Consider the following 57,120-nt stretch of genomic DNA (forward strand, 5'->3'; position numbering starts at 1 on the left):
TCGGCGATGCCGGAGGCGTAGGAGGCGCCGCCGCCGCCGTGGACGTGCAGGTCGACGAAGCCGGGCACGACGGTGTGTCCGGTCAGGTCGAGGTCACCGGGCTCGGGCTCGCCGCTCGCGATGGCCGCGATGCGGTCGCCCTCGACGGCCAGCCGGTCGCCCTCGACGACGCCGCCGGGCAGGACCAGGCGGGCGCCGGCCAGGGCAGTACGGTCACGGTCCACGGCGATCACAGCCCCCGGTGGTGCTTGGAATTGATCGAATGCTCGACATTGTAGTCATCTTTGAGCAGAATTCTCGATGCCTCTGAAGCCACCGAGGGGCGGTACCGGAGGCTCTACCGAGCGGTGGTCCCCCGGGGGTACCGGGGGACGCGGGCTGCCCGTTGGGTCGGCTGACGGGCCTGGCCTACACTCCGTCCATGCTCAAAGCCGATCGTGCCGCCCGGATCCTGTCGCACATCGCCGAGGCCGGAAGCGCCGACGTGCACGCGCTCGCCGAGCTGCTCGGGGTGTCGGGCGCGACCGTGCGCCGGGACCTACAGGAGCTGCACGATCAGGGCCTGCTGCACCGCACGCGGGGCGGGGCGGTGACGGGAGCGGTGAACCTGGAAGTCCCCCTGCGGCACCGCGGTGAGAAGCAGCAGGAGGAGAAGCGCCGGATCGCCCGGGCGGCAGCCGAACTGGTGCCGGACGGGGCCGTGGTGGGCCTGACCGGCGGCACGACCACCACCGAGCTGGCCAAGGCCTTGGCCGAGCGGGGCAACCTCACCGTGGTCACCAACGCCGTGAACATCGCGGCCGAGCTGATCGTGCGCCCGGAGATCCGGCTGGTCGTGATCGGCGGCATCGCCCGGTCGGCCAGCTACGAACTGGTCGGGCCGGCCGCGGACAGCATGCTCCAGCGCTACCACCTCGACCTCGCCTTCATCGGCGTGGACGGCCTCACTGCCCAAGAGGGCTGCACCACCCACGACGAGATGGAGGCTCAGACCGACCGGGCGTTCCTGCGCAGCAGCGCGCGTACGGTCGTGCTCGCCGACCGGACCAAGGTCGGCCGGGTCACCTTCGCCTCGATCTGCCCGCTCGCCGACGTCCACGACCTGGTGACGGACACCGGGCTCTCCGATGCCCAGGAGAAGGCCATCGCCGACTGCGGCGTACGGGTGCGGCGAGCCTGAGCGACCGCACCGGGTTCCGGCCGGGCGCGCCCGGAAACCGCGGAGGGCTGCTCACGGAACCGTGAGCAGCCCTCCGGGCAGCCGTCGCGGCGCACCGGGTGTCGGTGACGGGCGGGTGCGGTTCAGGAGCGGACGGCGGTGACGACGTGGTAGTCGAGGAGGCCGTCGCGCCAGGCGGGGAGGAAGTTGCGGGTCCAGTGGGCGGTGGGGACGGTGCCGGTGAGGTAGCGGTCGAGGCCGGGCCAGACGTCGGCGCCGATCGACTCGGTGGTGACCTCGGAGAAGCCGGCCGTCGCGAGGTCGTCGGTGAAGGCGTCGAGGGGGTGGGCGACGTCCAGTCCGTCGGCGAAGCTGGCGAGGAGGATGGCCAGGCGTTCGGCGGCGTCGGGGCCGGGGGCGGTGAAGAAGGTGGTGACGACGAGGCGGCCGCCTGGCCGCAGGACGCGGGCGGCTTCGTGGGCGAAGCCGGTGAGTTCGCGGAAGTGCTGGGCGGCCTCGACGGAGTACAGGCCGTCCAGGAAGGAATCGGGGAACGGGAGTTCGTCGGCCGAGCCGAGGGCGTAGGCGAGCCGGTCGGGATAGGTGGCCAGGGCCTTGGCGTTGACGGCGCGGGCGCGTTCGACCTGGTCGGGGTGGATGTCGACGCCGGTGACGGCAGCGAAGCGGAACTCGCGCAGTGCGAGGGCGGCGCCCAGCCCGCGCCCGCAGCCGACCTCGGCGAGGCGCTGCTGCTCGCGCGGCTCAGGGAAGGCCCCCAGGACGCGTCGGTAGAGCTGCTCCTGGCTGTGCACCCGGTCCTCGGGGGTGGGAGCGGTGAGGTCGATGCCGTGCCAGTCGCCGAAGTTGATGAATCCGCCTGCGAAACTGGCGGCTTTGGACAGATCGCCGGCGCCGTAAGTCTGGCGCACGGTCGGGGGGATGCGGTTGTGGTCCATGGGCCGCTGGATCTCCTGCTCGGTGGGCGCCCGGGCGTCGGGCGCGCCGAGGTACGTACCCAAACCGGTGGTGGTCCGAACACGGTACGTGATCGGCCGGTGTGCTTGGCGGGAAAGGGGCGCGGCGGTGTTCCGAGGGGGCTCGGAACACCGCCGCGCGACCGGGGGCGGCGACGGGTGAGGTCGGCCGGCTCGTCGAGCCGGGTCAGCCGCGTCGGTTGGGTCGGTTGGGTCGGCTGTGACCGGCGGGAGATAAATCCCTGCCGGTCGGGCGCCGGGTTCGCTACAGTCCGCGAGGATTCCCGCGATCTTGACGAGACATGAGGAGAACGACACCGTGAAGACCCCCGACGAACGCCCCGTACCGCCGCTGACCGGCGGAGAACGCGAGATGCTGCGCGGCTTCCTGGACTTCCACCGGGCGACCCTCGCCATGAAGTGCGAGGGCCTGAGCGACGAACAGCTGCGGCAGCGCTCCAGCCCGCCGTCCACGCTGTCCCTCCTCGGACTGGTGCGGCACATGGCGGATGTGGAGCGCACCTGGTTCCGCCGGGTGATCAACGGCGAGGACCTCCCGCTGGTCTGGTCGGACAGCGACTACCAGGCCTCGTACGACGCCGCCGACGCCACCCGGGCCGAGGCCTTCGCCGGCTGGCAGGCCGAGGTCGAGCACTCCCGCCGCATCGAGCTCGCCGCCGAGACCCTCGACGTCACGGGCTACCAGGCCCGATGGGACGCCGACGTGTCACTGCGGCTGGTGATGCTGCACCTGATCCACGAGTACGCCCGGCACAACGGGCACGCCGACTTCCTGCGGGAGGCGATCGACGGGGTGGTGGGGGCGTAGCGGAGTCACGCGGGGCACGGCGCCACCCGCCGGGACTGCCGTTACCAGCCGAGACTGCCGCCGGCACCCGGGGCGCGGCGCTACCAGCCGAGGAGGTGGGTGCGGCGGGTGAGGGCGGTGAGCACGGTCTCGGCGGCAGTCTCGTCGGTGAGGTCGCTGGTGTCGAGGGTGTGCGGGGCGTCGTCCGGGGCCGGGCCGGCATGGAGGACGACGTAGTGGAGCGCGGTGCCGGTGGCGCGGCTCTCGCGGCGGAAGGTGTCCAGTGCGGCCGGGACGGCCGGGCACTCCACCACGACCTGGTAGCCGCGGGTGGCGTAGGCGAAGGCGGCCTGGGCCGCGGCGGCCAGAGCGGTGGCGTTCTGGCGGCCGGCCTCCGGCAGGTGGGGCGGGAGCCGGCCGCTGCGGATGACCCGCAGGAAGTCGTCCGTCCGCAGGTGGACGCTCAGGCGCAGTTCCCGCGCGAGCAGCTCCGCGACCGGGCTGTTCCCGGCCACGGACGGGTCGACAAGGACGAGGACGCCCCCGGCGCCCCGGCCGCCCCCGAGCTCCGGCCCACCTTCGGTCGTACGGTTCACAGCTGCTGATCCCTTCGCGGGCCGGGGACGGTCGGGTAGCCGGGGCGAGGCGGTCGGAGTGCGAAGGAGCTGGTCGGTCCATATCCGGACAGCCGACCGCCTCGTCCCTACGACTGATGCGTTTCGGAGATCAACCTAGTCCAAACGGGTGCCCCGAGTCGTCCCCCACCCGGTCCGCGGACGGGCACCGCGGGCGCTCGGTGGCCGCCCGGTGACCGGGCGGTGGCCCGCCCGCGTCGTTCCGGTGCCCCCGCGGGTGCCCCTGCCGGTGCTTCGGCGGGTGCTCCGGTGGCTGCTCCGGTCGCTGCTCCGGTGGCTGCGACCGTCGGTGCGGTCAGTGCTCCTCGGCGCGCAGGACGATCGGGTTGGTGAGCGCCGCCATCGGGCCCCAGGGCAGGTCCGGGCCCATCGCGTTGCCCCTGCCCGGCGTGCCGTCCGGCTTCGGATGGCGCACCTCGGCCCGGACGTACGCGGCGAGCGAGGCCGTCGTGCGCCACACCACCGTGCCGGAGCCGGCCGCGGGCAGTGACTCCTGGTGCATCTGCCCCTCGTCGGTGACCAGCCGGACCGTCCCGCCGGGCACCCCGGAGACGGTGAGCCGGACGTCCAGCGGAGCGTCGGCCGGGACGGTCAGCTCCTCGCCGATGCCCGCCTGGCGGCCGTGCCCGGTGACGGTGAACTCCAGTTGGACGGCCCGGGATTCGGCGAGCCAGCTGCGCCCGTCGCGCAGCCCGTCGAGGATCGCGTCCCGGGTGAGGTCCTCGGCCAGCACCACGTTGTGCGGGGAGCCGATCACCTGCGGCTCGCTGTGTGCGTCGCTGTTGCCCAGGGCGGGCAGCCAGGAGCGGCCCTCGCGCAGGGCGACGGCGAGCCGGCCGTCCCAGGTGTCCACCGCGGACTCGTCGTCGTACGTCCAGGGGCCGTTCCACACCTCGACGGCGTCGGCCTGCTCGTAGCCGAACTTCCACTGGCAGGCGACGTACGGGCAGTACGGGTGCGCGGGCACGACCAGGCCGCCGGAGCGGTGGACCTGGCGGACGAAGCGCGGGAACTCCTCGTCGCGCGAGCGGTAGCGCCAGTCGACGAACTGCCCGCCTTCCAGGCCGAGGGCCAGCCAGTGGCCATTGCGGGTGGTGATCTCCTCGCCCGGGACGATCAGCAGGTCCGGGCCGGCCAGTGGGCCCCAGACGGCGTGCGAGGAACTGGTGTTGTGGTCGGTGGAGACGATGAAGTCCAGGCCGGCCGCGCGGGCCCCGGTCGCGACCTCCTCGGGCAGGCGCCGCCCGTCGGAGTGGACGGTGTGCAGGTGGCAGTCGCCCCGGTACCAGGCCCGGCCGCGGCCGCGGGCCCGCTCTGCCGGGTAGTGCGGGGTGAACTGCGGCCCGGGCGCGCCGAACCGGAGGGTGACCTGGACGCGGTAGTCCAGACCCTGCGGGGCGATCTGGTACGGGCCCAGGACGACGTGCCAGGTGCCGGGGTTGACCGGGCCGGGGAGGTAGCCCGGCGTGGCGGCGGAGCGGGAGAGGCTGAACTCGGTGCGGAAGCCGCCGGACCAACCGCGGAAGCCGGGGCCGCCGAGGTCGGTGCCGCGCTCGTCGAAGACGCCGATGTCGCAGGAGTTGCCTGGGGTGCCGGCCGGGACCGGAGGCTTGTCGTAGCTGTAGGAGACGGCCATCTCGCGGACGCCTTCGGGGACTTCGACCGGGAGGTAGACGAAGTCGGGGGCGCCGGTGGCGAGATGGCCGGTGAGGGTGAGGGTGCGGTCGGGGGCTGCGGTAGGGGCTGCGGCGGGTGCGGCGACGGCCTCGCCGGTGGTGGTGGCGAGGCCGAGTGCGGTGGCGGCACCGGTGGCGAGGCCGGTACGGAGCAGGTCGCGGCGGGCGGGGTGCGGGGTGCTGGGTTCGGTCGGCATCGAGGTCTCCGGATCGGGGCGGGGCGGGTCGCTCGCGTGCCTACCCGGGTGAGTGAACCGGGGGTGAGTCGGGGCCCACGGGGACGGGGCGGGTCGGTGAAGAGGGGCCGGGCGGGGGCCGGGGCGAGTTGCGGGGAGTGACGAATGGTCGGTTCATAGTCATGTAATCGGTTGATAGGAGTACAGATGGGTCGGGAGGCGGGCGTGGCGGTGAGTCGGCGGACGCTGCTCGTGGTAATGGCCGGAAGCGTACTGGCGGGGTGCGGGACGCGGTCGGCCTCGACCTCCCCCGCCGGGGAGGTCTCAGGTCCGGCCTCCGCTTCGGCGACGGCGGCTGCTACGGCGGGCGGCATACCCGTGGAGGCCGGCGCCGCGCCGACGGCCGCCGCGACCGCCCCGCCCACCGCTGCGCCCACACCCGCGCCGACTCCGGCTCTGACCCCGGCACCGACCCCGGCTCCGGCGAAGGAACCGACCCGGGCGGAGGTCGTCGACCGGTACGGGGCCGTGACCCCGACGGACTGGGGGCTGGAGGTCGCCGGGGTGATCACCGAGCTGCCCGAGGGCGAACGCGCGACGGCGCTCACCTTCGATGCCTGCGGCGGCCCCGGCGGCAACGGCTACGACGCCGAGCTGATCGGCTTCCTGCGCGCGAACGCCGTCCCGGCCACGCTCTTCCTGAACGCCCGCTGGATCGACGCCAACCCGGACGAGTTCGAGCAGCTCGCCGCCGACCCGCTGTTCGAGATCGGCAACCACGGCACCGTCCACCGGCCGCTGTCGGTCACCGGCCGCTCCGCCTACGGCATCGCCGGCACCCGCGACGTCGGCGCGGTGTACGACGAGGTGGCGGGCAACGCGCGGAAGCTCGCCGACCTGCTCGGGCACCCGCCCCGCTTCTTCCGCTCCGGCACCGCGCACTACGACGACGTCGCCACCCGGGTCGTCGCCGACCTGGGCGAGCGCGTCGCCGGCTTCACCGTGAACGGGGACGGCGGCGCGACGCTCAGCGCCTCCCAGGTGCGGCAGGAGGTCGGGTCGGCACCGCCGGGCGCGATCGTGATCGGCCACCTGAACCACCCCGGCGGCGGCACCGCCCCCGGCGTGGCGGCGGCGGTGCCGGGGATGCTGGCGGCGGGGCGGCGGTTCGTCCGGCTCTCGGACGTGCTGTAGGCCGGGCGCTCGGCACTCGGGCCTCGGGCCCGCGCTACGCGAGCCGCAGGCCGCCCGGGTGCTCCTCCTCGATGATCCGCACCAGCCAGTCGAAGACCGTCGGCCCCTTGCCCGCCCGGGCGGCGGCCAGCTCGGCGGCGACGTCCTCGCGGTTGGTGGGGTGGCAGCGGCCCAGCCGCAGCTCCAGTTGGCGGGCGGTCTCCGGGTGGCCGAGGTTGCGGCGGGAGACCTCGTGGTCGCGCCACTCGATGACCCAGTCCCCGTCGTCGGGCGTGCCGTAGCCGCCGCGCAGGCAGTCGGCGAAGGCGTCGAGGTTGCGGCCGAAGTAGCCGTCCACGCCGATCTCCTGCCCGACGGCGTCCCAGAAGTCCTCCAGGGTGCCGATCCTGCTGCCGTCGATCACGTAAGTCACCGTCACGGGTCGAGGATATGCCCGGGTGGTGAACGGACGGTCGACCAAGGGTTACGGCTCCACGGCGATGGCGGTGGCGATCAGCCCGTCCCGGACGGCCCAGCGGCCGTCGAAGCCGTCGAGCCGCCGCCCGCCGACCACCGGGCCGGGGACCAGCAGGCGGGCGGTGAAGGTGCCGTCGGGGGAGAGGTCCAGCTCGGCCTCGCTGAACTCCAGGAAGAGCCCGGTCAGCGGGAACCACGCCTTGTACACCGACTCCTTGGCGCTGAACAGCATCCGGTCCCACGGGGTGCCCGGGTGGGCGGCGGCCAGGTCGGCGAGTCGCCGCTGCTCGACGGGCAGCGCTATGGCGTCCAGGACGCCTTCCGGCAGCGGCAGCGCGGGCTCGGCGTCGATGCCGACGGAGGCGAGGGTGCCGGCCCGGGCCACGGCCGCCCCGCGGAATCCGTCGCAGTGGGTGAGGCTGCCGACCACGCCGTCCGGCCAGCTCGGCGCGCCGCGCAGGCCCGGGACGAGCGGGCGGTAGGGGACGCCGAGCCGGGCGAGGGCGGTCCGGGCGCAGTGCCGGACGGTGGTGAACTCGCGGCGCCGCTTGTCGACGGCCTTGGCGATGACCGCCTCCTCCGCCGGCTCCAGCCGGGCCTTCGGCGGGTCGTCGTACGCCACCTCGGTCGCCACGACGTCCGGCAGCAGGTCCCCGATCACCCGTTCCCCCCTCGGTCGGTCGCGCGGGGTCGTCGCCGCGCGGGACGAGCGTAACCCGATCGGGGGATCTTGGTGGGCGGAACCGGGACTGCTGCCGGGGATCCGTCCTGCCGCGTGCTATTCGAAGGCGGCCGCCGCCTCGCGCAGCGCCCGGGCGACCGTCTCCGGGTCGTACGGCGCCGGGTCGCCGGGCAGGTAGGTGACGGACTTCAGCGCGCCGGTGTAGCGGAAGGAGCGGTGGCGCTCGTACACCGGCCAGGAGACCGGGGACTTGCGGTCGATGCCGACGCTGATGCCCTGGAACGGTGCCATGCCGATCAGCTGGTGCACCGGGCCGAGGCGGCCGGCCCCGGTTCCGGCCTCGGTGCCGGTCTCGGTTCCGGCCTCGTCGCCGTCCACGAGCAGTCGGAACTCCCACGCGAGGCCGGCGACCGCGGTGGCTTCCAGGGTGACCAGCCGGGTGCCTTCCGGCAGGGGACCGCCGTCGGCCTCCAGCAGTTCGCCGTACTGGTTGTAGGCCAGGCGCAGCCGGCCGTCCTCGACATAGAGGCTGTAGCCGCCACCCTGGTCGCCGTGCGAGACCAGGACGCCCTGGTCGCCCGCCCGGTAGCCGTCGAGCGCGACCTCGACGGTGAAGGAGCGGAAGGAGATCAGCCGGGAGGAGCGGTAGCGCTCCAGCTCGGGAGTGCCGGGCAGCAGGGTGACCGGGCGGCGCAGCCGGTCCGCCTCGGGGCCGCGCAGGGCGAGGGCGCCGCTGCCGTCGGCGAGCGGGAAGACGCCGTCGCGCCAGGCGGCGTCCTCCCAGGCGGTGGACAACTCCTTGACCAGGTCGGGGTGTTCGTCGGCGACGTCGTGGATCTCGGTCGGGTCGGTGCGCAGGTCGTACAGCGCCCACTCGCCGTCGTCGTACGGGGTGCCGGGGCGGTGCAGGGTGACCAGCTTCCAGCCGTCGCGGTAGTAGCTGCGGTTGCCGGTCATCTCGCAGTACTGCTCGTGGTGGGTGCTGGGGGTCGTGCCGTCGCGCAGGACGGCGGCGAAGCTGATGCCGTCGAGTTCCTGGACGGGAAGCTCCCGCCGCTCCGACGGCCGTTCCAGGCCCGCGAGTTCGAGCAGGGTGGGGAGGATGTCGGTGACGTACTGGTACTGGGCGCGGACGCCGCTGTCGCCCTCGGCGCGCGGCAGGCCGGCCGGCCAGGAGAGCACGAAGGGTACGCGGACGCCGCCCGCGTAGGTCTGGCCCTTGTAGAGGCGGAACGGGGTGTTGGAGGCCATGCCCCAGCCGCGCGGGTAGTGGACCAGGCTCTGCGGCCCGCCGATGAGGTCGATCTCGCGCCCGACGTCCGGGTTCCAGTCGTCGGGGAGGTTCGGGTGGTGGACGAAGCGGCTGAAGTAGCTGCGGGTGCCCTCGGCGCCGCCCTCGCCGGTGCCGCCGTTGTCGCTGGTGAACACGATGACGGTGTTGTCGAGTTCGCCGAGGGCGGCGAGGGTGTCGGTGAGGCGGCCGAGGTTCTGGTCGACGTTGTCGACCATCGCCGCGTACACCTCCATGTAGCGGGCGTACAACTTCTTCTGCACGTCGGTGAGTTCGTCCCAGGGGTCGACCTCGTAGCCGGCCTCGGAGTTGCGCTCGGGCAGTTCGGTGCCGGCCGGGAAGTGGCCGGCGGCGAGCTGGCGGGCGAAACGGGCGCGGCGCAGCTCGTCCCAGCCGTCGTCGTAGCGGCCCTGGTGACGGGCCAGGTCCGCGGGCTTGGCCTGCAGCGGGCCGTGTACGGCGTTGTGGGCGAGGTAGAGGAAGAAGGGCTTGTCGGCGTCGTGGGCGCGCAGCGACTTGACCATCCTGATGGCCTGGTCGGTGATGTCGTCGGTGTAGTAGTAGTCGTCGGGGAACTCGTCGATGTCCAACGGGCTGTTGTCACGGACGAGTTGGTGCGGGTGGAAGAGGCTGGTGAGGCCTTCCAGGACGCCGTAGTACTGGTCGAAGCCCTTCTGTAGCGGCCAGTTGGCGCGGTCGTCGGCGGCGTTGGAGGCGGAGTCGCGGGTGAGGTGCCACTTGCCGACGGCGTAGGTGGCGTAGCCGGCGTCGTGGAGCAGTTCGGCGAGGGTGGGGATGTCCCCGGCGACTTCCATGCCGTAGCCGGGGAAGCCCGGGTCGGCGTTGGCGACGAAGGAGTAGCCGACCCGGTGCGGGTTGAGGCCGGTGAGCAGGGCCGCCCGGGCGGGGGAGCAGAGCGGCATGGTGTGGTAGTTGGCGAGCTTGACGCCGGTGGCGGCGAGCCGGTCCAGGGTCGGGGTGGGGATCTCGGAGCCGAACGGGCCGATGTCGCTGTAGCCCATGTCGTCGATCAGGACGACGACGATGTTGGGCGCGCCCTCGCGCGGGCGGACCCGCTGCGGCCAGGCGGGGGTGGACTCGCGGAAGGTGCGGCCGACGGTGCCGGGGAAGCCGGCGTACGGGTCGCGGCGGTGCGGGTTCGCTTCGGGTGCGGTGGTCATATGCTGCTCCGGGTGGTGGCGCGGGTGGCGGCCGGTAGGGGCTCCAGGCGCGGGACGGCGGCCAGGAGCTCGGCGGTGTACGGGTGTTCGGGCGCGGTGACGACGCGGTCGGCCGGGCCGGTCTCGACGATCCGGCCGCGGTGCATCACCGCGATCCGGTGGCTGACCCGGCGGACGACGGCCAGGTCGTGGGCGATGAAGAGGATGGCCAGGCCGAGTTCGCGCTGCAGCCGGGCGAGCAGGTCGATCACCTGGGCCTGGACCGAGACGTCGAGGGCGGAGACCGGCTCGTCGCAGATCAGTACGCTCGGCTCGGGCGCCAACGCCCGGGCGATGCCGATGCGTTGGCGCTGGCCGCCGGAGAAGGCGCGTGGGTGACGGTCGGCGGTGGCCGGATCCAGCCCGACCTGGGTCAGCAACTCGGCGACCCGGGCGGCGCGTTGGGCGCGATCGCCGAGGCCGTGGGCGATCAGCGGCTCGGCGATGATCTGCCCGGCCGTCATCCGGGGGTTGAGCGAGGAGTACGGGTCCTGGAAGACCAGTTGGACCTCGCGGTGCGGCCGTCGGCCCGGTTCCTCGCCACGGAAGCGGATGCTGCCCGCCGAGGGTGCGTGCACCTGGACCAGCGCCCGGGCGAGGGTGGACTTCCCGGAGCCGGACTCGCCGACCAGGCCCAGCGTCTCGCCGGGGTGCAGGTCGAGGTCGACGCCGTGCAGGGCGGTCCGACTGCTCTTCCGGGATCCGTAGGTCTTGGTCAAGCCCCGGACGGTGAGCAGGGGTCGGGCGCCAGGGGTGCTGTTGGCGGCGGCCCGGGAGGGTTCGTCCAGGCGCGGGACGGCGGCCAGCAGCTCGCGGGTGTACGGGTGCCGGGGCGCGGTGAGGAGGTCGGCGGTGAGGCCGCGCTCGACCACCCGGCCGTGGCGCATGACCAGCAGTCGACGGCAGGTCCGGGCGATCACGCCGAGGTCGTGGCTGATCACCACCAGCGCGGTGCCGCTCTCCCGGTTGATCCGGGTGAGCAGGCCGAGGATCTGCCGCTGGACGGTCGGGTCGAGGGCGGTGGTCGGCTCGTCGGCGACCAGCACCTCGGCGTCGTGGGCCAGTGCGAGGGCGATCATGATGCGCTGGCGTTGGCCGCCGGAGAACTGGTGTGGGTGGTCGCGCAGCCGTCGGGCGGCGTCCGGGATGCCGACCAGGTCGAGCAACTCGGCGGCGCGCGCCAGCCGTTCGGCCTTCCGTGACCGGCTGCCGTGGGCACGCAGCGCCTCGTCCAGCTGCCGGCCGATGGTGAGGACCGGGTTGAGTGAGGACATCGGGTCCTGGAAGACCATGGCGATCCGCCGGCCGCGCAGGGCGCGCAGCGCCTCCTCTGGGAGGGCGGCGAGGTCCTGCCCGGCGAGTCGGACCGATCCTGCGGTGATTGCGCCGCCGGGCGGCAGCATCCGCAGCAGGGCGAGGGCCGTGGTGGACTTGCCGGAGCCGGACTCGCCGACGATGCCCAGGGTGTCGCCCGCCGCGAGCTCGAAGTCGACGGCGTCGACGGCGGTGGTGGCGCTGTCGGCTGTGGCAGCGGCGGCGCCGAACCGGACGGTGAGGCCGGAGACTTGGAGCACAGCGCGGTCCGGGGTGGGCTCCGGGGTGAAGTCCGGAATGCGGTCCGGTTCGCGGAGCGTGGCGGTCATCGGCGGATCCCCCGGTTCAGGGCCTCGGCGATCAGCGTGAAGCCGAGCACCAGCGCGGTGGTGGCGGCCAGCGGGGCGGCCGCGAAGGTCGGGTCGGTGGCCAGGTAGGCGACGGACTGGCTGAGGATGCTGCCCAGGGTGGGCTCCGGCGGACGGACCCCGAGGCCCAGGAAGCTCATCGCACCCTCGATGAACACGCCCAGCGAGAGCGCCACGGCGGTCTGCACGATCAGCGGGTCGACGGCGTTGGGCACCACGTGCCGCAGCAGCACCCGGGCCCGGGAGGCGCCGCCGACGCGGGCCGCCAGGGCGTACTCGCGCTCCCGCTGGACCAGGATCCCGGCCCGCAACTGGCGTCCGAAGCCCGGGATTTCGGCCAGGGCGACGACGATCACCACCGGCCAGCGGCCCGGGCCGAGGACGGCGGTCACGGCGAGGGCGAGGATCAGCCCGGGGAAGGCGAGCAGCAGGTCGAAGGACCGCTGGACGGCGAGGTCGGCCCACCGGGAGGTGGCCGCGAGCAGCGCCGCCGAGCAGCCGAGCAGCGCGCCGACCGGGACGGCGGTGACGATCAGTGCCAGGTCGGTGCCGATGCCGTGCAGCACCCGGCTGAACAGGTCGCGGCCGAGGTCGTCGGTGCCGAAGGGGTGATCGGCGCTCGGGCCGGCCAGGGCGAGCGCGCTCTGGGCGTTCGGGTCGGTGCCGGTGAGCAGTGGTGCGAGCAGCCCGCCGAGCGCGACCACGCCGACCAGGGCGAGGCCGGTCAGACCGCGCCAGGTGCGCAGGGCGGAGAGGTGACGGCGCTGCGTCGCGGGGGACGTGAGGGGAAGGGTGGCGGTGGTCATCGGGTCACTCCCAACGGATCCGGGGGTCGAGCCAGGCGTACGCGAGGTCGGTGAGCAGTTGGACGGCGACGTAGACCGCCACCACGAGCAGCAGCAGGTCCTGTACCACCGGGTAGTCGCGGCGGGCGACGCCCTGCTCGATCAGCCGGCCGAGGCCCGGCCAGGCGAAGATCCGCTCCACCAGGACGGCCCCGGCGATGAGATGGCCGATCTGCAGGCCGAGGACGGTGACGGCGGAGGGCAGGGCGTTGGGCAGTGCGTGCCGCCAGACGATCCGCCGCCGGGAGACGCCGAGCGCGGTCGCGGTGCGGACGTAGTCCTCGGCGAGGGCGCGTTCGATGCCGTCCTTGAGGTAGCGGGCGAGCACGGCGGCGCTGGGCAGGGCGAGGCAGAGCGCGGGCATCGCCAGGTACTGGACGGCCAGGTCCGGTGCGTCCAGCAGGGATTCGTGGCCGCCGGCCGGGAGCAGCCTGAGCGAGACGGCGAACACCAGGACCAGCACGACGCCGGTGACGAAGGGCGGGACGGCGAGCACGGCCGTGGTGACCGCCTGGATGGCGGCGGCGACCGGACGGCTCCGGGCGGTCGCGCCGGCCACCGCCAGCGGCAGCGCGATCAGCACCACCAACAGCAGCGCGGCGAGGGAGAGTTGGGTGGTGGCGCCGAGTCCGTCGCCGATCAGGTCGGCGACCTGGCCGCCGATCGCGTAGCTCGGCCCGAGGTCGCCGCTCAGCAGGTGGCCGAGCCAGCTGACGTACTGGCCGAACAGCGGTCGGTCCAGGCCGAGTTGGGAGCGGATCGCCTCGACGGAGGCGGCGGAGGCGTCGGGACCGGCGAGCGAGGTGGCCGGGTCGCCGGGGATGAGGCGGAGGATGAGGAAGACGAGGAAGGAGGCGAGGGCCAGGACCAGCAGTCCGCTGGGGAGGCGTTTGAGGAGGAAGGTGCGCATGGGTCGGGTACCGGGCCGTCCTGCTCAGGCCGTCAGGTGGGCGTCGTCGAGGTTGAGGTAGCCGAACTTGTTGAGCGTGGCGCCGCGGACCTTGCGGCCCGCGACCTCGACCAGTCCGGCGATGGCGAGGTCGATCACGAACTCCTCGTCCAGCAGCACGTCGGTGATCTGCTGGTAGAGGGCCTTGGCCTCGGGACTGTCGCTGTCGCCGCGGTTCCAGGCCCGCTGCACCACGTCGGTGTAGGCGGGGGAGGCGAAACGCGAGCTGTTCTTGGCCTCGTTGAACGGGTAGGCGCTCACCGCGAGGGTGGCCGGGTGGAGCTGGGCGAAGCCGTGGCTGAGCGTCCACAGGGCGGGCATGGACTGGGAGATGAGCTGCTTCTGCATGGTCGGTGAGTCGGTGGGCTGGAGCACCGTGTCGATGCCGACCTGCTGGAGGTCGTACTGCAGGATCTGGGCGACGGCCGTCGCACCGGGCTCGCTGGAGTGGGCGAAGGGCAGGGTGATCCGCTCCAGGCCGACCTCCTTGAGCAGGGCGCGCGCCTTCTGTGGATCGTGGCGGTAGTGGGTGGCGCCGGCCTCGGTGTAGGCGGGGGAGGACGGGGGCCAGGGCACGGAGGAGACGCTGCCGTAGCCGCCGAGGGCCTGCTGGACGAAGCGCTCGCGGTCGACGGCCCAGGCGATGGCCTGGCGCACGCGCTTGTCGCCGACGTGCTCGGCGCTGACGTTGACGCCGATGTAGGAGGCGCCGGAACCGGTGTCGTACTGCTTGATCCGGAACCGCGGGTCGCCGCGGAGGCCGGCGACGTCCTGGCCGCGGACGTTGTACGACAGGTGGGTCTGGCCGGTCTTGAGTGAGGACAGCAGGGACTCGGCCTGCGGGACGATCCGGATCTCCACGCCGTCGAGGTACGGCCGGCCGGGGTTCCAGTACGCGTCGTTGCGGGCGAAGGTGAGCGAGGAGCCGGGCTTGCGGTCGGTGAGGGTGAACGGGCCGGTGCCGATCAGCCTGGTGCCGGAGACGGCGTCCTCGACGGTGCCGGAGTCCGGGATGATCATGAATTCGAAGAGGTCGAAGAGATTGCTGACCGGGTGGGCGAGCACCAGGGTCAGCTCGAAGTCGCCGTTCTTGCGGAAATCGGTGACGGTGGCGGCGGTCGAGCGCAACTGGGCCGAGCGGGCTGGGTTCTGGAGGTTCCTGACCGCGAAGACCACGTCGTCGGCGGTGAACCGGCGGCCGCTGTGGAAGGTGACGTCCTCGCGGAGCTTGAGCGTGACGCTGGTGCCGTCCGGCGCGACCTCCCAGGCGGTGGCGAGTTCGGGCTGCGGCCGGAGCCGGTCGTCGTATCTGGTGAGGGTGTTGAAGACGAGGCGCTGGACGAGGGTGTTGGCGCTCTGGGCGAAGAGCAGGCTCGGCGTGAAGTCGATGCCGGTGGCGACGGAGAGGACGCCGCCCTTGCGGGGGGTGTCCACGGCGTCGGCCGCGTCGCCGGCACTGGCGGCGTTCGCGGCCTCGTCGACGGCGGACCGGCAGGCCGCGAGCGTCAGCAGGCCGGCACCGGCGAGGCCCGCGCGCAACAGGGCGCGGCGGCTCGGGGCGGGGGGACGGGTGAGCGCGGTCATGGCGGTCCCTGGGAGTGGTGAGGCGGTCAGAGGTGGCGGGCCGGCGCGTGGACCGGCCGCGCATACGGCTCGCCGAGCACCGGGGTGCCGACGGCCACCAGCGTGTGGGCGATCGGCCTGCGGTCGAGCACCGTGCGCAGGACGGTGGCGGCGTCGGCATCCCGGCAGTCGTCGCCGGTGGGCAGCGCGGTGGCTACGCCGCTGCCCTTGTGCCGCAGATCAGTTGGATGCAAGCGACTCGGCGGGCACCAGACCCGGCACCCGCGGCGGGTCGGCCGGCTCCAGCAGACGGCTCGGGACGCCGTCCACGCCGACCGGCAGGTCGCCGTCCAGCGTGATCCGGCGCACCAGCCGCGGCTCGTCGCCGTAGTCCGCGACCGCGTAGTGCTGGGTGGCGCGGTTGTCCCAGATCGCCACGTCGCCGACCTGCCAGTCCCAGCGGACGGTGTTCTCCAGCCGCTCGACGTAGCGCTGGAAGAGGTCGATCAGCGCCTTGCTGTCGTCGCCCGAGAGAAGTTGAATGCGCTGCGCGAACGCGCCCAGCAAGAGGGTCTTCTCGCCGGTCACCGGGTGGACCCGGACCACCGGGTGCTCGGTCTTGAAGGCCGTGGAGACGAAGACGTCCCGGAACAGCTTCGCGACCTCGGCGTTGTCCGCCAGCTCCGGGCGCAGGGCGAGCCGGGCGGCGTAGTCGTAGTCGTTCGTGTGGACGGCGCGCAGGCTCTCGGCGAGCGCCTTCAACGGCGCCGGCAGGTCCCGGTAGGCAGCCGCGGTGTTGGCCCAGACGGTGCTGCCGCCGGCCGCCGGGACCTCCAGGGCGCGCAGGATGGAGGCCTTCGGGTACGACGGGACGAAGGTGACATCGGTGTGCCAGTTGTTGGCGCGCACGCCCTTGGTGGCGTCCAGCTCGAAGATGTAACGCCCGTCCGCGCTGGGCACGGTGGGGTGGCCGACCGGGTGGCCGAGGAGCCGGGCGAAGGCCTCCTGCCCGGCGTCGTCCAGGTGTTGCTGGCCGCGGAAGAAGAGCACCTTGTGCTCGTACAGGGCGGCCTCGAGGGCGGCGACGGTCTCGGCGGGGAGGTCGCCGCCGAGGCGTATGCCGTGCACGATCGCGCCGATGCGGCCGGCGACGGGGGTGAGGCTGAGGGCGGTGTGGGCGGTGGTGGGGGTGGTGTGGGCGGTGGTGTGGGCGGTGGTGGTCATGGCGGAGCCCTTTCGGGGAGTGTGGTGACTGAGAGTGGTGTGTGGGTGGTGCCTGGCGCGGCAGGCACGGTCGCACGGCGCAGCGCGGGGCGAGGAGTGCGGGAGGGGCCGGTCCGGACTGGCGGACGGTCAGAACGCGAGCGCGCCGCGACAACAACGGCGCGGGCAGCGGCGGGGAACGGGGCGGACGACGGTGTGCATCGGCCCCTCCTTTCCGGCTCGCTGCGAGTGGGCTCGGTGCTCATCGTGCTGAAGCGCGCAGGCCGCTGTCAATCACCATCTTGGCTGGTGGGAACGGGTGTTGCCGCTTCATTGCGGCTGCTTGCGGTTCCTTGCGGCCTGTTGCGGCCCATTGCCGCCCGTTGCGGAGGATGACGGATGGCGGGCGCGCCGTGGGCGGGAGGTCGGCCCTGTGGTGCCGGTGCGGGAGGTGCCCAGGTGCGGAGCGGAAGTGATCCGGGCCGGCGCGGGCGGTTCCCGCGCCGGGGCTGACGCCTGCCCGGAGCCGTACGGAAGTTACCTTCGGTGACTGCCGGCGGTCACTGTCCGAGGAGTCGGGCGAAGTCCAGCCCGAGGCCGCCGAGGACAGGCAGCGCACCGAGGTCGGTCACGCCGCCGACCGGGATGCTGTAGCCCTGGTTCACCTCGCGGGGCGCGCCGGCGGCAATGGCGGCCGGGGCCAGGACGGCCGGGGCCAGGGCGACGCCGAGGAGCAGGGCGGCGAGAGCGGTGCGCATGTGACGGGACCTCCGGGGCGGGTGCGTACGGGACAGTCAGGTGGGTGACGGCCTGTCAACACCCTGCGTGGCGGAGTGGTCACGCATCTTCGCCCCTTCGGCCGCATTCGTAAAGATCCTTGCCTTGTGTTCATGCCAACATTGTGGAGGTCTGGACCACGCCGAGGAGGAGCGCATACGTTCCCTTCGCAAGGGTGGGCATCGGGTCGCCGAACTGCCGCGCAGACATGGCGACTTCGACCTGTCATGCCCATGAAGATAACGCCAGGAAAACAAGCAGCCAGGCTTTCCCAGCACTGCAACCGGAGGGAACGAACCATGCGCGCCATCGGCAAGAACCTCAGGATCCTCGCGGGCGCCCCGCTCGCCGCAGCCGCTCTCATCGCCCTCACGGCCGGCTCCGCCAGCGCCGCGATCCCGATCAACAAGCCCATGACCGGCAAGGCCACCTACTACACCGACTCGGGCTACGGTGCGTGCGGCACCCAGATCAACGCCTCGTCGCAGATGCTGGTGGCCGTCCCGCGTTCCTGGTGGACCACCGCCAACCCGAACAACGACCCCGTCTGCAAGGGCATTTCGGTCAAGGTGACCTACCAGGGCAAGACCATCACCGTCCCGGTGAAGGACCAGTGTCCCTCCTGCGACTCCACCCACATCGACCTCAGCAAGCCGGCGTTCGCCAAGCTGGCCCCGCTGGACAAGGGCGTCATCAGCGGCCTCACCTGGCAGTTCGTCAAGACCGGCCTGAAGGGCGAGACCGTCGAACTCTCCGCCCCCGTCACCGGCTCCAGCATCGGCTGAGACCGACCGGTCCGACAGGCCCGTGCCCGCCCCCGCAGCATGACGGGGGCGGGCACGGCCGGTTCGCGTGGCAGGCCGGATCATCGGTGCGGCCTTGCCCGGGCATCGCAGCCCGGGCGTTGTAGCTCAGGCGTTCGCAGCCCGGGCGTTGCAGTCCGGTGACACGGAATGCGTCATTCCGTCGACTGTTCGGACTAGTTTCGATCGTGCACGCCGCTCCGTCGCCCGCCGACCGATCTCCGCAGGGCACGGAACGGGCAACGTGCCCGTCCCCAGCCGTACTTCGTTCAGGAGAACCAGCATGTCCCTCTCGACGACCCGCCGCGCGACCACTGCCCGCACGCTGGCCGGCACCGTCCTGACCGTCGCGCTGCTGGTACCCGCCGCAACAGCCTGCAGCAGCAGCTCCGGCGCAGCGAGCGCGGCCTCCCCCGTCGCCACGGCCGCGGCAACCGGCGCGCCCAGCGCCCCGGCGTCCCCGGCCGCCACGGCCACGACGCCCGGAGCGCCCAGCGCGCCGACCGCCCCTCCGGCCGCCAAGCCCGGCACCGGCACCACGGCCGCCAAGCCCGACGCGCGGCCCACCGGCACGGCGACCGCCCCGGGCAAGCCGGCGCCCGGCGCCCACACCCAGACCCTGCCGGACGGCAGCACGGCCGAGATCCGGGAAGTCGCCCCCCAGCACTTCGTCGCCAAGATCGTCCACGGTGGTGACGTCCTCGCCACGCTGGACGCGAAGGACACCGACGCCGGACTCGACGCCAACGACATGTTCATCGTGCTCTCGCTGGACGGCACGGTCCACGCCTGGATGGGCGGCGGGCACCAGGGCCCGGGCACGTTCAAGCTCGCGGGCGACTGGACGGTCAAGGTCACCAAGACCGGCGAGCTCAAGTACCGCGCGGACATCCTCGGCATCGACAACGCGGTGTACGGCACGCTGGAGACCAACGGGCACGACGTCGGAGTCGACGCCAACGGCGTCTACATCGTGCTCTCGGCCGGCGGCCAGATCAGCGCCCACGCGTGAACGCCCGGTCGAACGAGCCCCCCGCTTCGCCCGCACGCCCGCCGGGCCCCGCCCTGGTGCGGGCGGGGCCCGGCGGGCGTGTGCCGGATCAGAACCAGTGCAGGCAGTGCGGCGGTCGCTCGGCGCGGAAGAGGGCGTCGGCGAGCGCGACCGCACCCGGGCGGTTGGCCCGGATGTGGCCGGCGCGCACCAGCGTGCTCGGGGCGGTGCCGCCGAGATAGACCGAGCCCAAGTCGCGGACATCCAGGGACAGATCGGGCTCGCGGTCCGTCGCAACGCACTCGGCCTTGCCGTCCCGGACGGTCAGCAGGTAGCGGCCCCGCTCGCCGAGGAACGGGTCGTCGACGTCGAGGACCAACTCCCCGTCACCGAACCAGCCGCGCGAGGTCAGCGCGCGCGGCACATCCAGGATCCGCACCCAGAGCCAGTCGGTGCTGTTGCCCAGCTGGCCGGCGTTGAAGTCCGCCAGCTGCCAGCGCAGCGGGTTCTCGGGCGCGAAGTGTTTGAACACCACCTGGGTGACCAGATCGTGGTCGAGGACGAACCGGGCCAGGGCCGTGCGGACGGTGTCGTCGGTGGCGATGGTCTCGTCGACCGTCAGGGCGTCATCGCCGAGCGAGTAGCTGGCGTACCCGTCCGCAACGCCGTCGACATCACGGTGGACGGCGACATAGCGCGGCGCCCGGGCGACCGGGGGCTGCCCCGCACCCGAAGCCCACCAGCGGTGCGGCCGCGACAACGCGCCCGGCTGCGCGCGGCGGTACCGGTCGTAGACCTCCTCCAGGATCTCGCCGCACTCCGAACGCCGCAGCACCTCGACCGAGCCGGACGCAGGCACCTCGGCTGCCCCACGCGCCCGAGGGAGAGTGAAGTCGCCCTGCCGGCGCGACACCGTCAACCGCTCCGTGTAGGTCGCCGGGCCGTAACCGAACCTGCCGTAGATCGGCGCCTCCGACGCCAGCAGGACGGACAGGAACTCCCCCCGCTCCCGCAGCTCCCCGAGCTGGTGACGCATTATCGCGGTGAGCACGCCCTGACGCCGGTGCGACGGCAGGACACCGACACAGCTGATGCCCGCGGCCGGGACGACGGCCTCACCGGGCAGCGTGAGCTCGAAGGAGTACGCACAGGCGGTACCCACCGGCTTCCCGTCCGGCGCGACGGCGAGCAGGCCGCGGTCGATCTCGAGCGCCGACCACCAGACCCCGCTACCGTCCTCGGCCGCAGTCTCGGGGAACCGCCCGAACGCGGCATGCAGTGTGTCGACGAAGACACCGAGGTCCTGGTCGGTCGTGGAACGAATGCGCATTGCTGCCGCTGCCTCCCCTGGAACCGGCACCACGGCTTGCAGTGCCCCTGCCACAGTGCAGCGTTGCAGCGTTCCGAGGTCAAACGAATTACCTACGGGCGGCGCGGCGAAGGGGTTCAGACAGCGCGCTCGATGGTCTCGAAGATGTCGGCATCGGTTTCCTGCTGCCACTTCGGCAGGTCGTCCCAGTCGGCGACGTAGGCGGGCTTGGGGTCGTCGATGTGTTTGTGGATCTGGGCGATCCAGCAGGTGGCGACGAAGCGGCCCTTCTGCTCGCGGGTGAGCTTGGCGGTGGTGCCCGCGCTGACGGCGACGAAGTCGCGGACCTGCCCGAACACCGCTGCTGCGGAGGCGCGTTCCCAGTTGGGCGTTTGGTCCCAGGGGGTGGTGTAGCCGGGCTTCGGATCGCCGGGGAAGTGCTTGCGCACCCCGGCGATCCACGCCTCACGGAAGATCCGGCCGCCATCATCGGTCATGGTTGTCACCCTTCGGTCGGGAGGTACACCTTCTGCCACTCCGACGACGTCATCGTCAGCGCGGCATCGGCCGGTTCAGATCTGCCATGGCTCTGCTCCGTTGTGCAGGTAGCGGGTCCGGTTGTCGGCGAGTGCCCGCAGGGCGGCGCGTAGGCGCCGGCGCTGGCGCGGGCGGAGGCGAGCGGCGGCGTCGGGGGCCGGGAGGAAGAGGGCTTCGGAGAGCTCATCGTCGTGTGGGCGGACGGCGGCTGTGAGGGCGGGGGATAGGGTGCCCGCGTCGAAGATGAAGGCGAGTTGGTCGTCCCAAGGCCCGTGCGGAGCAACCCAGTCCACGACGAGCAGGCCGTGGATCACGATGGCGAGGCCCAGTTCCTCGCGCAGTTCGCGTACGGCGGCCTGGTCGGGCGGCTCGTTGGACTCCGCCATGCCGCCGGGCAGGTCCCAGCCGTCCTTGTAGGTCGGGTTGACGGTGAGGACGCGGCCGCGCTCGTCGCGCAGGATGACATCGGCCGAGACGCGCTTGCGGGCCTGCTTCGCATTGCCCTCGGCGAGGTAGGCGTTCCAGGCTTCTGTATCGGTGGGTACGGGCCTCACGATGAACCTCCCCGTGGCTCCGGGATGATGTCGGCGAGCAGGAGCAGCCGGGGCCGGCTCGCTTCATCGAATCGTGCCAGGTACTCCTGTACGGGACTGTAGTCGCGGTGCCTGCCGAGGAGCCCGGCCAGATCGTCGAGTTGGTTGACGACTCGTACGGACCCGAGTGTGGGGCTGGTGGCGAGTAGGTCGGCGCCGACCGAGACCGCAGCGTCCAGATTGCCGCACTGGATGTGGGCACGGGCAAGCGCGATCCGACTGAAGGCCATCGAACGCGTGCGGCCCTCCTCGCGGAGCGCTACGGCCTGTTCAGCACATCGGAGGGCGTCGGAGTGCCGTCCCAGGTCGGCGAAGATCAGCGCGGAATCGCTGGCGAGAGTGGCGTGGTCGAACGGGCTCAACCACGGATGCGACTCGTCGGCCGGGGCTGCGAGAGCTGCTTGGGCGAGTTCGAGCGAGCGGATGGCGGGGCCGAACTGGCCGGCGGCGGCGAGGGCGCGGGCGCGCATGACATGCAGCCGGGCCACCAAGCTCGGCAGGTGAGGTCCCTGGCGGGCCAGATCGATGCCGATCGTGGCCCAGTACGAGGCCAGGGACGGATCGCCGTCATGCAGGGCCAGGTGGCTTGTACTGGCGGCGATGTGAGCGGCGAGCGGCAGGTCGCTCGCCGCTCGGGCCAGAGTGAACGCACGGGTGAAGTGGTGCGCGGCGAGGCGGTCGCGCCCCGAGTCGTGTGCCATCCACCCTGCCATCTCGGTGAGCGCGGAGGCGGTGGCGAACACCTGAGGGCTGCTGCCGATGTCGACCAGCCGCGGAGCCACGTTCGCGGACAGGTGCCGGACGACGGCGGAATAGAGCCGACCACCTCCGGTTTGCCGGTCGGCGACGCGGAAGGCTTCCACGGCGGAGAGGTCGTCGTCGGCCGCCGCGCATGGGGACACGGGAGCCGGCGGCCTGGCAGCGGAGGCTTGTGGCTCCCACGGCCGTCGGGCGAGACCCAACAGATGACCGGGGATGTGGAGCGCATCGGAGATCTGTTCGAACAATGCGAGTTTCTCCACGCGGGTCTTGCCGTTCATGTAGTCGTAGAGCCGGCCTTGGGTGATGTCGACGGTTGCGGCCAGCCGACGGGTACTGATGCCACGGGAGTTCAGGAGACGGAAGAGGGCTCCCATGTCGCGTGCCGCGCACGCCGCCAGGAAGCGTTGGTCGTCGAGGAGCCCCGCGATGACCTGGTGCGGGTTCGGTTGACGGTCCACTACTCGCTCCCTTGAACACGTGATCCGATCGTACGGCCACAGAGAGTGTGCTGACCTCAACTTGGAGTCACTGGGTCGGAGTCCTTGGGGTGGTTCTGAAGGGGATTGGGTGAGCGCGAGCCGCTCGGCCCCCCGACCCGACTGAGGAGTGACCCGCGATGAGCCAGCCCGCCGAGGCGAAGCGTGCGACGACCGTCCAACATCTGCAGCTGTCGTTGGTTGGTCGGCCCGACCGGAGTCCCCTTCCGGCCACGGCCCGCCTTCCCTACCTGCCGGAATCGGCTTCTGTGGCGCGTCGGTTGGTGCGGGAGAAGTTGGTGGAGTGGGAATTGGCGGAGCTGATCGACATGGGGGAGTCGATCGTCAGTGAGCTGGTCACGAACGCCACCAAGACCGGCTGCCTGACGAGGATGACCGTCACGATCCGCCGTGTCACCGACCGGACCGTCCGGGTGGCGGTGCGGGACGGGTCGCGGGTGATGCCGACGTTGATGGTGGCGGGGGAGGACGAGGAAGGGCATCGGGGGTTGGCTCTGGTCCACGAGCTGACGAAGGGGCGTTGGGGTGCAGTGGCGGAGCCGTTTGGGAAGGTGGTGCATGCCGATCTTGTGGTGAGTCGGCGGTGACGGGAGAGGGGAGCGCTGGGAATGACGACGAAGCCGATGCTGTATGTCGTGGTGTGTGCGGCGGGGGTGGCTGGTGGGGTGGGGGAGCTGATCTCGGCCGCGCAGGCGCAGGGGTGGGATGTGGGGGTGGTCGCGACTCCCCACGCCATCGGGTTCATCGACGTTGACGCGATCGCCGCGCAGACGGGGTATCCGATTCGCTCGGCCTGGCGGAAGCCGGGGGATCCTCGGCCGCTGCCGGATCCGGACGCCATCGTCGTGTCGCCTGCGACGTTCAACACGATCAACAAGTGGGTCGCGGGCATCTCGGACACGCTTGCGCTCGGGATTCTCTGCGAGTCCTACGGCTGGGGCATCCCGGTGGCCGTGCAGCCGTGCCTGAGTGCCGCGCAGGCTGCTCACCCCGCCTACGGCGAGAGCCTGGCGAAGCTGCGGCGGATGGGGGTGCGGGTCGCGGACTTCGTGCCGGGCTCGTACAGCTGGACGCGGGCTCTGGAGCTGCTGCGGGACTGACAGGGTGGCTGGTCGGGGAGGGCGTTCCTGGCAGTGTGAGGGGTGGTTCGCGTCGGCCGGGCCGGGGTAGCGTCCGGGCAGGTCAGCGAGGGTGTGGGAGGTTTCCGGTGGCGGCGGTCAACGGCGAGGTGTCGTTCTGGTACGCGGCGGGCGGGGTGCCGCAGGCGGGGCCCGGGCTGCCGGGGGACAGGGACGTTGACGTGTGTGTCGTCGGGGGCGGGTACACCGGCCTGTGGACGGCGTACTACCTGAAGAAGGCCGACCCCTCGCTGCGGATCGCCCTACTGGAACGGCGGTTCTGTGGCTACGGCGCCTCCGGGCGCAACGGTGGCTGGCTGTACAACGGCTTCGCGGGCCGTTCCGCCTTCGCCAAGCGGTACGGGCAGCAGCGCGCGGCGGCGATGCAGCGGGCGATGGACGATGCCGTCGGGGAGGTCGTCGATGTGGCGACGGCCGAGGGGATCGACGCGGATGTCGTGCGCGGCGGCGTCCTCGAAGTCGCTCGGAGCAAGCCGCAGTTGGAGCGCCTGCGGGCCTTCGTCGAGGCCGAGCGCGCGTACGGTGAGGGCCGCTTCGAGCTGCTGAGTGCCAGGGAGGCCACAGACCGCGTCACTGTCGCCGGCACCCTCGGCGGCTCGTGGACCCCGTACGGCGCCCGCATCCAGCCCGCGAAGCTCGTGCGCGGTCTGGCCCGGGTCGTCCGGGACCTCGGGGTGGAGGTGTACGAGGGCACGGCGGTCACCGCGATCCTGCCCGGCACCGCCTACCGGAAGCCGCGTGCCGTCACCCCGTTCGGCACCGTCACCGCCGATCGTGTGCTGCGCGCCACCGAGGGGTTCACCGCCGGGCTGCGCGGGGAGCGGCGCACATGGCTGCCGATGAACTCGGCGATGGTCGCCACCGAGCCGCTGCCTGCCGAGTTCTGGGCGGACGTGGGCTGGCAGGGCCGGGAGGTGCTGGGGGACTTCGCCCACGCGTACATGTACGCGCAGCGCACCGCCGACGACCGGATCGCGCTCGGCGGGCGCGGCGTGCCGTACCGGTTCGGCTCGCGGACGGATTCGGACGGCAGCACCCAGGTGGAGACGGTGGTCCAACTGCGCGCGATCCTGGACCGGTTCTTCCCGGCTGCCGCGCAGGCCCGGATCGATCATGCCTGGGCGGGTGTGCTCGGCGTCCCCCGGGATTGGTGCGCCACCGTGGAGCTGGACCGGGTGAGCGGGCTCGGCTGGGCGGGCGGGTACGTCGGCAGCGGGGTGACCACGACCAATCTGGCCGGGCGGACCCTGTGCGACCTGGTGCTGCGGCGTGACACCGAGCTGACCCGGCTGCCCTGGGTGGGCCACACGGTGCGGCGTTGGGAGCCGGAGCCGCTGCGCTGGCTGGGGGTGCACGCGATGTATGCCGCGTACCACGCCGCCGACCGGCAGGAGGCGTCCGGCCGGGCGACCACCTCGCCGATCGCCCGGGTCGCGGACCTGGTCTCCGGGCGGTAGCGGCGCGGGGGTCCGGACGCTACCGGCGCTGGGCCCCGGACGGTAGCGGCGCTGGGGTCCGGGCGCTGACGGCGCTGGGCCCAGGACGGTCCACGGTCGTTCGGACGCGCCGTCCAGCGGAATCGGCCCGTCCGCCGACGGTTTCATGCCCGTCCACCCGGCGGATCGGGCGGCAGAGCGGGATGTGAGGAGCGTCGTCGCCCATCCGAGGCGAGGGGGTGGGGAGGCTATTAGCAGATCCGTGACGCCAGGTAGTTGATCTTGGGCGTCGCGTCGGCGATACCACTCGAATTGCGGACAGCGTTCGGCTGACAGGGCATATTGTGTACCCCGGCAAACTACTCCGATGGAAGTCAGTTTCCCGTCGCGGTCCGAAAACCATCTGCCGACCCCCGTCGACTGGGATAGCGTCGAAGGCGTCGGGGGGTCGACACCGATCCGGTGTATTCGAACGCTAGCTACCGGGCCGTAGAGGCCGATTGAGTCCTGGAGAAAAACGTGCGAAATTTCCCTTCGGAAAACCAGCCGGAGACACTCGACGATCTGCAGCTCGCGGTGGACTCGCTGGCCGCGTTTCCGTCCCGGAATGTGGCGGGCGGGTCGGTCGTGACCGAGCGGCTCGCGGCGGTAGCCGAGTTGTGCCGCTCGGTCGACGCGGTGCTCGACAGCCTGGTCGTCCAGGCTGCCGCGGAGGCCGCCGAGGAGGGGTGGACCGCGGCCCGGATGGCGGTCGAACACTCCGGGTACTATGCCAGGTTGCAGCGCGCGCTGCTCCCCGCCGGGGCCGGTGCCGGGCCGGCGCAGCAGTGAGCGCGGTGCACCTGGGCGCGCACGTGCTGGCCTGCCCCACCCGGTGGAGCGACGTCGACGAGAACGGGCACATCAACAACGCCCGGCTGGTCGGCTACATCCAGGAGGGGATTTACGACCTGTTCTGCCACCACGCGACCGCCGTCCGGGAATCGCTGTTCCCGTCCGGCTTCATTATCGCGCGGCACGAGATCGATTATCTGGAGCAGTTGCACCACCGCCCCGAGCCATTGTCGGTGCGGCTCACCGTGGAACGGCTCGGACGGAGTTCCGCGCATGTCGAGGTGAATGTCTGCCGGGACCCGCTCACCTTTATGCGGGCGCGGACCGTGGTGGTCGCGCGGGACCGCGAAACCGGCCGCTCGCGCACCCTGAACCCGGACGAGCGACGCTTTCTCTCGGCGTTTATGCCGGACACGGCGCGTGCCGAGGCCGCCCTGGCCACCCCGACGGCGACGGCGCCGGCGCAGCGGGTGTCGCCCGGGGCCGCCGCGGGTGCGGTCTCCTCCTCGCGTCGGCCGCGCAGGCGCTGCCGCGCCTCGGCGGGCTGAGAGCGGCCCCGGACGCGGCGCGATCCCCGGGGCCGACGCCCCGGGCCGGCGGCGTGATCGACAACGGCGTCGATCCGCCAGACCGGATTTCCGGCGCCCGGCCGGTTGCCTGGTCGAGCCTGCGGGCAGTGGGCCGGTTCCCGAGGGCAAGGGGCCGGTTCCCGAGGGCAGCGGGCCGAGTTACGCTGAGCAGCACGGGCACCGGTACGTCCCACGGCGGTCACCAGCTGCGACCTCCCTCCCCGGCCCGGGGCGCAGAGCGCCGTCGGTCCTGCCGGATCCCGCCGACCGGAAGGAGGACGCGATGACCATCTCCTGGGAGGACTTCCTCGCCCGCGTCGTGGAGCGCGGCGAGTACCGGGGTGAGGCCGAGGCGGACCACGCCGCCCGGGTGGTGCTCGCCCTGCTCGGCGAGCACCTGGTGGGGTCCGAGCGGCTCGAACTCGCCGACGCGCTGCCCGTGACGTACGCCTCCCTGCTGCGCGACGCCAAGCCCGCGGCCGAGCCGCTGACCGCCGAGCGCTTCGTCCAGGGCGTGGTCGGGTGGATCGACGGGGCGACCACCACGACGGCGCAGTGGGACATCGGGGCGGTGCTGAGCACGCTGGCCGACCTGGTTCCGGGGGAGCTGATCGACCAGGTGATCGAGCAGCTCCCGGAGGGCTACGACCTGCTGTTCGGGCATCCCGCACCGGCGTGAGCGGTCCGGCCGACCCGCAACCTACCGCTGTCGGCCGCTACCGGCCGCAACCTGCCGCAGCCGGCCGCTACCGGCCGCTATCCCGTGGTAGCCCGGAACAGCTCCGCGCCCGGGCCGGTCAGCCCGACCGGTCCGGCGCCCGGGCGCAGGTAGGCGGACGCCCCAGCAGGAAGGGCGAGTTCGGCTCCGTCGGGAGCGTGCAGCCGGGCATGCCCCGAGACGCAGAGCAGGACCTGCGGGGTGGGCAGTTCGATGCGGGTCGCGGTGGTGCCGGGGCGCAGCCGGGAGAGCATGAACTCCTCGGCGGGCGAAGGGAATTCCTCCTCGATGCCGCCATCGGCGGGGCGCGGTGCGAGGATGTCGGGCACCCTGGTGCGGAAGGACGTGACCGCCAGCAGTCCGTCGACGTCCACGTGCTTGGGGGTGAGCCCGCAGCGCAGCACGTTGTCCGAGTTGGCCATCAACTCGACTCCCAGGCCCCGGAGATAGGCGTGCGGCACCCCGGCGTCCAGGTAGAGCGCCTGCCCGCGGGCGAGCCGGACGTGGTTGAGCAGCAGCGCGGCGATCAGGCCGGGGTCGCCGGGGTACTGCCCGGCGACCCGGGCGTAGCCGGCGCAGGCCTCCGCGTACGGTCCCCCGGAGGCCGCGACCCGCTCCAAGGCCCTCGCGGTGAGCGAGAGTTGGGCGGCCGAGGGGCGGGCGGACGCCAGCGCGCTCCGCAGCAGCTCCGGCAGCACCTCGGAGGAAGGCCGTGCGCGTAGCGCCGCAGCCCACGGTGCCAGCAGCGGCACGTCGAGCGCGTCCAGCAGTCCGGCCGTGTCGGCAGCCGGACGGAAGCCGCAGAGCGCCTCGAACTCTCCGAGCGCGCAGAGCAGTTCGGGCTTGTGTCCACGGTCCTTGAACACCCGCTCCGGCGCGTCCGGCGGGACACCCCGGGCCTCCTCGGCCGCGTACCCGGCCTCGGCCTGCGCACGGTTCGGGTGGACCTGCAGGGAGAGCGCCCGGTCGGCGGCCAGCACCTTGAACAGGAACGGCAGCTCCGGGCCGAACCGCCGTACGGTGTCCGGCCCGAGCATGCCGTCCGGGTGCGCGCGGATCAGTTCGTCCAGCGGCTGCGGGCCGTCCGGTCCCAGGACGGACGACGGTGCCGACGGGTGCGCGCCCAGCCACAGTTCGGCCTGCGGGGTGCCGTCGGGCTCGGTGCCGGTGAGCGCGGGGATGGCGGTGGGCGAGCCCCAGGCGTACCGGCGGACCGGGTTGTGAAGCAGGGCGAAGGGAGGCCGCGTGAACGGAGGCAGTGTGGAGGGCGGCATGCGGGGGGCTCCGGGACGGTTCAGCGGCAGAGCGCGGCCGCGCCGATCAGCCCGGCGTCGGTGCCGAGTTCGGCGCGGCGCACGTCGAGGCCGCGGATGTAGGAGAGGGCCGCGTAGCGGTCCAGGTGGCGGGCGAGCGGGGCGAACAGCACGTCCCCGGCGGTGGCCACGCCGCCGCCGACGACGACGCGGTCGAGGTCGACCAGGGCGGCCGTGGCGGCGATGCCGGCGGCCAGGGCCTGGGCGGAGCGGTCGAAGGAGGCGAGCGCGACCGGGTCGCCCGCGGTGGCGGAGGCGGCGACGGCGCGGGCCGTCCGGTCGTCGCCCGGCGGCCGCCAGCCTTCGGCGAGCGCTCGGCGGGCGATCGCGGTGCCGCTGGCGAGGCCCTCCAGGCAGCCGCGCGAGCCGCACGGGCAGGGCTCGCCGTCCAGGTCGACGGTGATGTGGCCGAGGTGCCCGGCGTTGCCGCTGGGGCCGGGCCGCACCACGCCGTCGAGCACCAGCCCGGCGCCGACGCCGGTCGACACCACCAGGCAGAGCGCGTTGGCGGCGCCCCGGGCCGCGCCCTGCCAGTGCTCGGCGGCGGCCATCGCGACGCCGTCACCGGCGAGGCGCACGGGCAGTGCGCGCGCTGCCACCGCCGGGTGCGCGGCGACCTCGGCGACCAGCGGGAAACCGCGCCAGCCGGGGATGTTGACCGGGCTGACGGTGCCGGCGGCGAGGTCGACCGGACCGGCGCTGCCGATCCCGACGGCGGTCACGGCGGCCCAGTCGGCCGTCCCGGCGAGCTGGTCCAGCACCTTGTGCACGATGGCGAGCACGGCCGCGCCCGGTTCCGTCGCCGGGGTGGGCAGCTGGAGCCGGTGCCGCAGCCGTCCGTCGCCGTCGACCAGTGCTCCGGCGATCTTGGTGCCGCCGATGTCGACGGCGGCGAACAGCGGGGTGAGCGGCACGGTGGACTCCAGGAGGGTCGGGAGGGGCGGCGCCCCGGCCGGTGGGAGCCGGGGCGCCGCACAGCGTAGAGCAGCCGCACAGCCCGGAGCAGCCGGACGGCGCAGAGCAGCCGCACTGCGCAGCGCAGGGGCTAGCCGGCCGCCCGGAGCCGCAGGGTGACCAGCTCGAACGGGCGCAGCGCGAGCCGCACCGCGCCGTCCTCGACCGCCACCTCGCCGCGGGTGCCGTCCCAGGGCCGCTCCAGCAGGTCGCAGGGGACGGCGTCGGCCAGCGGGAGGGAGGTGGTCAGCCGGCCCCGGGCGCGGCCGCCGCCCGCCTCGTAGACCCGGACGATCAGGTCCCCGCTGCGGTCGTCGGCGAGCTTGACCGCGCTCACCACGAGCGCGTCGTTGTCCAGCTCCACCAGCGGTGCGACCCGCTCGGCGCTGCCGGTGACCCGCCGCTCGGGCAGGCCGATCCGGTACCCCTCGCGGACGGCGTCGCCGATCGCCGCGCCCGGGACCAGGGCGTGCCGGAAGCGGTGCAGGCCCTGGTCGGTCTTCGGGTCGGGGAAGCGCGGGGCGCGCAGCAGCGAGAAGCGGACCGTGGTGGTGGTGCCGCCGTCGCCGGAGCGCACCGTGCGGGTGACGTCGTGGCCGTAGGTCGAGGCGGTGACCAGGGCGACGCCCCAGCCGGGCTCGTCGAGGTGGACGAAGCGGTGGTTGCAGGCCTCGAACTTGGCGGCGTCCCAACTGGTGTTGGTGTGGGTGGGCCGGTAGAGGTGGCCGAACTGGGTCTCGGCGGCGTAGCGCTCGGTGTGGATGTCCAGCGGGAACGCGGCCTTGAGGAACTTCTCGGTCTCGTGCCAGTCGACCAGGGTCTCGATGTCGAGGCGCTGCTCGCCCGCGCGCAGGGTCAGATCCTGGACGGCGGTGGACGAGCCGAAGGAACGCACGACCCGGACGGAGACCCGCTCGGCCGTCTCCGAGAGGACGGTGAGCGAGTCCACGCCGGTCAGGTCGGTGACGGTGTTGCGGTAGAACTGGTCGACGTCCCAGGCGTCCCACATGTTGGGGAAGTCGGGGTGCAACTGGAGCAGGTTGGCGCGGGTGCCGGGGGCGACGGACTCCCGACCGCTCGCCACCTCGACCACCGAGGCCACCAGGCCGTCCGCGTCCACCACGACGTCCAGCAGGCCGTTGCGCAGGAGGTAGCCGCCCTCGGGCCGCTCGACCACCGTGCAGCCGTCCACCGGCGGAGCCACCACGCCGGCCCCGCCCGCCGCGACGGTGGAGCGCGCGTGCGGCGCCGCGTTGAACACCAGCTCGCGTCCACCCGAGGGATCCCCGGCGAGGGCCCGCTGGGCCCGTCCGATCAGCTCCCCCAGCTCCCCGGCCAGCGCCGCGTACGTGGCCTCGGCCTCGCGGTGCACCCAGGCGATGGACGAGCCGGGCAGGATGTCGTGGAACTGGTGCAGCAGCACGGTCTTCCAGATCCGGTCCAGCTGCTCGTACGGGTACGCCGCTCCGGTGCGCAACGTGGCGGTGGTGCACCAGAGTTCGGCCTCGCGCAGCAGGTTCTCGCTGCGCCGGTTGCCCTGCTTGGTCTTGGCCTGGCTGGTCAGGGTGGCCCGGTGCAGCTCCAGGTAGAGCTCGCCGACCCAGACCGGCGGGTTCGGGTACTCGGCCTCGGCCTTGGCGAAGAACTCGGCGGGCTTCTCCCAGCGGACGGTGGCCGAGCCCTCCAGGTCCTTCATCCGGGCCGCCTTGGCGACCATCTCGCGGGTCGTGCCGCCGCCGCCGTCGCCCCAGCCGGTCGGTGCGAGCGAGTGCCTGGCCACCCCCTTGTCCTTGAAGTTCCTTGCCGCGTGGGCGATTTCGCTTCCCTTCATGGAGCAGTTGTAGGTGTCCACGGGCGGGAAGTGGGTGAAGATCCGGGTCCCGTCGATGCCCTCCCACAGAAAGGTGTGGTGCGGGAACTTGTTGACCTGGCTCCACGAGATCTTCTGCGTCAGCAGCCACTTGGAGCCGGCGTTGCGGATGATCTGCGGCAGGCCGCCGGTGAAGCCGAAGGTGTCCGGCAGCCAGGCCTCGTGGTTCTCCACCCCGAACTCGTCCAGGAAGAACCGCTTGCCGTGCACGAACTGCCGGGCCATCGCCTCCGAACCGGGCATGTTGGTGTCCGACTCCACCCACATGCCGCCGGCCGGGACGAACCGGCCCTCGGCCACCGCCTTCCGGACCCGCGCGTACACCTCGGGTCGGTGCTCCTTGATCCAGGCGAACTGCTGCGCCTGCGACATGGTGTAGAGGAAGTCCGGCTCGTCCTCCAGCAGCGCGGTCATGTTGGCGGTGGTGCGGGCCACCTTGCGGACGGTCTCGCGCAGCGGCCACAGCCAGGCCGAGTCGATGTGCGCGTGGCCGATCGCGCTGATCCGGTGCGCGGACGGCGCGGCGGGCGCGGCCAGCACCCCTTCGAGCTGTGAACGGGCAGCCGCCGCCGTGCCGTTGACGTCCTGCAGGTCGACGGCGTCCAGGGCCCGGTCGATGGCGCGCAGCAGGTCCCAGCGGCGGGCGCTCTCCACCGGCAGCTCAGCCATCAGTTCGCCGAGCACCTCCAGGTCCAGCACCAGCTGCCAGACCGTCTCGTCGAAGACGGCGAGGTCCATCCGGGCCAGCTTGTACTGCGGCCGGTCGCCCGCCGTCTCCTGGTCGCCCAACTCGGTGGGCAGAAAGGGGTGGTAGTCCAGGATGACCGGGTTGGAAGCGGCCTCGACGTGCAGCAGCACCGGCTCGCCGCCGGCCGCCGGGGCGGCGATCCGCACCCACTGGTTCTGCGGGTTGAGGCCCTTCACCGGGGTGCCGTCGGGGCGGTAGACCAGGCCCTCGCACTGGAAGCCGGGCATGTTGGCGTCGAAGCCGAGGTCGATCAGCGCCTCGACGGTCCGGCCCGCCCAGGCCTCGGGCACCGTACCGGTCACGGTGATCCAGCTGGTGCCCCAGGGCGCGCCCCAGGCGTCGCCGACCGCGATCGGCGTGCGCGGCGCGGCCAGGCCCTCGGCGACCGGGACGGGCTCACCTGGCGCCGTCCAGATGCCGACCTCCAGCGGGACGGACTCGGGGTACACGGCCGGGCGGATGCGCTCGTCCAGGACGCGCTTGAGGCGGGACTCGACCAGGGTGCGGTCATCGTGCATGTCAGCGGGCTCCGTTGCGTGGCTGAGGGGTGCGTGGCAGTGATGCGTGGCTGCGTGATGCGTGACTGAGGGCTGCGTGACTGCGTGGCGCGTGGCTGAGGGTCGGACGGGAACGGGCTAGAGGGAAGATACGTCGTCGGGGTGGACCACCTCGGTGATACCGCGCGCGGCCAGGTGCTCGCGGTCCCCGGCGCGTTCGGCGAGGACGGCGGTCGGGCGGGCGCCCGCCTCGGCGAGGCGCATGAACGCCTCGTACACCGGGCCGCCGGGGCCGCAGGCCGAGCGTTTCGGGGAGGTGACCTCGTCGCCGGTGGTGACCACCACGGCGGTGCTGCGCGGCTTCGGGGGCTGCCAGGAGCGGCGGGCCTCGACGGCGGCCTCGGCGAGCCGGGCGCCGGCCGGTTTGACCGTCCGGTCGGTGGTCAACAGGCCTAGGCTGTACTCGAGTTCGGGGAAGTCGGCGAGCGAGCGGTTCACGTCGTGCGAGCACCACCAGGTGACGCCCCACAGGTCCGGGCAGTCCAGGACGGCCTCGACGGTGGCGCCGGTGAAGCGCGCCGCGTCCTCGGGGCCGATGTGCGGGGCGGGCGCGCCGACCTCCTGCAGCCAGACCGGGCGGGCCGGGTCGTCCGCCCAGGCCTTGGACAGTTCGACCAGGTACGCGGCGTGCTGGGCGGTGGCGGTGGAGTGGGCGCCGTAGCGCTGGGCGGTGCCGTTGAACACCCAGGAGTGCACGGCGGTGGCGGCGCCGATCCGGGCCGAGTGCCAGGGCGTGAACGGGTGGTCGTCCAGGTACCAGGCGGCGTCGTACGAGGCGTGCAGGTGCAGCCGGCCGGGGGCGCCGGTCTCGCAGGCGTCGAGCATCCGGCGCAGCCAGGCCTCGGCCTCGGCGGGGGTGGCCCGGTCCGGGTCGGGGTGCGGGTCGCCGGAGAACTGGTTGATCTCGTTGCCGAGCGTCATCCCGAGGAAGTTGGGCCGTTCGCGCAGCGCCTCGGCGAGGGTGCGCAGGTAGGCGGCCTGGCCGTCGCCGACCTCGGGGTCGGTGAAGAGGTTGCGCCGGTGCCAGGTCCGGGTCCAGGCCGGCAGGAAGTCGAAGCTGGACAGGTGGCCCTGCAGGCCGTCCACCGCGACGTCCAGCCCGCGTTCGCCGGCCGCGTCCACCAGGGCGGTCAGCTGGTCGACGGCGCGCGGGCGGATCAGGGTGCGGTTGGGCTGGAACAGCGGCCACAGCGGGAAGACCCGGACGTGGTCCAGGCCGAGGGCGGCGATGGAGTCGAAGTCGGCGCGCACGGCGTCGAGGTCGAAGTCGAGCCAGTGGTGGAACCAGCCGACACTGGGGGTGTAGTTGACGCCGAAGCGGGGGGCGGTGGTCATCGGAGAGCTTCCTCGACTGGGTTCGGGGCGTACGGACGGTGGCGCTAGCCCTTGACGGCTCCCTCCTCGACGCCCTTGAAGAAGAAGCGCTGGCAGACGCCGAACACCACGACGATCGGCAGGAAGGCGATCATGGTGCCGGCCGCGATCAGCCGGGGGTTGGCGGAGAAGGTGCCGTTGAGGTACTGCAGCCCGACGGTGAGGGTGTACTTCTGCGGGTCGTTGAGCACGATCAGCGGCCAGAGGAAGTCGTCCCAGGCACCGATGAAGGTGAAGATCACGATCACGCTGATCATGCCGCGCACGTTCGGCAGGCCGATGTGCCACAGCCGCTGCCAGACGTTGGCGCCGTCCACCAGCGCGGCCTGGTCCAGCTCGAGCGGGACGGCCGCGAAGGCGGTGCGCATCAGCAGCACGTTGAGCATCGCGATCGAGCCCGGCAGCGCGACGCCCGCCAGGGTGTCGGCCAGGCCGAGGCCGCGCACCAGCACGTACTGGGAGACGATGGTGACCTCGCCCGGCAGGACGAGCGTGGCGAGGAAGAGGCCGAGGACGAGCTTGGCGCCACGGAAGCGCAGCCGGGCGAACGCGTAGCCGGCCAGGGTGCAGCCGACCACGTTGCCGGTGATGCAGACCGCGGCGACGATCACCGAGTTGAGCGCGTAGGTCCACACCGGGATGGTGTCGGCGACCTTGCCGTAGTTGCCGAGGGTGGGCTGCTCGGGCAGGAAGGTCGGGGTGCGGGTGAAGACGTCCTCGGCGGGGCCCTTGAGGGAGGTGGACAGCTGCCACAGGAACGGGCCGATGACCAGGAGCAGGACGAGCACCAGGAGCAGGTAGCGGGCGACGGTCCGGGCGGGGGAGGGGGTGTCGAAGCCCCGGGAGCCCTTGGCGGCCTTCATCGGGCGGGTGGTCACGGGTTCAGGCCGCCTTCCGGTTCAGGCGCATCAGGAACAGCATCGGGGCGAGGGTGACGACGAACAGCAGCAGGCTGAGCGCCGAGGCGTAGCCGAGGTGGCCGTTGAAGCCGCGGCTGTACATCTGGATCAGCATCACCACCGACATGTCCCGTCCGCCGGGGCCGCCCTGGCCGTTGGAGAGCACGTACAGCTCGGAGAAGACGCGCAGCGAGCTCACCGAGATCAGCGCGGAGATCAGGACCATGGTCGGCCGCACCCCGGGCAGGGTGACGTGCCAGAACCGGCTGACCGGCCCGGCGCCGTCCACGGCCGCCGCCTCGTGCAGCTCGCGCGGGACGTTGGCGAGGGCGGACAGGTAGATGACCATGTAGTAGCCGAGGCCCTTCCAGACGGTCAGGGCGATCGCGCTGAACAGCAGCAGCCAGCGGTCGGTCAGGAAGTCGACCGGGGAGTCGGCCAGTCCGGTCTGCTGGAGCACGCCGTTGACCAGCCCGCGATCGTTCAGCACCCAGCCCCAGATCAGCGCCACCACGACGGCGGAGGCGATCACCGGGGTGTAGAAGGCGGTCCGGAAGAAGGTGATGCCGGGGATCCTGCGCTGGACGAGCAGCGCGAGCAGCAGCGGCAGGATGGTCAGCAGGGGCAGGCAGACCAGCATGAAGACGATGCTGTTGAGCAGGGCGTCGGCGAGCTGCTCGTCGTCCAGCAGGCGGCCGTAGTTCTCCAGGCCGGTGAACTGCCCGCCGCCCAGTGGCTTGGCGTTGGTGAAGGACAGGATCACCGTGTTGACGGCCGGCCAGAGGTTGAAGACGGCCAGCCAGACTATCGCGGGCCCGGCGAGCAGCCAGGGGGTGAACCAACGCCGGTGGGTCATGCGGTCTGCCTTCCTGGAGCCTGGGCCTGCGGGCGGTGCGGGTCATTCCCGGGAGCGGCGGGTTGGGGGGCGGGAGGGTACCCGGAACCCGCCGCTCGGCCGGTACGGTCGGGGCTGTTGGTCGGGGCTGTTGGTGGGTGACGCTGGTCGGGGCTGTGGTCGGTGACGTTGCGCGGGGCTGCTGGTCGGGGTCAGCCCTTGAGCAGCTTGTTGCACTGCTCGACGGCGGTGTCCAGCGCCTGCTTGGAGCTCGCGTCGCCGCTGATCGCGAGCGCGATCTGCTGGTTGACGATGGTGCTCATCGCGTCGTCGACCTGGACGGGCTGGATCAGCTTGGCCTTGGCGAGCGAGTTGAACGCGATCACCTTGGCGTCGCCCGCGTTGGTGCCGTCGCTCTTGCTGAAGAAGGGGTCGTCCGACGAGGCCTTGGTGGACGGGAAGATGCTGGTCAGGTGGGCGAAGGCGGCCTGGTTCTCGGCGCTGGTGACCCAGCGGGCGAGGGCGACCGCGGCGGCCGGGTTCTTGGTGCTCTTCGGGATGGACACGCCCTGGACGTACAGCGGCGGGGTGGCCAGTGCGGCGGACGGGACGACCTTCGGGGCGAGCGTCGGGTTGTCGGTGGCGAGGCTGGTGATGTAGTTGGCGCCGGCGGTGGTCCAGGCGGCGGTGCCGGCGTTGAACAGCTTGGTGTTGCCGGCGTAGGTGTTGGTCAGCACGTCCTTGGGGAGCAGGCCCTCCTTGAAGGCGTCGCGGTACCTGTCGAGCAGCGCGGCGGCCTCGGGGGTGTTGAAGGTGAAAGTCCTGCCGTCGTCGGACATGAGTTTCACGCCGGCGTTGTAGAGGTCGCCGAGGCCCGGCTTGCGGCTCATCAGGTAGGTCTGGCCGCCGGACTTCTCCTTCATCACCCGGGCCTGGGCGATCAGTTCGTCCAGACTGGTCGGGGGCTTCTTCGGGTCCAGGCCGTTCTTCGTGAGGAGTTCCGAACTCCAGTAGTTCACATCGGTGTTGAGGTACCAGGGGTAGCCGAAGGTGCCCGGGTGGCCGGCGAAGCGGTAGGCATCGACGCCGCCGGCGACGTACTCGTCGGCGAGCTTCGGGTCGGCCTTGGCGACGTCCAGCAGGAGGTCCTTCCGCGCGAGCGGGAGGGCGAAGTCGGGCGGCAGGTTCACCACGTCGGGCAGGGTGCCGGCGGCGGCCTGGCTGAGCACCTTGTCGGAGTAACCCTCGCCGGGCTGGTCGAGCCAGTCGACCTCGACGCCGGGGTACTTCTTCTTGAAACCGTCGATCACGCCCTGCATGTAGTCGGTGAACTTCGGCTTGAGCGCCCAGGTCTGCAGCGAGACCTTGCCCTTGACCTCGCCGGTGGCGGCCGCACTCGCCACGCTGTCGCTGTCCTTGGTGTCACCGGAGCCGAGTCCGCAGCCGGTGAGTGCGGCCGCGGTGAGGGCCGTAGTCGTCAGTGCCGCCCAGATTCTTCGCATGAGGGTCTCCCGGTCCTGGGGGTGGGTGGGGGATCGTGCTGAGCTCGGGGTGCTTCCCGGGGATGTTCCGGGGGTTCTCCGTCAACGGGGGTTTCTGTCAACGGGAGTTCCGTCGACAGGGGGTTGTGGCGAATCCCGGAACCTGACTCACTAACCAACTAAACCGGTCTAGCTATGCCAGGGACTATGCTCCCGCCTAAACTTGGCTGTCAAGAGAGGAGTCGGGTCCTGTGGGCAGACCGACGATCGCCGACATCGCCCGCCAGGCCGGTGTCTCCAAGGGCGCGGTGTCCTTCGCGCTCAACGGCCGCCCGGGCGTGAGCGAGGCGACCCGGGCCCGGATCCTGCGGGTCGCGGAGGAGATGAACTGGCGCCCGCACAGCGCCGCACGCGCCCTCGGCGGTGCCCGGGCCGACGCCGTCGGCCTGGTGATCGCCCGCCCCGCCCGCACCATCGGCGTCGAGCCGTTCTTCAGCCAGCTGCTCTCCGGCCTCCAGGCCGTGCTCTCGGCCAGCTCCGTCGCGCTGCACCTGATGGTCGTCGAGGACACCGCCGCCGAGATCGAGGTCTACCGCCGCTGGGCCTCCGAGCACCGCGTCGACGGCTTCATCGTGGTCGACCTGCAGGTCAAGGACCCGCGACTGCCGGTACTGGACGAGCTCGGGCTGCCCGCCGTCGTCCTCGGCGGGCCCGGCAAGGGCGGCAACCAGCTGCGGATCTGGGCCGACGACCGGGAGGCGATGCTCTCGATCGTCGACTACCTGGCCGCCATCGGGCACCGCCGGATCGCCCACCTCGCCGGGCTGCCGCACTTCCAGCACACCCAGCGGCGGATCCGTGCGCTGCGCGACGCCTCGCGCCGGCTCGGCCTGGAGGAAGCCGTGTCGGTGCCCACCGACTTCAGCGACGCCGAGGGCGCCGCCGCCACCCGCACGCTGCTCTCCCGGGCCAGGCGTCCCACCGCGATCGTCTACGACAGCGACGTGATGGCCGTCGCCGGGCTCGGCGTGGCGGGCGAGATGGGTGTCGCGGTGCCCGGCGAGCTGTCCATCGTCTCCTTCGACGACTCGGTGCTCGCCCGGATCGTCCACCCGCCGCTGACCGCGCTCAGCCGGGACACCTTCGCGCTCGGCGAGCAGGTCGCCCGCAGCCTGCTGGCCGCCCTCGACGAGGCCGGGCCCGGGCGGGACCTGCAGATGCCGACGCCACGGCTGACCGTACGGGAGTCCACCTCGCCGCCCGGTCGTGCCGGCGAGTCCGCGGCGGGTTCCCTCGTCGAGTCCGCGGCCGGTTCGTCCGGCGAGTCCGAGGCCGCTTCCCTCGTCGAGTCCGAGGCCGGTTCCGTCGGCGATTCGCTCCCCGGAGTGGTTGCTGCGCGAGTCGTTGACAGCGGTTCTGAACCGGTTTAGCCTCGCAGCGCCGAGCGGCTCCCGCCCGGCGCGCTCCGCCGCACGCTGCCGCACTTCGTCCGGCTCCCGCTGCGCCCGTACGTCGAGCAACCGCCGCAGCGGCGACGACCCCCACCCGTTCCGGCGCCACGCGTTCCGCCGCCACCAGCTCCGGCGCCACCTGCTCCGGCTCTACCCGTTCCGGCGCCACCCGTTCCAGCACTGGCACGCCCGCATGCACCCGGCCCCCCGTACGCGACGGCGGGCCCGCCCCCACCTCCTCCGCTCGATCGGAGCCACCGCATGTCACGACGCCTCCCCCTGCTGCTCAGCGCCGCCCTCGCGACGGCCGCGCTGACCGCCACCCCCTCGGCCTGGGCCGAGCCGAGACCGGTCGCGGCACCCGCCGGAACGCCAGGCTCGGCACCCGCCGCCACCGCCGGCCCGGGCAGCCAGCCCTTCGCCTCGTACTGGTACCCCAGCACCATCCTGAACTGGGACCCGGCCACCGACCCGGACGCCCGCTTCAACCGCTCCCGCGTCCCGCTGCAACCGCGCACCAGTGACCCGGCGCTCAAGGCGAACCCCAACGCCCGTACCGGCGAAGGGAAGATCGCCTCCCTGGTCTCCTTCGGCCCCACCTCCAACAACCCCTCCCAGGGCTCCGCCGACCCCAACTACTACGCCTTCGGCTACTGGCAGTACGTCGACAAGCTGGTGTTCTGGGGCGGCTCGGCCGGCGAGGGCCTGATCCTCGCCCCCAACCCGACCGTCATCGACGCCGCCCACCGCAACGGCGTCAAGGTCTACGGCACCGTCTTCTTCCCGCCCGGCGCGTACGGCGGCCAGATCCAGTGGGTGCGCGACTTCGTCCAGAAGTCCGGCAGCCGCTACCCCGTCGCCGACAAGCTCGCCCAGGCCGCGCAGTACTACGGCTTCGACGGCTGGTTCATCAACCAGGAGACCGGCGGCGGCGATTCGGCTCTCGCCGGCGAGCTGCAGAACCTGATGCAGTACACCAAGGCGCAGAGCGGCACCGAGTTCATGTGGTACGACGCGATGACCACCTCCGGTGCGGTCGACTGGCAGAACGCCCTGACCTCTGCCAACTCCTCGTTCCTGCAGGATGGTTCGAAGCGCACCTCGGACTCGATGTTCCTGAACTTCGACTGGTCCGCGAGCGGCCTGAACTCCTCCCGGACGCTGGCCCGGCAGCTCGGCCGCAGCGAGTACGACCTCTACTCCGGCATCGACACCGAGGCCAACGGCTACAACACGAGCGTGGACTGGAACACCCTCTTCCCGTCCGGCACACCGCACACCACCTCGCTCGGCCTCTACCGCCCGGAGTGGACCTGGAAGTCCGCCACCGACCGCGCCGACTTCTACGCCAAGGACGCCCGCTACTGGGTCGGCGCCAACAACGACCCGTCCCGAACGGACCTTTCGTCGAGCTGGCCCGGCCTGGCCGGCTACGTCGCCGAATCCTCGCCGATCACCGCCAAGCCCTTCGTCACCAACTTCGACACCGGGCAGGGCGACTTCTACAACGCGGGCGGCACCCGGGTCGCCACCGGCGGCTGGAACAACCTCTCGCTCCAGGACGTCCCGCCCACCTACCGCTGGATGGTCGACTCCACCGGCAGCAGGCTGACCCCGTCCGTCGACTTCACCGACGCCTACCAGGGCGGCTCCTCGCTGCGGCTGACCGGCACCCTGGACGCCGCCAACACCGTCCGGCTGTACCAGGCCAAGCTGCCGGTCGCGGCGACCACCAAGCTGGACCTGGTGGTGAAGACCCCGGCCGCCGGGCCCACCAAGCTCAAGGCCGCCGTCACCTTCACCGACGCACCGAACAGCTTCACCACGATCGACGTCGGCGCGGACTCCGGGACCGGGTGGGAGCGCCACACCCTCGACCTCTCCCCGTACGCGGGCCGCACCATCGCCCAGATCGCGCTCCGGGTCGAGGGATCCGACCCCGCGTACGACCTTCGGGTCGGCCAAGTCGCCGTCTACGACGGCACGGTGGAGACCCCGGCGGCGCCGAGCGGCCTCACCGTCCTCGGCGCGAGCGACGTGACGCCGGGCTCCAGCCAGTCGCTGCGGCTGTCCTGGGCGGCGGCGCCCGGCAGCAACGTCCACCACTACGAGGTGTACCGGCGCAACGCGGACGGCACCCGGACCTTCCTCGGCGCCACGCCCAACGACGCGTACTTCGTCGGGCGCCTCGACCGGGCCGGCGGCGAAGCCGCCACCACACTGGACGTCGAGGCCGTGTCCACTACGTACGGGCGCTCGACCGCCGCGTCGGCGACGGTGAGTTGGACCAGCACGCCGCCGACCTCCACCAACCTGGCACGGAACCGCCCGGCCACCGCCTCCGGCCAGTGCAACGCCAACGAGACGCCGGCCAAGGCCGTCAACGGCAGTGTCAGCGGCGGCAACAGCGACAAGTGGTGCACTCTGAGCTCCGCCAAGTGGCTGGAGGTGGACCTCGGTTCGGCGAAGCAGCTGTCCAAGTTCGTCGTCAAGCACGCGTCGGCGGGCGGCGAGAGCAGCTCGTACAACACCCGCGACTTCACCATCCAGGTCCGGTCCGGCACCAGCGATCCCTGGACGACGGTCGCCGCCGTCACGGGCAACACGGCCGGCACCACCACCCACCCGGTGACCACCACCGCCCGCTACGTCCGCCTGGTGGTCACCAAGCCCACCCAGACCACCGACCCGGCCGCCCGCATCTACGAGTTCGAGGCCTGGGGCGCGTAGTCCCGCGCCGCTCGCACCTGAGGAAAGGAAGCCCCCGTGCCGGTCACCATCACCGCCGTCGAGAGCACCGACCTGTTCGTCGGACCGGAGGACGCCCCGCGCCAGATCCTGCGTGTGACGACCGAGGGCCCGGCCGCCCGGATCACCGTCAGCGGCCCGGGCGTCCACGGCGAGGCGACCGGCACGGGACTGGTCGAAGTCCCCCTGGAGATCACCGCCGATGCCCGGCCGGGCGATCGGATCCCGGTCACCGTCCGGTCCGAAGACGCGGTCACGGAAGGGCGGTTGGACGTCGCCGAGCCCGGCTGGACGATGTTCCTGGTCTCGCACTTCCACTACGACCCGGTCTGGTGGAACACCCAGGCCGCCTACACCTCCCCCTGGGAACTGGTCTCCGCCGACGCCACCACCCGGCCGCTCTGGGAGCGCAACGGCTTCGCGCTCGTCGACGCACACCTGGACCTCGCCCTGCGGGACCCGGTGTACAAGTTCGTGCTCGCCGAAGTCGACTACCTGAAGCCCTACTTCGACCAGCACCCGGAACGGCGTGAGACGCTGCGACTACTGCTGGAACGCGGCCAGGTCGAACTCGTCGGCGGCACCTACAACGAGCCGAACACCAACCTCACCGGCGCCGAGACCACCATCCGCAACATCGTCCACGGCATCGGCTACCAGCGCGACATCCTCGGCGGGGACCCCCGAACCGCCTGGCAACTCGACGTGTTCGGACACGACCCGCAGTTCCCCGGCCACCTCGCCGCAGCCGGTCTCACCGGCAGCGCCTGGGCACGCGGCCCGTTCCACCAGTGGGGCCCGATCCAGAAGAACTTCCGCGAGGCCAAGGACGACGCCCGGGTGATGCAGTTCCCGAGCGAGTTCGAATGGATCGCCCCCGGCGGCGAGGGTGTGCTCACCCACTACATGCCGCACCACTACTCGGCCGGCTGGTGGATGGACTCCTCGCCCGACCTCGCCACCGCCGAGGAAGCCGTCCACGAGCTGTACCGCAAGCTCAAGCCGGTCGGCGCGACGAAGAACCTGCTGCTGCCGGTCGGGACGGACTACACCCCGCCCAACAAGTGGGTCACCGAGATCCACCGCTCCTGGGCCGCCAAATACCTCTGGCCCCGGTTCGTCTGCGCCACCCCGCGCGACTTCCTCGACGCCGTCCGGACCGAACTCGCCGCCACCGGACGGCGACCCAGCCCGCAAACCCGCGACATGAACCCGGTGTACACCGGCAAGGACGTCTCGTACATCGACACCAAGCAAGCCCAACGGGCCGGCGAGGTCGCGGCGGTGGACGCCGAGAAGCTCGCCACGCTCGCCGCCGTCCACGGACTCGGCCGCTACCCGGCCGCCGCGCTGGACAAGGTCTGGCGCCAACTCGCCTACGGCGCCCACCACGACGCGATCACCGGCTCCGAGTCCGACCAGGTGTACCTGGACCTGCTCGGCGGCTGGCGGGAGGCGTACGACCTGGCGAGCGGTGTACGGGACGCGGCGCTGGACGCGCTCACGGGCCGGATCTCCACGGCGGGGGCCGGTTCGGCGGTCGTGGTGACCAACACGCTGTCCTTCGACCGGACCGATCTCGTCTCGGTCGAACTGCCTTCCGGCGTAAGGTCGGTGCGGGTGCTGGACGACCGGGGCGAGGCGGTGCCGAGCTTCGTCGACCGGGGGACGCTACGGTTCCTCGCCGAGGACGTGCCCGCCCTCGGCTGGCGCACCTGGCGACTGGCGGAAGGCACCGCCGAGGAGCCGTGGACGGCGACCGAAGGCCTGGGCATCGCCAACGGACGCTACCGGGTCACCGCCGACCCGGCACGCGGCGGCGGCCTCACCTCGGTCTGGGACCTGCGGCACGAAAGGGAGTTGCTCCAGGACGGCCGGATCGGCAACGAACTGCGCGTCTACGAGGAGTACCCGCAGCACCCCGACTTCGGCGAGGGCCCCTGGCATCTGGTGCCCAGCGGCCCGGTGGTCGGCTCCGGTGACGGCGCCGCGTCGGTCCGCCGGGAGACCGGGCCGCTCGGCGAACGCCTGGTGATCGAGGGCACGGTCTCCGCTCTTCGATACGAGCAGACCGTCACCCTGTGGCGCGGCCTCGACCGGGTCGACTGCCGCACCCGGATCGTGGACTACTCCGGCGCCGACCGGCTGCTGCGGCTGCGCTTCCCCGTGGACGTCCCCGGCGGGCTGCCCGTCAGCGAGGTCGCGGGGGCGGTCGTCGGGCGCGGCTTCGCCATGCCCGACGTGGACTCGGCGGAGGCGCCGTGGACCCTGGACAACCCGGCGAACACCTGGTTCGGGCTCGGCGCCACAGCGCGTGTCGACCTCGCGGACCCGGCCGGTACGGTCATCGGCTCCCGGGCCCTGGGTGTGGCGGAAGTCGTCGTGCCCACCTTGGACGACGCCGCCGACGCCCGCCCCCTGGTCGTCGCGCTCGCCCGGGTTGGTGTGACGGCCACCACCTCGGGCGCCGACTGGGCGCGGTACGGCTGGCTGGACGTGGACTCCAACCTGCCGGACTTCCGCATCGTCGTCGGCTCGCCCGAAGTCAACGACGCCGCACGCGAGTTGATGGCACAGGTGGGCGAGGAGTACGCGGCCGCCCTGAAGGCACACGGCGCGGTGTGGGTGCCGGCGCTGACCCCGCTCGCCGAGGTCTGGCGGCCGGACGCCGACCTGCGCGACCTGCGGGCCCTGCCCGCGCTGGTCGTCACCGACCTCGCGGCGCTGGCCGAGGACCTCGCCGACGCCCGGATCACCGCCGTCTGCCCGGCCGCTGTCTCCGATCAACTCGCGGACCACACCGTGGCATTGCTCAGCTTCGGCCTGCCCGGCTTCGCCGTCGACACCACGGGCGCACTGCACCTGTCCCTGATGCGGTCGTGCACCGGCTGGCCCTCGGGCATCTGGATCGACCCGCCCCGGCGCACCCTGCCCGACGGTGCATCCTTCCAACTCCAGCACTGGACCCACGAGTTCCGCTACGCGCTGGTCGGCGGGAACGGCTGCTGGCGGGAGCAGACGCTGCCCGCGCACGGCCAGGAGTTCAACCACCCGCTGTACGCCCGCGTCACGGCCGCGCAGGAGGGCCCACTGCCGGCCACCCTGTCCTGGCTACGCGTCGAACCGCAGCGCGAGGTCCTGCTCGGCGCGCTCAAGCCGGCCGGGAACCCGATCGCGAAGGGATCGGCGGCGGAAAGCGGACCCGAACTGGCCGTCCGGCTGGTCGAGTCCACGGGCCTCGGGCGAACCGCCGCACTCGCGGGCGCGCTCGGGCTGGGCGACGTACGGCCCGCCGACCTGCTGGAACGGCCGCTCGCTTCCGCCACGTCGGGCCTGGACCTCGCGGGTTCGCAGATCGCCACCCTGCTGGCCGCCCCCGAGGTCTCCGCCTCGGCGGACGGCCCGGTCCTCGGCCCGGTCGCCGAACCCGCCCAGCCCGTCCACGCCCGCTACTGGCTGCACAACCGAGGCCCGGCACCGCTCGGCTACCTGCCGGTATCCGTCGGCGCCTCGCCCGGACTGCTGCGGACAGCAGGAGAGCCGGTGACGCTCTCGGTCGCCCTCTCCTCGCAGCTGCGGGACGCGGCGGTCGAGGGCACGGTCGTCGTCCTGCCGCCCGAAGGCTGGGCCACCAGCCTCGGCAGCCGCCCGTACCGACTGGAGGCGGGCGGCCACCTGCGCTTCCCGGTCACCCTCACCCCGCCCGCCGACGCCGAAGCCGGGCTGTACTTCGCGGCCGTCCGGATCGACCACGACGGCCAGCAGATCGAGGACGTGGTGACGATCGCCGTCGGCGACCTCCCCGCTCTCCTGCCCGTCCCCGGCGACACGCCCGAAGACTGGACCGCCGCCCAGGGCACCAAGGCGGCCTCGGGTCGGGACACCGGACTGAACGTGGAGGTCCCGCACCAGACCCTGCGCCTGAACCCGGGCGGCCACGCCACCCTCGGCCTCACGCTCACCAACCGCACGCGCGGTGAGATCAGGGGCGAGCTGCAACTGGTCTCGCCATGGGGCACCTGGGAGGCCATCGCCGACCCCGTACGCGGCTTCACCGTCCCGGCCGGTACGTCCACGGTGGTCGACTTCGCCATTGCCGTCCCCGAATCCGCGGACCCCGGCTCGTACTGGGCCCTCGCCAAGGTGATGTGGTTCGGCCGCTGCCAGTACGCACCGACCGTCGCCCTGGTGGTGGAAGCATGACCCTCGGCCTGCTCGACGGTCGGCCCCTCGCGCGCACCGGCCTCGATCAGCGGCTCGCCGTCCTCCGGAACGGCCCGCGCGCCACCGCCCTGCCGCAACCCGGAAGTTCGGAGGACCGGCAGCTGACCCGATGGGTCGCCCAGGTGCTGCTCACGGAGGCACTGTGCGAGGCGGTGGCCGCCGAACGCAACCTGCCCGTCGCCCTGTCCGGCCCCGCCCAGCTCGACCAACAAGCCGCCGTCGAACTCGGCTCCATCACGGCGGCCGCCTACGAGGGCAGCGCAGCCGTCCGGGCCGCCTATGTCTGGGTGACAGCCGACATCGAGCCCTCGGCCGAGGACATTGCCCACTACCGCACCATGACCACCCGAGCGCCAGTGGAACGCTGGCACCTCTCCCTCCCCGACGGCGAGTTGGAGGCCAACCCCGACACCCTGCCGACAGCTCTCGCCGAAGCCCTCCGCGCGGCCCCGGTCGGCGAGTGGGTCACCGCAGGCCCCTGGGCGGCTGCCCTCCTCTCCACCGTCATGCCATCGGAGACGCCCGACCCCACCCCCGCCCTCCGCGACGCCGCCCGCCGGGCCGCCTTCGTCCGCTGGCTCGACCGGGAACGCGCCCGACGCCTCACGCTCGTCGAAGGCCTCGAACACCCCGGCGACCCCGCCCAACCCGACAACCACCACCGTCACTGAGCGCGCCCCCGGGGAGGCGGCGACGCCGCCCCGGCCCGGGCGAGCCGACGGAAAACGGCGTGCGGTCGGTGGGGTGGCGCAGCTAGCTTGCCGAGGTAACACAAACCGGTCCGCATGGAGGAGAAGTGACGGTTCATCGGCCCGCAACTCCGCAGCAACTGCCGTCCGAATATCAAGAGTTCATCGATCGCGCCACCGCCGACGACGACGTGGTCGGGCTGATCCTCAAGGGGTCGCACGCGCACGAGGACATGCCCACCGAGCATTCCGACCACGACGTGTACGTCGTCCTCGCGGACCGGGCCACGACCGGACTGGCGGCCCTGGACGGCTATCGCTCCGCCGCGCTGGACGTGGTGGTGACCACGCTGGACGGGTTGCGCGCGTTCGGCGGCCTGGAGCGGTACGCCCTCGCCCGGGCCCGCGTCGTGCTGGACCGGACCGGCGGCGAGCTCGCTGCGATCATCGCGGCGAAGGGCCGGCTCGGTACGGAGGAGGCGCGTGCCGTCGCCGCCGCCCGGCTGGACGCCTACGTCAACTGGCTGTACCGCTCGGTCAAGAACGCCCGCGACGGCCTCGCCCTGCCGTCCCTCCTCGATGCTGCCGAGAGCATCGGCCACCTGCTGGAACTCCTGTTCGCGCTGGACCGGCGGCCACGCCCCTACAACAAGTACCTGTCCTGGGAATTGGAGCGGCACCCGCTGCCGGGCTGGGAGGGCCGCGTGCTGCTCGACACGATCGAGCGGATCCAGCGGACGGGCGACGTGTCCGCCCAACAGGGGCTGTTCGCGCAGGTCGAGGTGAGGGCCCGGGAAGCGGGCCACGCGGCGACGCTGGACGCGTGGGGCGACGACCTGGCGCTGCTCCGGCCGTCCACGGGGCCCACCGCCCGGTCCCACACCGCCGTCACCCTGCCCGTCACCGTGCGGAACCTGCGCCACGAGGACCTGCCGGCCTGCACCTGGTCCGGCTCGGCCACCCATCTGCGCTGCGTGGAACACGAGTTGGTGCGCGCGGCGGCCGGCGAGGTGGACTACCTGGCGGTCTGCACACCCGCCGACCTGCCGGTGGCGATCGGCGGCATCGACTACCAGGTCGCCGACGGCGCCGGCACCGTGTGGCAGCTCGGCGTCCACCCGGCACTCCAGTCCTGCGGCCTGGGCACACTGCTGATCCGCGCGGCCGAACAGCGGATCAGGGAGCGCGGCCTGACCCGCAGCGAACTCGCCGTCGAGGAGGACAACCCCCGGGCCCGCGCCCTGTACGAACGCCTCGGCTACGTCGCGTACGGCCGCGAACCCGACTCCTGGGACGAGGAGGCGCCGGACGGCACGATCCGCCGCTACGAGACGATGTGCGTCCTCATGCGACGGGAGCTGTGATCCCGCGAACCGGCGATCGGACAACCACCACCGCCACGGAGGCACGATCCCGTCGGCCCGCCGCGCTCGACCCATCGAACGCGGCGGGCCCTGGGCTACGGGGACTGGTCCTCGCGGCGACGGCGGTGCTCCCGCTCGACACGGTCGAGAGGTGCCCGAAGGGCGGGCGAGGTCAGGTGCAGGGCACGGTTGTCGCGGCCGTCGAGCATGTGGTTCAGCCAGCGTTCGTACCAGGCCAGGAAGTCGGTGGCCGAGGAGACGTTGGGGCCCCAGAATCCGTCGGCGTTTCCGGTGACGACCCGGCCGGTCAGCGGGCCGGTGATGCCGAGGAGCAGCAGGTCGCTGCACCCGGCTTCGATGATGTTCAGGAACAGGTCGCCTGGGCGTGCCGGAGGGTCTGCGCAGGTGAATCCCCGAGGCGATCCGGCCTTCTCCAGGGGATTCATCGTGAACAGCCGGCACGACCGCAGCGGCAGGAGACCGTAGGAGGGCGCGGCGCCGCTGCCGCCGATGGTGGTCAGGAAGTTACGGTAGGCGATGGGTAGCCGGATGCCGTGGTCGGCCTCGAACTCGGCCACACTGGCGGTGGGCAGTGGGGGAGCGAGGCGGAAACCGTGCTTCTCCTCGCCGAAGGAGTGGCTCCGGAGCGGGGCGTAGGGCACCTTGGCCAGCTTGCGTCGTATGCGGGTGACGCGGGAGTCCATGCGGATTCTTCTCTCTGGATCTCCCGCAATCTACCTGGTCGGGGAGACCCTCAGGTCGTGTAGTCCGCGTTGATCTTCACGTAGCCCTCGGTGAGGTCGCAGCCGTACACGGTGAACGTGCCGTCGGCGATGCCCAGGTCGACGCGGATGATCACCTCGTCGCCGCTCAGGTACCGGCCCGCCTGTTCGAGGAGTGCGTCGCTCGGCTCGTCGGGGTACATGGTGAGGTCGCCGAATCGGATGTGGACGGTGGCGGGGTCGATGTCGGTGTCGTCTTCGAGTTTGCCAATGGCCATGGCGATGCGGCCCCAGTTCGGGTCGGAGCCGTGGACGGCCGTCTTGACGAGCGGGGAGTTGACGACGGTCTTGCCGACGCGCTTGGCCTGCGCCGTGTCGCGGGCGCCGGTCACCTGGACCTCGATCAGTTTCGACGCGCCTTCGCCGTCCGAGGCGATGTCGCGGACGAGGTGCAGCGCACACTCGTACAGTGCCTGTTCGAAGGCAGCCGGGTCGACCGGGCCGGCGAGCCCGTTGGCGAAGATCGCGGCGGTGTCGCTGGTGGAGGTGTCGGTGTCGATGCTCAGCGCATTGAACGTCTTGTCCATCACGCGGCGGAAGAGGGCGTCGAGCTCGGCGGTGGGGATGTCCGCGTCGGTGAAGAAGAACGTCAGCAGGGTCGCCATGTTGGGTTCGATCATGCCGACGCCCTTGGCGATGCCGACGAGTACGGCGTCGCCGCAGCGCACGTGGACGTGCTTGGGGCGGGTGTCCGTCGTCATGATCGCCTTGGCGGCCGCCCGGTAGTCGGTCTCGGGGAACGGCCAGGTCATGGCGTCGAGTCCGGCACGGATGCTTTCCATGGGGTACGGGCGCCCGATCATGCCCGTGGAGCCGATGACGAGTTCGTCCGGCGAGACGCCGGCGATCTCGGCGACCCGGCGGCGTACTTCGGCGGCGTTCTCCGCCCCGGCCCGCCCGGTGGCGACGTTGGCGTTGCGGGCCAGGACGACCATTCCGCGGCTGTGGTGGAGTGCGGCTGCCTCGCGGCTGAGGATGACGCTCGGGCCGGCGAACCGCGACCGGGTGAAGACGGCCGCCGATCGGCACGGCACTTCGGAGATGACCGCCGCGAAGTCGTCCTCGACGTCCTTGAGGCCGAGGTTCGCCGTGACGGCCCGGAAGCCGCGGGGTGCCACAGGCTGCATGGCTGATTCCTCCCTGGGTGATCGCGAATAGATTTGCAAAGTATTGAATACATCAGCCATCAAGGTGTGGTCAATTCAGCCGCCGAGGTCGGTGCATGGTGCATGAATATGCAGGCGATGCGGTGAGGTGAGTCGTTACTTGACCAGCCGGAAGCCCGGCCGCCAGGCCCAGGCCCGCAGGAACTCGGCCGTCACCAGCGCGGTGTCCCACCCGTCGTCGGCGATCCCCAGCAGCCCGGGGAGCCCGGCGATCACCGCCTCCTGCCCGGGCGCCAGCTCGGCCTTGCCGACACCGCCGGTGACGTCCAGGACGGCGGCGGTCAGCAGGGCCGTCGCGATGTGGTCGATCGGGCGATTGCAGGCGGCGCTGACGTTGACGGCCTGCACCGGTCGGAACCCCAGGAGGGCCTCGATCTCGTCCTCCTCCTCGTGCTCGGCTTCGAAGACGGACTCGTCACCGACCCCCGCTCCCATCAGGTAGACGTCGAACGGCCGACGCCAGTCCTCGCGCTGCGGGTTGAACCCCACCAGCGCCGCGAGCCGATCGTCCGCCGGCTGCCCACCGAGCAGCGGCAGCGGGTTCGGCTGTCGCCAGTCCGCGTCCCGGGTGTCCTCGACACCCAGCCGTTCCGCGGGCACGTTGACGTCGTAGCAACCGGGGCGCTTCTCCTCGAAGCGGCAGGAGAGCCCCACCACCAGCTCACGGAACTCCCGCAGCACAGTGGGGGAGAGGGGCTCCGCGAGATCGATCACCAACGTCGGTCCGGACATGCCGGGAGCCTAGTCACCGGCTTGATGCCCCGCCTCCACGTGGCGTGAACGACCTCACCCGTTGTCCGGTCGCCGCGAGGCCGCCAGAGAGGCCGCCTGGGTGTCCGTCTGGCCGGGGGGTACGGTGCTCCGTGGATCCAACGGGCTGGTCGGGGCGCGCATGTCGTTCAGGAGGTGACGCGACAAAGAGCGCCCAGACATTCAGGATCACGGCCAGGACTGTCGGGATCCCAATCCGGATCCGGCGCTGTATCTGCTCCTGTCTTCTGGCCTCGTTAAGGGCGGCGCCTGCTTCCATGCCGCCCTGGCTGACCAGTTTCCTGCCTCTTGGTCACATCCGCGTCCCGGACTCGGTCGTCACCGAATTCGGCGCGTTCGCGCAGAAATTGCTGCTCTGGGGCCGTTGGAAGGAGGAGCCGGCAGTGGGCTGAGTTCCCCTATTGCTCTGCGTCCGGGCCGGGGGTGTCGGTCCGCTGCCAGATCAGCTTGATCACGAAGTTGCCCTCGGCCGCCGTCTTGGCGATGACCGCGCCCGCCTCGGCGTTGATCTTCACACCGAGTTCCACCTCCACGCTGCTCGGCGGACTGGGCAGCGTGGTCAGCCGGTCCAGCAGGGCTGCGGCCGCGCCCCGGACCTGGTCGAAGCTCTCGGTGAGGGTCCGGGTGGCGGTCCCGACGATCTCGCCCGGCCGGGCGGCGCGCACGATGCCCGAGGCGGCGGTGTCGACCTCCAGTACCACCTGCCCAGCGGTGTCCGAGCCGCCCAGGGGTACCCGGATGAGCTGGGTCGCGTCAGCCATGCTTCTCCTTCTTCCACGTGCACAACGATCCCCGGTAGGCACCGGGAGGCAGCTTCTTCGAGGCGGTGGACGGCAGTGTCTCGTCACCCATGACCCGGCACAGCTCGGACAGCCAGTGCTCGGCCTCGGCGACGGAGGGAACCTTTTCGGTGTTCTGGCGCCGAGCGGGAAGTCTGCGCACCGGATCACCGCCCGTCGGGCCCACGACGGCGATCACCCCCATGTCGGCCATGATCACGGACAGCGCCTCGTCCGAGCCGAGGAGGTCCGCCGTCCACTCGCCGGGCAGCGGGACGAAGGGGACGTCACCGGACAGCTCCCCATCTGGCGTCCCGAAGACCACTATGCGCGAACTCCTGGCCGGCACCGCGACGCCGGTCACCGTCACCTGCTGAGCGGTCGTGCTGTCACTCAGGACCTTGCCGCTCGGAAGTTCCTGGACCACCAGCCGGTGGCTCACCGCCAGGTCGGTCTGCCGTGTCTCGACGACCGCCAGCCGACTCAGGTCCGGGCTCACGTCCACATGGAGCGTCATCGTGTCCGTGCCGCTCCAGTGGAACAGCTCCCGCGCGACCGGGACTTCGCCGCGCAGGTCCCACAGTTTCACCGACGCGGTGCCCGATCCGCTCAGCGCGGAGGCGTCCATGAGGGTGAGCATGCTGTCCCCGCCGGGACCCAGCCAGATTTGGTCGACGGGCTCCGCGACGGTGGGCATCACCTTCCTGATCCGACCGTCGGCCGTGTCCCAGAGGACGAGCCGGCCTCCCCTGCCGTAGAGGCCCGTCTGCCCCAGCAGCGCCGATCCGTCGGGGGCGAAGGAGAGCCGCGCGTACTGCGTCGGCATGGCCGCCCCCGGCAGGTCGGAGAGGTCGGGGAGCTTGGGCAGTTCCAGGCCGGGAACGCTCGGCAGGGAGTTCGGGTCCGGGAACGGGTCGCCCTCCCGGGGGCGATCCAGCTCCCGGACCTTCCCGGTCCGTACGTCGTACAGGGCCGCCGGCAGCCCGCGGGGGTCCGGCAGCGCCGTCGGAGCCTCCTCGACAGACACGGGAATGGTCGGCCGTCCCATGGCCACCAGGGAACCGTCCGGGCTCACCGCCGTGACACCCGCCGGCTGATCGGTCGGATCCCGGTGCACCCCGGAAGCGTCGACACGGACGACCACGATCGTGCCGTCGGCGGCCCGCGCCGCGATCACCCGGCCTTCGGAGTCGGCGATCGCCGAAGCGGTCGGCTTCCCCAGCGGGTCGGTCAGGAGCGAGTCGACGCTGCCGTACCGGGGGGCGATCAGGTCGGCGAAGCCGTACCGGGCGTACATCTCGCCGAGCCGCGTTCGGGTCTGCTCGGTGTCCTGGGTGCGGTAGGCCCGCAGCGCCAGCAGCAACGCGGTGTACGAGAAGCCCGTGTCCTGCGCGTCGCGCATCTGCTCGGCGTCCCGCGACTGCTGGACCAGCACCTGCGAGGCGGTGGTGGCCGCGTCCTGGCTGATGTCGTTCCGCCACGCCCAGGCGCCCAGGCCCGTGACGAGACTGAGCGCGACGGCGAGCGAGATGAGGGTGCGCCGGCGGCGGCGTGAGCCGCGGGCACTTGCTTCGACGAACTCCACTTCGTCGGGGCGCAGTTCGTCCCGACGACGGGTGAGCCAGTCCCGGGCGTCACGCAGCTCGGCCCCCCGCAGCAGGCGACGGCCGGAGCGATCGTCCCCCTTCCAGAGCGCGACCCGCCGCCGCAGGTCCTCCTGCCAGACCCGGAAGTCGCGGTCCGCGGCGAAGAAGTCGCGCAGCCGGCCCCAGTGCGTCAGCAGCACCTCGTGGGCCAGTTCGATGGTCTCCTCGGGCGGCCCGTCGGCCGGACGGAACTCCTCACCGGGAACGATCAGCCGAGTGGTCAGCAGGCGCTGGGCGATCCGCCACTGCCCGGCACTCAGCTCGGAGCGGGCGACGGTGCGGCGGGTGGGTGCCGTGCCGTCGCCGCCGGGGTGGACGAGCTGGACGAGCAGCCCGCGGGCCGCCAGGTGCTCCTCCTCGGTCAGGCTGCCGGTCCAGATCTGCTCCGCGTGGGTCACCAGCGCGTCGCTGACCCTGCCGAGTGCCTCGTACGCGGCATGGCCGATGACGCCCCGGTGCTGGCGCTCCCAGAGCTTGGTGAGGGCGAACTCCAGCAACGGCAGGCGGCCCGGATCGCTCCCGAGGTCACCCAGGATCCGGTCCACCAGCCCCGGCTCGTACGCCACGCCGGTGTGCTCCAGGGGCCGGACGACGGCCGCGCGGAGCTCGACGTCGGTCATGGCACCCACCGTGACCAGGCGCTCCCCGCTGAGCAACGGGGCCAGCCCCGGGTGGGTGAGGGCGGCGGTAAGGAAGTCGCTGCGCAGGGTCGTCACCACGCGCAGCCGGGCCCCGGGAAGCAGGGCGGCGCCGAGCGCGGACGCCAGGGCGTCCACGTCCGCGCGCTCCGTGCCGATGAGGACCTCCTCGAACTGGTCGGCGACCAGCAGCAGCCGGTCCTTGCGCTGCCGGGCGAGTATCCGGTCGACGATCGCCGGCAGCTGGCCGTCACGCAACAGATCGGTGAGCCCGGGGAGTTCGGCCAGGCGGGCGGTCTCGGTCAGGTCGGGTTCGAGCCGGGGGAGCAGCGCCAGCGCCAGGGCGGCGAGCGGGCTGCGGCCCAGCTGCCCCGGGCGGAAAACGACGATCTCCAGATCCTCGCGGTCCCGCAGCCTCGGCAGCACACCGGCGTACAGCAACGACGACTTTCCGCAGCCCGACGGGCCGACCAGGTTGATCGTCGGTGCCCAGCCGAGCAGGTCGGCGATCCGGCGGGCGGGCTCCTCCCTGCCGTGGAACAGACCGGCGTGGCGCTCCTCGAAGGGTTCCAGCGACCGGAACGGGCAGGCAGGCAGCGCTGCTTCGCCGAGAGCAGGCCAGCTCCCGCGCAGGGTCTCGGTCGGGATCAGGTACGCCGTGCGCACGTCCGGTCTGCTGTCGGCCGCCACGACCATCCCGACCACGCCGCCCTCGGTGACGTCCCACACCGGCGCACCGGAGAACCCGGACTCCACCCGGTGCTCGCTGGCCGGGTCGGTGTCGTACTGGAACCACCCGGCGCCGGTGCGGCCGCGCAACCAGCCGACGCTCCAGGCGCCGTCGTCATGGGTGTCCGGGAATCCGAAGGTGCGCACTCGGCGGTCCGGACCTGCCACGTGCTCCACCAGCCTGCCCACAGTCGCCTTGGCGGGCGCGGGGGAGAGGAGCCGCAGAACCGCGACGTCCCCGGACCCGTCCGGCCGGATCGGGGTCCACGAGCCGATCTCCACCGCGATCCGCCGGCCGGGCGCGGCCAGCGGGAAGTCGATCTCCAATCGCCCGACCGGCGGATCCGCCGCATCGGACGGTACGCCGAGTGCCTTGGCGACCACGTGCGCACAGGTGATCACCTCGCGCTGCCCGGCGAGGAACCCGGCCCCCTCCGGTCGGCCGTCCGGGCCGAGGATCCTCACGACCGAGGCGTCACTCGGTGCCGCGCTGCCTGATCCCATCAGCCTCACCCCCCGACCGGAAATTCTTACAGAACGTCAGATCAGTTGTCAGTATGAGGTGTTGACCGAGTTTTGACACTTGCTTTGTGCGCAAGGGGAGGGCCATGGGTCCGCGGGCCGGGGCGTCCGCCGGAGACTGGGCGAAACCGGGCGGACGGAGACCAGTACCGTGCGAGCCAATGTGACATCGAACCTGCGCGTGCCGGAGGTGGCCTCGGTCGAGCGGCACGGCTCGCAGGTGGTGGTCACCGGCACCGGCAACCTGGTGTACGCGGTCGCCTCGGCCCTGGCCCGCCACCGGATCGTGGCGGTGGACCTGCGGGCCGAACCGGCCGGGCTGGAGGCCGTTCCTCGCGCTGACCGGGCGCCGGTTCGACCACCCCGGCCGATGACCCATGAGCACCTCGAACCGACTGAAGGAGCTGTTCGTCAGCGAGGCCAGCGTGAAGACGCACCTGCTGCGCATCTACGACAAGCTCGGGGTGCGCGACCGGGCGGGGGCGGTCGGCGAGGCGTTCCGGCGCGGTCTGGTGACCTGAGCCGGGACGCCTGCGGTGGTCCTCACCGGTGGCCTTCGCCCGCGGACAGGATCCGGCGCAGGGCGCTGAGCAGCTGCGCGCCGTCGGCGGCGGTGGGCCGGTGCGGGGCCCGCCAGGCGATGTGGCCGTCTGGGCGGACGAGGATCGCTTCGGTCGGCGAGTCGTTCCCGAGGAGCGCCGTCGGCAGCGGACGGACGGCGACGGGCAGGCCGGCCGCCGCGGCGGTGTCCGCCTGCCACTGCAAGGCAGTCTCCGTGGGGGTGCCAGCAGGGTGAAGCCTGGCCCGACCAGGTCCAGGGTAGACGCGGGCCCGGGCGGGCCGGCGAGCCGCAGGTGGGGGAGCCGGGTGCCGGGCACGCCGTCCGGGTGCTCGCGCTCGGGGTCCAGCGGAGGGCGGGCGAGGGCCTGTGGGTCGACTGCCGAGTCGACTGTCGGGTCGGCTGTCGGATCGGCTGTCGGGTCGCTCGGGACCGCCGTCGAGCGGTAGGCCGCTGTCAGCAGCAGCTCGTCCGCGCACGGTAGTCGGTGGGGGTGACGCCGACGCGGGCGGTGAAGTGGCGGCGGAGGTTGGAGGCGCTGCCGAGGCCGCTGCGCTCGCCGATCCGGGGCCGGGGGTTCAGGGGGGACGCGTCAGCGTCGGTGCTGCGTGAGTGCTGCGTCGGTGCTGCGTCAGCGTGCTGCGTCAGTGCTGCAGGATCTCGGCCAGGTAGCCGCCGCAGCCGTTGGTGGTGTACATCGAGGAGACCCACCACCCGGCCGGGAGCGCCGAGTTGGCGCACACGTTGATGCCGTTGAAGAGGTTGTTGGTGATGTTCTCGCCCAGGTGCCCGCCGCAGCCGTTGGTCTGGTACTCGGAGGTGATCACCCAGCCGGGCGGGATCGGCGAGTCACCACAGGTGTTGATGCCCGGGAACGGCACGTTGATGACCTCGCCCAGGTGCCCGCCGCAGCTGTTGGTCTGGTACTCGGAGGTGATCACCCAGCCCGCCGGGACGGTGGAGTCGGCGCAGACGTTGATGCCGGGGAAGAGCTCGTTGCTGATGTACCCGCCCATGCGGCCGCCGCAGCTGTTCGTCTGCTGCTCGGAGAGGATCACGTAGCCCGGCGGGATGGGGGAGTCCATACAGATGCCCATGCGCGAGGCGGCGATGCTGATCACGGCGACGAGGTGGCCGCCGCAGCCGTTGCCGGTCGACTCCGAGGTGATCACGTAACCGGCCGGGATCGGGGAGTCGCCGCAGATGTTGACGCCGTTGTACGGCGGCTGGACGGTGAGTTCCAGGTAGCCGCCGCAGCTGTTGCTCGTGCGCTCGGCGGTGATCACCTGGCCGGGCGGGACGGGCGAGTTGCCGCAGATCGTGGCGGCCGAGGCGGGAGCGGCGAACGCCACGAGCCCGCCCGCGAGGACGGCCAGTACGGCGACGACGCGCCCGAGCCAGTGTGCGATGGGTTTCATGCGGTCTCCCGGAGGGGTGGACGGTTTCCCGGAGGGTGGACGGGTTCCCGAAGGGGTGGACGGTTGGTCAGCCGGGTCAGCCGGGTCAGCCGGGTCAGCCGGGTCAGCCGGGTCAGCCGGGTCGG

At 72.1% G+C, this 57,120-nt stretch carries 48 protein-coding genes and 3 pseudogenes; 19 read left to right on the forward strand and 32 right to left on the reverse strand.

The genetic code is table 11. The annotated features are described in order from the left end of the window. A pseudogene (locus ACZ52J_RS22765) lies at nt 1-230 on the reverse strand (N-acetylglucosamine-6-phosphate deacetylase); the annotation flags it as partial. Nucleotides 231-421: 191 nt separating this feature from the next. On the opposite strand from ACZ52J_RS22765, the gene ACZ52J_RS22770 reads away from it, so the two are divergent. Beyond that, complete coding sequence (locus tag ACZ52J_RS22770; protein WP_465621192.1) at nt 422-1,180, forward strand: DeoR/GlpR family DNA-binding transcription regulator; 759 nt, start codon at nt 422-424, stop codon at nt 1,178-1,180. Between the two features lie 122 nt (nt 1,181-1,302). On the opposite strand, the gene ACZ52J_RS22775 is transcribed toward ACZ52J_RS22770, so the two are convergent. Then, the gene (locus tag ACZ52J_RS22775; protein WP_465621194.1) at nt 1,303-2,178 is read right to left on the reverse strand and encodes a class I SAM-dependent methyltransferase; all 876 of its coding nucleotides are present in this window, start codon (nt 2,176-2,178) and stop codon (nt 1,303-1,305) included. A 328-nt stretch (nt 2,179-2,506) separates the two neighbouring features. Between ACZ52J_RS22775 and ACZ52J_RS22780 the strand changes: the two genes are divergently transcribed. Next, on the forward strand, nt 2,507-2,962 hold the full coding sequence (locus tag ACZ52J_RS22780) for a DinB family protein (protein WP_360509176.1): 456 nt from the start codon (nt 2,507-2,509) through the stop codon (nt 2,960-2,962). A gap of 80 nt (nt 2,963-3,042) precedes the next feature. On the opposite strand, the gene ACZ52J_RS22785 is transcribed toward ACZ52J_RS22780, so the two are convergent. Both ACZ52J_RS22785 and ACZ52J_RS22790 read right to left on the reverse strand, forming a co-directional pair. Beyond that, nucleotides 3,043-3,537 carry a hypothetical protein gene (locus ACZ52J_RS22785; protein ID WP_465621196.1) on the reverse strand — a complete coding sequence of 165 codons (495 nt, stop codon included), beginning with the start codon at nt 3,535-3,537 and terminating at the stop codon, nt 3,043-3,045. A 334-nt stretch (nt 3,538-3,871) separates the two neighbouring features. Next, nucleotides 3,872-5,449 (reverse strand): CehA/McbA family metallohydrolase, encoded by a 1,578-nt coding sequence (locus tag ACZ52J_RS22790; RefSeq protein ID WP_465621198.1) that lies wholly within the window; start codon nt 5,447-5,449, stop codon nt 3,872-3,874. Nucleotides 5,450-5,806: 357 nt separating this feature from the next. Here ACZ52J_RS22790 and ACZ52J_RS22795 point away from each other — a divergent pair, with 357 nt between their 5' ends. After that, nucleotides 5,807-6,622: a polysaccharide deacetylase family protein gene (locus ACZ52J_RS22795; RefSeq protein ID WP_465621200.1), complete on the forward strand. Its 816-nt coding sequence runs from the start codon at nt 5,807-5,809 to the stop codon at nt 6,620-6,622. Between the two features lie 34 nt (nt 6,623-6,656). Here ACZ52J_RS22795 and ACZ52J_RS22800 read toward each other — a convergent pair whose 3' ends face one another. From ACZ52J_RS22800 to ACZ52J_RS22845, 10 genes are all read right to left on the reverse strand, one after another. Beyond that, on the reverse strand, nt 6,657-7,040 hold the full coding sequence (locus ACZ52J_RS22800) for a barstar family protein (protein WP_465621201.1): 384 nt from the start codon (nt 7,038-7,040) through the stop codon (nt 6,657-6,659). Between the two features lie 45 nt (nt 7,041-7,085). Further along, entirely contained in the window at nt 7,086-7,739 is a 654-nt protein-coding gene (locus tag ACZ52J_RS22805) for a 4'-phosphopantetheinyl transferase family protein (protein ID WP_465621203.1), read from the reverse strand. 117 nt (nt 7,740-7,856) lie between these two features. After that, nucleotides 7,857-10,232 (reverse strand): arylsulfatase, encoded by a 2,376-nt coding sequence (locus ACZ52J_RS22810; protein ID WP_465621204.1) that lies wholly within the window; start codon nt 10,230-10,232, stop codon nt 7,857-7,859. Beyond that, entirely contained in the window at nt 10,229-11,914 is a 1,686-nt protein-coding gene (locus ACZ52J_RS22815) for an ABC transporter ATP-binding protein (protein ID WP_465621206.1), read from the reverse strand. Before ACZ52J_RS22815 ends, ACZ52J_RS22810 begins: the two co-directional genes overlap by 4 nt. Beyond that, entirely contained in the window at nt 11,911-12,759 is an 849-nt protein-coding gene (locus tag ACZ52J_RS22820; RefSeq protein ID WP_465621207.1) for an ABC transporter permease, read from the reverse strand. Before ACZ52J_RS22820 ends, ACZ52J_RS22815 begins: the two co-directional genes overlap by 4 nt. A gap of 4 nt (nt 12,760-12,763) precedes the next feature. Beyond that, entirely contained in the window at nt 12,764-13,708 is a 945-nt protein-coding gene (locus ACZ52J_RS22825; RefSeq protein WP_465621209.1) for an ABC transporter permease, read from the reverse strand. 24 nt (nt 13,709-13,732) lie between these two features. Beyond that, nucleotides 13,733-15,331 (reverse strand): ABC transporter substrate-binding protein, encoded by a 1,599-nt coding sequence (locus ACZ52J_RS22830; RefSeq protein ID WP_465621211.1) that lies wholly within the window; start codon nt 15,329-15,331, stop codon nt 13,733-13,735. Between the two features lie 26 nt (nt 15,332-15,357). Further along, nucleotides 15,358-15,564 carry a hypothetical protein gene (locus ACZ52J_RS22835; RefSeq protein ID WP_465621213.1) on the reverse strand — a complete coding sequence of 69 codons (207 nt, stop codon included), beginning with the start codon at nt 15,562-15,564 and terminating at the stop codon, nt 15,358-15,360. Beyond that, entirely contained in the window at nt 15,551-16,534 is a 984-nt protein-coding gene (locus ACZ52J_RS22840; protein ID WP_465621215.1) for a TauD/TfdA dioxygenase family protein, read from the reverse strand. Before ACZ52J_RS22840 ends, ACZ52J_RS22835 begins: the two co-directional genes overlap by 14 nt. A 539-nt stretch (nt 16,535-17,073) precedes the next feature. After that, complete coding sequence (locus ACZ52J_RS22845) at nt 17,074-17,271, reverse strand: hypothetical protein (protein WP_465621217.1); 198 nt, start codon at nt 17,269-17,271, stop codon at nt 17,074-17,076. A gap of 318 nt (nt 17,272-17,589) precedes the next feature. On the opposite strand from ACZ52J_RS22845, the gene ACZ52J_RS22850 reads away from it, so the two are divergent. Both ACZ52J_RS22850 and ACZ52J_RS22855 read left to right on the forward strand, forming a co-directional pair. Continuing rightward, nucleotides 17,590-18,075, forward strand: coding sequence for a cysteine/serine endopeptidase inhibitor (locus tag ACZ52J_RS22850; protein WP_465621219.1), 486 nt, complete (start codon nt 17,590-17,592; stop codon nt 18,073-18,075). A gap of 301 nt (nt 18,076-18,376) precedes the next feature. Further along, on the forward strand, nt 18,377-19,105 hold the full coding sequence (locus ACZ52J_RS22855; protein ID WP_465621221.1) for a hypothetical protein: 729 nt from the start codon (nt 18,377-18,379) through the stop codon (nt 19,103-19,105). An 88-nt stretch (nt 19,106-19,193) separates the two neighbouring features. Here ACZ52J_RS22855 and ACZ52J_RS22860 read toward each other — a convergent pair whose 3' ends face one another. The 4 genes from ACZ52J_RS22860 to ACZ52J_RS22875 form a co-directional block, all read right to left on the reverse strand. Further along, nucleotides 19,194-20,414 carry a GNAT family N-acetyltransferase gene (locus ACZ52J_RS22860; protein WP_465621223.1) on the reverse strand — a complete coding sequence of 407 codons (1,221 nt, stop codon included), beginning with the start codon at nt 20,412-20,414 and terminating at the stop codon, nt 19,194-19,196. A 116-nt stretch (nt 20,415-20,530) separates the two neighbouring features. Beyond that, entirely contained in the window at nt 20,531-20,890 is a 360-nt protein-coding gene (locus tag ACZ52J_RS22865; RefSeq protein ID WP_465621225.1) for a hypothetical protein, read from the reverse strand. Between the two features lie 75 nt (nt 20,891-20,965). Further along, nucleotides 20,966-21,484: an NUDIX domain-containing protein gene (locus ACZ52J_RS22870; protein ID WP_465621226.1), complete on the reverse strand. Its 519-nt coding sequence runs from the start codon at nt 21,482-21,484 to the stop codon at nt 20,966-20,968. Further along, a complete protein-coding gene (locus ACZ52J_RS22875; protein ID WP_465621228.1) occupies nt 21,481-22,743 on the reverse strand; it encodes a helix-turn-helix domain-containing protein in 1,263 nt (420 codons plus the stop codon). Before ACZ52J_RS22875 ends, ACZ52J_RS22870 begins: the two co-directional genes overlap by 4 nt. A gap of 158 nt (nt 22,744-22,901) precedes the next feature. On the opposite strand from ACZ52J_RS22875, the gene ACZ52J_RS22880 reads away from it, so the two are divergent. The 6 genes from ACZ52J_RS22880 to ACZ52J_RS22905 all read left to right on the forward strand — a co-directional run bounded on the left by ACZ52J_RS22880 (nt 22,902) and on the right by ACZ52J_RS22905 (nt 27,439). Continuing rightward, nucleotides 22,902-23,369 carry an ATP-binding protein gene (locus ACZ52J_RS22880; protein ID WP_465621230.1) on the forward strand — a complete coding sequence of 156 codons (468 nt, stop codon included), beginning with the start codon at nt 22,902-22,904 and terminating at the stop codon, nt 23,367-23,369. A gap of 21 nt (nt 23,370-23,390) precedes the next feature. Further along, complete coding sequence (locus tag ACZ52J_RS22885) at nt 23,391-23,882, forward strand: flavoprotein (RefSeq protein ID WP_465621232.1); 492 nt, start codon at nt 23,391-23,393, stop codon at nt 23,880-23,882. Nucleotides 23,883-23,989: 107 nt separating this feature from the next. After that, nucleotides 23,990-25,378 carry an NAD(P)/FAD-dependent oxidoreductase gene (locus ACZ52J_RS22890; RefSeq protein ID WP_465621233.1) on the forward strand — a complete coding sequence of 463 codons (1,389 nt, stop codon included), beginning with the start codon at nt 23,990-23,992 and terminating at the stop codon, nt 25,376-25,378. A 498-nt stretch (nt 25,379-25,876) separates the two neighbouring features. Beyond that, nucleotides 25,877-26,188, forward strand: coding sequence for a hypothetical protein (locus ACZ52J_RS22895; RefSeq protein ID WP_360509167.1), 312 nt, complete (start codon nt 25,877-25,879; stop codon nt 26,186-26,188). Next, nucleotides 26,185-26,739 (forward strand): acyl-CoA thioesterase, encoded by a 555-nt coding sequence (locus ACZ52J_RS22900; RefSeq protein ID WP_465621235.1) that lies wholly within the window; start codon nt 26,185-26,187, stop codon nt 26,737-26,739. Before ACZ52J_RS22895 ends, ACZ52J_RS22900 begins: the two co-directional genes overlap by 4 nt. 304 nt (nt 26,740-27,043) lie before the next feature. Further along, nucleotides 27,044-27,439 carry a DUF2267 domain-containing protein gene (locus ACZ52J_RS22905; protein WP_465621237.1) on the forward strand — a complete coding sequence of 132 codons (396 nt, stop codon included), beginning with the start codon at nt 27,044-27,046 and terminating at the stop codon, nt 27,437-27,439. Between the two features lie 77 nt (nt 27,440-27,516). Here ACZ52J_RS22905 and manA read toward each other — a convergent pair whose 3' ends face one another. From manA to ACZ52J_RS22940, 7 genes are all read right to left on the reverse strand, one after another. Beyond that, complete coding sequence (manA, locus tag ACZ52J_RS22910) at nt 27,517-28,752, reverse strand: mannose-6-phosphate isomerase, class I (protein WP_465621239.1); 1,236 nt, start codon at nt 28,750-28,752, stop codon at nt 27,517-27,519. A 20-nt stretch (nt 28,753-28,772) separates the two neighbouring features. Beyond that, nucleotides 28,773-29,705: an ROK family protein gene (locus ACZ52J_RS22915; RefSeq protein WP_465621241.1), complete on the reverse strand. Its 933-nt coding sequence runs from the start codon at nt 29,703-29,705 to the stop codon at nt 28,773-28,775. A 131-nt stretch (nt 29,706-29,836) separates the two neighbouring features. Beyond that, the gene (locus ACZ52J_RS22920) at nt 29,837-32,881 is read right to left on the reverse strand and encodes an alpha-mannosidase (protein WP_465621243.1); all 3,045 of its coding nucleotides are present in this window, start codon (nt 32,879-32,881) and stop codon (nt 29,837-29,839) included. A gap of 117 nt (nt 32,882-32,998) precedes the next feature. After that, on the reverse strand, nt 32,999-34,255 hold the full coding sequence (locus ACZ52J_RS22925; protein WP_465621245.1) for a glycoside hydrolase 5 family protein: 1,257 nt from the start codon (nt 34,253-34,255) through the stop codon (nt 32,999-33,001). Nucleotides 34,256-34,299: 44 nt separating this feature from the next. Continuing rightward, complete coding sequence (locus ACZ52J_RS22930; protein ID WP_465621407.1) at nt 34,300-35,157, reverse strand: carbohydrate ABC transporter permease; 858 nt, start codon at nt 35,155-35,157, stop codon at nt 34,300-34,302. 19 nt (nt 35,158-35,176) lie between these two features. Further along, nucleotides 35,177-36,049: a carbohydrate ABC transporter permease gene (locus tag ACZ52J_RS22935; RefSeq protein ID WP_465621247.1), complete on the reverse strand. Its 873-nt coding sequence runs from the start codon at nt 36,047-36,049 to the stop codon at nt 35,177-35,179. 191 nt (nt 36,050-36,240) lie between these two features. Continuing rightward, complete coding sequence (locus tag ACZ52J_RS22940; RefSeq protein WP_465621249.1) at nt 36,241-37,530, reverse strand: ABC transporter substrate-binding protein; 1,290 nt, start codon at nt 37,528-37,530, stop codon at nt 36,241-36,243. 230 nt (nt 37,531-37,760) lie between these two features. Here ACZ52J_RS22940 and ACZ52J_RS22945 point away from each other — a divergent pair, with 230 nt between their 5' ends. The 6 genes and pseudogenes from ACZ52J_RS22945 (at nt 37,761) to ACZ52J_RS22970 (ending at nt 47,985) form a co-directional block, all read left to right on the forward strand. Continuing rightward, complete coding sequence (locus ACZ52J_RS22945) at nt 37,761-38,939, forward strand: LacI family DNA-binding transcriptional regulator (RefSeq protein ID WP_465621251.1); 1,179 nt, start codon at nt 37,761-37,763, stop codon at nt 38,937-38,939. Between the two features lie 282 nt (nt 38,940-39,221). Continuing rightward, a complete protein-coding gene (locus tag ACZ52J_RS22950) occupies nt 39,222-41,690 on the forward strand; it encodes an endo-beta-N-acetylglucosaminidase (protein ID WP_465621253.1) in 2,469 nt (822 codons plus the stop codon). 36 nt (nt 41,691-41,726) lie between these two features. Beyond that, the gene (locus tag ACZ52J_RS22955; RefSeq protein WP_465621254.1) at nt 41,727-45,911 is read left to right on the forward strand and encodes a glycoside hydrolase family 38 N-terminal domain-containing protein; all 4,185 of its coding nucleotides are present in this window, start codon (nt 41,727-41,729) and stop codon (nt 45,909-45,911) included. Continuing rightward, nucleotides 45,908-46,603, forward strand: a complete 696-nt coding sequence (locus ACZ52J_RS22960; RefSeq protein WP_465621256.1) for a DUF7158 domain-containing protein — start codon at nt 45,908-45,910, stop codon at nt 46,601-46,603. Before ACZ52J_RS22955 ends, ACZ52J_RS22960 begins: the two co-directional genes overlap by 4 nt. 125 nt (nt 46,604-46,728) lie before the next feature. After that, nucleotides 46,729-47,475 (forward strand): annotated as a pseudogene (locus ACZ52J_RS22965) (hypothetical protein); the annotation flags it as partial. A 39-nt stretch (nt 47,476-47,514) separates the two neighbouring features. Beyond that, a complete protein-coding gene (locus ACZ52J_RS22970; RefSeq protein ID WP_396289254.1) occupies nt 47,515-47,985 on the forward strand; it encodes a GNAT family N-acetyltransferase in 471 nt (156 codons plus the stop codon). Between the two features lie 95 nt (nt 47,986-48,080). Here ACZ52J_RS22970 and ACZ52J_RS22975 read toward each other — a convergent pair whose 3' ends face one another. From ACZ52J_RS22975 to ACZ52J_RS22985, 3 genes are all read right to left on the reverse strand, one after another. Continuing rightward, nucleotides 48,081-48,689: an SMI1/KNR4 family protein gene (locus tag ACZ52J_RS22975; RefSeq protein ID WP_465621258.1), complete on the reverse strand. Its 609-nt coding sequence runs from the start codon at nt 48,687-48,689 to the stop codon at nt 48,081-48,083. 50 nt (nt 48,690-48,739) lie between these two features. Next, nucleotides 48,740-49,894: a bifunctional glutamate N-acetyltransferase/amino-acid acetyltransferase ArgJ gene (gene argJ / locus ACZ52J_RS22980; protein ID WP_465621259.1), complete on the reverse strand. Its 1,155-nt coding sequence runs from the start codon at nt 49,892-49,894 to the stop codon at nt 48,740-48,742. 135 nt (nt 49,895-50,029) lie between these two features. Continuing rightward, nucleotides 50,030-50,665 carry a DUF6368 family protein gene (locus ACZ52J_RS22985; protein WP_465621261.1) on the reverse strand — a complete coding sequence of 212 codons (636 nt, stop codon included), beginning with the start codon at nt 50,663-50,665 and terminating at the stop codon, nt 50,030-50,032. A 296-nt stretch (nt 50,666-50,961) separates the two neighbouring features. On the opposite strand from ACZ52J_RS22985, the gene ACZ52J_RS22990 reads away from it, so the two are divergent. Further along, nucleotides 50,962-51,096: a hypothetical protein gene (locus ACZ52J_RS22990; protein ID WP_465621263.1), complete on the forward strand. Its 135-nt coding sequence runs from the start codon at nt 50,962-50,964 to the stop codon at nt 51,094-51,096. Between the two features lie 6 nt (nt 51,097-51,102). Here the strand turns inward: ACZ52J_RS22990 and ACZ52J_RS22995 are convergent, their stop codons facing one another. Together ACZ52J_RS22995 and ACZ52J_RS23000 are read right to left on the reverse strand one after the other, a co-directional pair. After that, nucleotides 51,103-51,465, reverse strand: a complete 363-nt coding sequence (locus tag ACZ52J_RS22995) for a CU044_2847 family protein (protein ID WP_465621265.1) — start codon at nt 51,463-51,465, stop codon at nt 51,103-51,105. Then, nucleotides 51,458-55,000, reverse strand: coding sequence for an nSTAND1 domain-containing NTPase (locus ACZ52J_RS23000; protein ID WP_465621267.1), 3,543 nt, complete (start codon nt 54,998-55,000; stop codon nt 51,458-51,460). The genes ACZ52J_RS22995 and ACZ52J_RS23000 overlap by 8 nt, the downstream gene beginning before the upstream one ends. Before the next feature lie 401 nt (nt 55,001-55,401). Between ACZ52J_RS23000 and ACZ52J_RS23005 the strand changes: the two are divergent. After that, nucleotides 55,402-55,539: pseudogene (locus ACZ52J_RS23005) on the forward strand (LuxR C-terminal-related transcriptional regulator); the annotation flags it as partial. A gap of 22 nt (nt 55,540-55,561) precedes the next feature. Here the strand turns inward: ACZ52J_RS23005 and ACZ52J_RS23010 are convergent. Together ACZ52J_RS23010 and ACZ52J_RS23015 are read right to left on the reverse strand one after the other, a co-directional pair. Next, on the reverse strand, nt 55,562-55,783 hold the full coding sequence (locus ACZ52J_RS23010) for an aromatic-ring hydroxylase C-terminal domain-containing protein (protein ID WP_465621268.1): 222 nt from the start codon (nt 55,781-55,783) through the stop codon (nt 55,562-55,564). Between the two features lie 438 nt (nt 55,784-56,221). After that, entirely contained in the window at nt 56,222-56,995 is a 774-nt protein-coding gene (locus tag ACZ52J_RS23015) for a hypothetical protein (RefSeq protein WP_465621270.1), read from the reverse strand. Between the last annotated feature and the right edge of the window lie 125 nt (nt 56,996-57,120).

This window comes from Kitasatospora sp. NPDC034035, from assembly GCF_055575755.1.

Coding starts and splice junctions, on each gene's coding strand:
- ACZ52J_RS22770 (WP_465621192.1), top strand. CDS start 422: ATGCTCAAAGCCGATCGTGCCGCCCGGATCCTGTCGCACATCGCCGAG.
- ACZ52J_RS22780 (WP_360509176.1), top strand. CDS start 2,507: ATGCTGCGCGGCTTCCTGGACTTCCACCGGGCGACCCTCGCCATGAAG.
- ACZ52J_RS22790 (WP_465621198.1), bottom strand. CDS start 5,449: ATGCCGACCGAACCCAGCACCCCGCACCCCGCCCGCCGCGACCTGCTC.
- ACZ52J_RS22810 (WP_465621204.1), bottom strand. CDS start 10,232: ATGACCACCGCACCCGAAGCGAACCCGCACCGCCGCGACCCGTACGCC.
- ACZ52J_RS22815 (WP_465621206.1), bottom strand. CDS start 11,914: ATGACCGCCACGCTCCGCGAACCGGACCGCATTCCGGACTTCACCCCG.
- ACZ52J_RS22820 (WP_465621207.1), bottom strand. CDS start 12,759: ATGACCACCGCCACCCTTCCCCTCACGTCCCCCGCGACGCAGCGCCGT.
- ACZ52J_RS22825 (WP_465621209.1), bottom strand. CDS start 13,708: ATGCGCACCTTCCTCCTCAAACGCCTCCCCAGCGGACTGCTGGTCCTG.
- ACZ52J_RS22830 (WP_465621211.1), bottom strand. CDS start 15,331: ATGACCGCGCTCACCCGTCCCCCCGCCCCGAGCCGCCGCGCCCTGTTG.
- ACZ52J_RS22840 (WP_465621215.1), bottom strand. CDS start 16,534: ATGACCACCACCGCCCACACCACCGCCCACACCACCCCCACCACCGCC.
- ACZ52J_RS22845 (WP_465621217.1), bottom strand. CDS start 17,271: ATGCGCACCGCTCTCGCCGCCCTGCTCCTCGGCGTCGCCCTGGCCCCG.
- ACZ52J_RS22850 (WP_465621219.1), top strand. CDS start 17,590: ATGCGCGCCATCGGCAAGAACCTCAGGATCCTCGCGGGCGCCCCGCTC.
- ACZ52J_RS22855 (WP_465621221.1), top strand. CDS start 18,377: ATGTCCCTCTCGACGACCCGCCGCGCGACCACTGCCCGCACGCTGGCC.
- ACZ52J_RS22860 (WP_465621223.1), bottom strand. CDS start 20,414: ATGCGCATTCGTTCCACGACCGACCAGGACCTCGGTGTCTTCGTCGAC.
- ACZ52J_RS22865 (WP_465621225.1), bottom strand. CDS start 20,890: ATGACCGATGATGGCGGCCGGATCTTCCGTGAGGCGTGGATCGCCGGG.
- ACZ52J_RS22880 (WP_465621230.1), top strand. CDS start 22,902: ATGAGCCAGCCCGCCGAGGCGAAGCGTGCGACGACCGTCCAACATCTG.
- ACZ52J_RS22885 (WP_465621232.1), top strand. CDS start 23,391: ATGACGACGAAGCCGATGCTGTATGTCGTGGTGTGTGCGGCGGGGGTG.
- ACZ52J_RS22905 (WP_465621237.1), top strand. CDS start 27,044: ATGACCATCTCCTGGGAGGACTTCCTCGCCCGCGTCGTGGAGCGCGGC.
- manA (WP_465621239.1), bottom strand. CDS start 28,752: ATGCCGCCCTCCACACTGCCTCCGTTCACGCGGCCTCCCTTCGCCCTG.
- ACZ52J_RS22920 (WP_465621243.1), bottom strand. CDS start 32,881: ATGCACGATGACCGCACCCTGGTCGAGTCCCGCCTCAAGCGCGTCCTG.
- ACZ52J_RS22925 (WP_465621245.1), bottom strand. CDS start 34,255: ATGACCACCGCCCCCCGCTTCGGCGTCAACTACACCCCCAGTGTCGGC.
- ACZ52J_RS22930 (WP_465621407.1), bottom strand. CDS start 35,157: ATGAAGGCCGCCAAGGGCTCCCGGGGCTTCGACACCCCCTCCCCCGCC.
- ACZ52J_RS22935 (WP_465621247.1), bottom strand. CDS start 36,049: ATGACCCACCGGCGTTGGTTCACCCCCTGGCTGCTCGCCGGGCCCGCG.
- ACZ52J_RS22940 (WP_465621249.1), bottom strand. CDS start 37,530: ATGCGAAGAATCTGGGCGGCACTGACGACTACGGCCCTCACCGCGGCC.
- ACZ52J_RS22950 (WP_465621253.1), top strand. CDS start 39,222: ATGTCACGACGCCTCCCCCTGCTGCTCAGCGCCGCCCTCGCGACGGCC.
- ACZ52J_RS22960 (WP_465621256.1), top strand. CDS start 45,908: ATGACCCTCGGCCTGCTCGACGGTCGGCCCCTCGCGCGCACCGGCCTC.
- ACZ52J_RS22975 (WP_465621258.1), bottom strand. CDS start 48,689: ATGGACTCCCGCGTCACCCGCATACGACGCAAGCTGGCCAAGGTGCCC.
- argJ (WP_465621259.1), bottom strand. CDS start 49,894: ATGCAGCCTGTGGCACCCCGCGGCTTCCGGGCCGTCACGGCGAACCTC.
- ACZ52J_RS22985 (WP_465621261.1), bottom strand. CDS start 50,665: ATGTCCGGACCGACGTTGGTGATCGATCTCGCGGAGCCCCTCTCCCCC.
- ACZ52J_RS22990 (WP_465621263.1), top strand. CDS start 50,962: ATGCCGCCCTGGCTGACCAGTTTCCTGCCTCTTGGTCACATCCGCGTC.
- ACZ52J_RS22995 (WP_465621265.1), bottom strand. CDS start 51,465: ATGGCTGACGCGACCCAGCTCATCCGGGTACCCCTGGGCGGCTCGGAC.
- ACZ52J_RS23000 (WP_465621267.1), bottom strand. CDS start 55,000: ATGGGATCAGGCAGCGCGGCACCGAGTGACGCCTCGGTCGTGAGGATC.
- ACZ52J_RS23015 (WP_465621270.1), bottom strand. CDS start 56,995: ATGAAACCCATCGCACACTGGCTCGGGCGCGTCGTCGCCGTACTGGCC.